This window comes from Actinomadura xylanilytica (genome assembly GCF_030283145.1).
Classification (GTDB): Bacteria; Actinomycetota; Actinomycetes; order Streptosporangiales; family Streptosporangiaceae; genus Spirillospora; species Spirillospora xylanilytica.
This window is the reverse complement of sequence record NZ_JASNWE010000003.1, coordinates 1-55,843: the sequence shown is the minus strand read 5'-3', so window position 1 is coordinate 55,843 and position 55,843 is coordinate 1. Positions and strand designations below refer to the sequence as shown.

Below are 55,843 nucleotides of genomic sequence, written 5' to 3'. Positions count from 1 at the left end.
AGGTCACCACGTCCCCGGGCGGCGGCCCGCCGCTGCACGTCCACTCGGGAGAGGACGAGGCCTTCTACGTCGTCGAGGGCCGGTACGCCATCCGGCTCGGCGACGAGGAGCACGAGGTCTCCGCCGGCGGCCTCGTGTACGGGCCGCGCGGCGTCCCGCACAAGTTCCGCAACATCTCCGGTGGCTCCAGCAGGCTGCTGGTCGTCGCCACGCCCGGCGGGGTGGAGGGCTTCTTCGAGGGCCTCAGCGAGCTGATGGGGGGCGGCGGACCGCCGCCCCCCGCCGCGATGATCGACCTGGCCGACCGCTTCCACGTGGAAGGGCTGGAACCGGTCGGCCCGCCGCCCGGTGCCGGACGTCCCGGTGCCGGACGTCCCGCGGGGGGCCCGGCGGCGGCCCGCCCGGCCGCCTCGTGAGCGCCGGCGAGGCGGGCAGGGAGCTGGCCCGGCGCTGGCTCGTGGAGGGCTGGTGCGGCGGCGACCTCGATCTGGCCGACCGGATCTTCGCCCCCGATCTCGTGCTCCGCGGCCGGCGCGTCGGGCCGGCCGGCCCGCGCGACGCCGCCCGGCGGATCCGCGCCTCGTTCGCCGGCATGACCGTGGACGTGGGCCTCCAGGTGGCCGAGGGGGAGCGGGTCGTCACGTACTTCACCGCCCGGGGCCGGCATGTCGCCGGGTACCGGGGCATCCCCCCGACCGGGCGGACCGCGTCCGCCTCCGGCATCCAGATCTGGACGTTCCGCGACGGCCTGGTCGTGGCGGACGTGAACGTGTTCGACGAGTGGGGCCTGGTCTCCCAGCTCCGCTGACCACGGCGACTCCGCCACCACGGAGAACCCTCCCGGCACGGCACCACGGAACCGGGCCCGCCTCCCACGGAGACGGGCCCGGTTCGCCGCGTCGTCACTCGGGCTTGTGCCCGATGACGACGGTGTGGCCGTCGTAGTCCTGGAGGGCGATGGTCTCGACGCCGCCGAAGCCGGCGTCCTTCATCCACTCCACGCACTCGGCGGCCGAGTAGCCCGAGCCGCCGACGCTCAGCGTCATGGCCAGGCTGAGCAGCAGCGGGTTCAGCCGGCCGCGCCGGTCGTCGAACATCAGGTCGTAGACCATGAAGGCGCCGCCCGGCCGGACCGCCTCGAACGCCTTGCCGATGACCGTGCGGCGCTGCTCGGTGTTCCAGTTGTGCAGCGCGTGCCCGCAGAGCAGGGTCTGCCCCTCCGGCAGCGGATCGGCGAACCAGTCGCCGCCCTGGTAGCGGGCGCGGTCCGCCACGCCGAGCTGCTCCATGTGCTCGTCGAACAGCGGGCGCAGCGGCGGCATGTCGAACACCGTGCCGGTCAGGTGCGGGTGGGCCTCCAGCAGAATGCCGGCGACGTTCCCGCGGGCTCCGCCCAGGTCGACGACGTCGGTCCGGCCGCTCCAGTCGATCCGGCGGGACAGCTCCCAGGCCAGCTCGCTGCTCAGCGCGTCCTGCGCCTCGATGAACATGCGCTGGAGCTGCGGGTCGGCGTAGGTCTGCTCGAAGAACTCCCCGCCCTCGCCCTGCGGCGCGTCCCCCTGCGGCGGATGCGGGATCTGCGGCTTGCCGGTGCGCATCACCTCGGCGAGCCCCTCCCAGGTCGGCCGCATGAACCGGTCGACGAACCCCAGGTAGGTGCCCATGAAGTAGCGCCTGCCGGGGACGAGGTAGTAGTCCGCCTCGGGGCTGTTGCGGTACCCGTCACTGTCGCGCTCGAGCATGCCCATGGCGACGAGCGCGTCCAGGAACTCGGGCAGCGCCGGCGACGTCAGGCCGAGCTCGGAGGCCAGCCGCGCGGCGGTGGCCGGGCTCTCGGCCAGCCGCGCGAACACACCGAGCTCCGACGCGCTGACCAGCATCTTCGAGTGCCAGAACGCGGTGCTCAGCTCGTAGATCTTCGCGGGCGCGAACGGCGGCGCGCCCGCGGGGGTGGTCTCTGTGGGTGCGGTCATCGTGCCATCTCCTCATCTGGGCCCCGCCTACTCGCGCCAGGCGGACCACCATGCGTGGTCGGTGTCGAGGGAGTGGTAGCCGCCGGCGTAGTACACCAGCGGCTGGTCGAGCTCGCCCGCGTCCATCTCGACCACGGCGACCCGTCCGATGATCACGTCGTGGTCGCCGGCGGGCCGCAGTTCCGGCTCGACGCACTCCAGGGTGGCCAGGGCGCGCGGCAGCAGCGGGACGCCGGTCCGCCCGGCCCGCGGACGCAATCCCGCGAACCGGTCGAGTCCCGGGCCGGCGAACCGCCGCGACTCGGCGGTCTGGCCGTCCCGCAGGATGTTCACCCCGAACGCCGCCGCCCCGGCGAACACCGGATACAGGCTGGACCGGCGGCTCGCGCAGAACAGCACCAGCGGAGGGGCGAGCGACACCGAGGTGAAGGAGTTCACCGTCATCCCGACGGGCCTGCCCGCCGGGCTCGTCGCGGTGACGACGGCGACTCCGGTGGTGAACCTGCCCAGCGCCGCGCGGAGCCGGTGCGTGTCGGCGGGATCCGTCGTTGGCGAGTCAGGGGTTCGCATGTGCCTCCCCGTCCGGGGATCGGTGCCGGGGTGTCCCGCACACGTTCCCGCGGGGTGCTCGAGGACCGCTCGGGACGTCCTCAAGCGCGGCGGCCCGTCCGCCGCCGGACGGGCCGCCGCTTCCAGCGCTTCTGCAGCGGGGGTCAAGCGGCGACCCCGACGCTCGACGTGGTGATATCCGCCAGCCTGCCCGTCACCCGGGCCGGCCGCAGGGAGGAGCGTCCATGCACCGAACGCTGATCGTGGCCCGGATGGAGCCGGGACAGGCGGACGCGGTGGCCCGCCTGTTCGCCGAGTCCGACTCGACCGAACTGCCGCACCTGATCGGGGTGTCGCGCCGCACCCTCTTCCGCTTCCACGACCTGTACTTCCACATGGTCGAGGCGGACGGCGACATCACCCCGAACCTGTACAAGGCCCGGAGCAACCCGCTCTACAGCGACCTGAGCGACCGGCTCACCGCGCACGTCCGGCCCTACGACCCGAACTGGAAGGAGCCGAAGGACGCGATGGCCGAACCCTTCTACATCTGGACCCCCGACGACGGCGTCCAGCTCACCCGGTGACGTCCCGCCGGTTCCCTGCTCGCTTCCCAGGCCAAGGAGTCGCCACCGTGTCCACACCGAGAATCCGGAAAGTGACGGCGCAGGACGTCGTCCCCAACCGCCGGCGGGGCGGGGACATCCGCGTCCTGCTCAGCCCCAGGACCGTGAAGTCCACCTCGGGGTTCATGGGCGAGCTGACGCTCGAACCCGGAGAGTTCGTCTCCGAGCACCGGCACCCGTACTCGGAGGAGTTCCTCTACGTCGTCCGCGGCTCGGTGCTGATGCGGGTCGAGGGCGAGGCGGTGCGCCTCGGCCCCGGCGACTCGCTGATGGTGCCGATCAACGACCGGCACCGTCTGGAGAACGACGGCGCCGAGCAGGCGTTCGCGGTCTTCCACCTCAGCCCGCTGGCGCCGCGGCCGGAGCTCGGCCACGTCGACCTCGAACCGCTGCCGAACGCCGGCGAGGCCGCGCCGAAGGTCGGGTGACCCATGACCTCCGCACGCTCAGCCGCGATCACCGGGATCGGGGTGGTGGCCCCGGGCGGCATCGGCACCAAGGCGTTCTGGGAGATGCTCACCGCGGGCCGGACCGCCACCCGGGCCATCACGCTGTTCGACCCGTCCGGATTCCGGTCGCGGATCGCCGCCGAGTGCGACTTCGATCCCGCCGCCTGGGGCCTGACGCCCCAGGAGGTCCGGCGGATGGACCGCGCCGCCCAGCTCGCCTCGGTCGCCGCCGACGAGGCCGTCGCCGACAGCGGGCTGGTGACCGGTGCGCTGCGGCCGGACCGCGTCGGGGTCAGCCTCGGCAGCGCGGTCGGCTGCACGATGGGGTTGGAGGAGGAGTACATCGTCCTCAGCGACGGCGGCCGGCAGTGGCTGGTCGACCACCACTACGGGGTGCCGCAGCTGTACGGCTACATGGTGCCCAGCACGCTGGCGGTCGAGGTGGCCTGGCGGGTCGGCGCGGAGGGTCCGGTGGCGCTGATCTCCACCGGCTGCACCTCCGGGCTGGACGCCGTCGCGCACGGCGCCCAGCTCATCCGGGAGGGCACCGCCGACGTGGTGATCGCCGGGGCCACCGACGCGCCCATCTCGCCGATCACCTCGGCCTGCTTCGACGCGATCAAGGCGACGTCCCCCAACAACGACGACCCCGCGCACGCGTCGCGGCCGTTCGACCGCGACAGGGACGGGTTCGTGCTCGGCGAGGGCTCGGCGGTGTTCGTACTGGAGGAGGCGTCGGCGGCGCACCGCCGCGGCGCCCACGTCTACGCCGAGGTCGCCGGGGTCGCCGGCCGGAGCAACGCCCACCACATGACCGGCCTGAAACCCGACGGCCGGGAGATGGCCGAGGCGATCACGGTCGCCATGCGGCAGGCGCGGCTGGGTCCGGGCGACATCGACTACATCAACGCGCACGGGTCGGGCACCAAGCAGAACGACCGGCACGAGACGGCCGCGTTCAAGCGGAGCCTCGGGCAGCGGGCCTACGAGGTGCCGGTCAGCTCGGTCAAGTCGATGGTCGGGCACTCGCTCGGCGCCATCGGCTCGATCGAGGTGGCGGCCAGCGCGCTGGCGATCGAGCACGACGTGGTGCCGCCGACCGCCAACCTGTGCACGCCCGACCCCGAGTGCGACCTGGACTACGTGCCGCGCACGGCGCGCGACCACCGCACCGACGTCGTGCTCAGCGTGGGCAGCGGCTTCGGCGGCTTCCAGACCGCCATGCTCCTCGCCCGCCCGGGGAGCACCGGATGACCGCCGCCGTCGTCACCGGCGTCGGCGCGGTCACGCCGCACGGCGTCGGTGTCGAGGCGTACTGGCGAGGGACGCTGGCCGGCCGGTCCGCGATCCGTCCCCTCACCCGGTTCGACCCGGAGTCGTATCCGGTGCGGCTCGCGGGGGAGGTGCCGGGCTTCTCGGCCGCCGAGCACGTGCCCAGTCGGATCATCCCGCAGACCGATCACTGGACGCACCTGGGCCTGGCCGCCGCGGCCATGGCGCTGGAGGACTCGGGGATCGATCCCGGGCGGATGCCCGAGTACGAGATGGCCGTGGTGACGGCCAGCTCGTCGGGCGGCACCGAGTTCGGGCAGCACGAGATGGTCAACCTCTGGGGCCGGGGTCCGGGGTTCGTCGGCGCCTACCAGTCCATCGCCTGGTTCTACGCGGCGACGACCGGCCAGATCTCCATCCGGCACGGCATGCGCGGCCCCTGCGGGGTGATCGCGACCGAGCAGGCGGGCGGGCTGGACGCGGTGGCGCAGTCACGGCGGCTGCTGCGCGACGGCACCCGGATGGTGGTCAGCGGCGGGACCGACGCGTCGCTCTGCCCGTACGGCCTGGTCGCGCAGATCAGCAACCGGGCGCTGAGCGACCGGGCCGACCCCGAGCGGGCGTACCTGCCGTTCGACGCCGAGGCGTGCGGCTACGTGCCGGGGGAGGGAGGCGCGCTGCTGATCGTCGAGGACGGCGCGCACGCCCGGGACCGGGGCGCCGGGCGGATCTACGGGGAGATCGCCGGCTACGGCGCGACGTTCGACCCGCCGCCCGGCTCGGACCGGCCGCCCACGCTGCGGCGGGCGATCGAGACGGCGCTCGGCGACGCCGGGATCGCGCCGGGCGAGGTGGACGTGGTCTTCGCCGACGCCATGGGCCTGCCGGAGCCGGACCAGGCGGAGGCCGACGCGCTCACGGCGGTCTTCGGGCCGCGCGGGGTGCCCGTCACCGCGCCGAAGACCCTGACGGGACGGCTCTACGCCGGCGGGGCCGCGCTGGACCTGCTGGCGGCCCTGCTGTCGATCCGCGACTCGGTGATCCCGCCGACCGTGCGGGTAGGCGGCCCGGTGGCGGACGGGCTCGACCTGGTGCTGGACGGCCCCCGTCCGGCGCGGGTGCGCAACGCGCTGGTCGTCGCCCGCGGATACGGCGGGTTCAACGCGGCGCTGGTCGCCCGCGCGTCCGGCTAGACGGCGCCGGGCCCGGCATGGAAGGAGAACGAATGTGAGCCAGATCCTCGTCGTCGCCGCCCTGATGGGCAACGCCGTCGCCGTGGGGGTGTTCTGCGCCACCGTGCTGGGCGGTGTCCCGCTGCTGATGGCATTGCCCGGCGAGCAGTACGTGCACGCGCACGGTTTCCTGGCCACCCGCTACGACCCGTTCATGCCGGTCACGATCCTGCTGACGGCGCTGGCCGACCTGGCGCTGGTGGTGGCGGCGCCGGGCTGGGCGGGACCGCTGGCGGGCGGGGTGGCGGGGCTGCTGATGCTGTCGGTGGTCGCGGTGTCGCTGACCAAGAACGTCCCGATCAACCACTGGGTCACGGCGCAGGACCCGGCGTCGCTGCCGTCCGACTGGACCGAGCGGCGCGGCCGGTGGCGGTGGTGGAACGCGGTGCGCACCGCGCTGGCGGCGGCGGCCCTCGGGGCCAACCTGGCGGCGGCCGTGGTCATCGTCGTGTGACACCTCCGGCACGGACGTCCACACCCGGCGGCGGCGGACGGAGGGCGACTTCGCCCGCTGTCCGCCGCTTTTGGGGTACCTGGGCTACTTCTCTGTTATGTCTGGTTGGCGAATCTCCGGCGCGGTATACTCGGCGCAGAGTATCCGTAACCGGAGAGTCTCATGGTCAAGCGCAAGGTCACCAATCCGCTCGCGTTGGCGGTGCTCGCCGTCCTCTCCGAAAGCTCCATGCACCCGTACGAGATGGCCCAGAAGCTCAAGGGGCGCGGCAAGGAGCAGAGCATCCGGATCAACTACGGGTCGCTCTACACCGTCGTCGACGCCCTGGTCCGGGCCTCCTTCATCGAGCCGGTGGAGACGTTCCGGGAGGGGAGGCGGCCTGAACGCACCGTCTACGCGCTCACGCCCGCGGGCAGGGTCGAGCTGAGGGAATGGCTCAGCGAGATCCTGCGCACCTCGACCAAGGAGTACCCCGAGTTCGAGGCGGGCCTGTCGCTGATGCCGGTGCTGTCGCCCGAGGAGGTGGCGCCGCTGCTGCGGCGGCGGGTCGAGTCGCTGGAGATCAGGCTGGCCGAGGTTCGCGCGTTCATGGACCAGATGCGCGCGAGCGGCCTGCGCCGCCTGTTCCTGATCGAGGCCGAGTACGAGGAGATGATGCTGCGCGCCGAGCTGGCATGGGTCACGTGCCTGGCCGAGGAACTGGAGGAGGGAACCCTCGAGGACCTGGAGATCTGGTACCGCTGGCACCAGGGGAACGAGTCCAGCCAGAGTTTCGCGGTCGGGGAGGATGAGAGCCATGTGAGCTGACCGCCGGCAATGAGAACCCCGGCGGGTGTTGTCGCACCCACCGGGGCCCACGACCTCGATCGACGCCAACGGATGGCGGCCGGTGATTCGAGGATCCCACACCAGGATATCCGGATCGCTCCCGCGGCACGATCGCCGAGCAACACCGCGGGAGATCCGTCATGTCCGGAGAGAACCTGGCCATCGAGGTCAGCGACCTCGCCAAGACCTACCCGAACGGCGTGTGCGCCCTGGACGGCGTCACCTTCTCGGTACCGTCCGGCACCGTCTTCGGCCTGCTCGGCCCCAACGGGGCGGGCAAGTCCACTACCGTCAAGATCCTCACGACCCTCACCCGGCCGGACTCCGGCACCGCGCGGGTGGCGGGCTGCGACGTCCTGTCCGATCCGGCGCAGGTGCGCCGGCACATAGGCTGCGTGGCCCAGAGCTCCGGCGTCGACCCGGCCGCCACCGGGAGGGAGAACCTGGTCCTCCAGGGCCGGCTGTACGGCCTGGGCGGCGGCGGGCTCCGCGAACACGTGGACGGCCTGCTCGAGCGGTTCGGCCTGAGCGACGTCGCCGGCCGCCTCGTCAAGACCTACTCCGGCGGCATGCGCCGCAAGCTGGACGTCGCCATGGGGCTCGTGCACCAGCCCCGCGTGCTGTTCCTCGACGAGCCCACCACCGGCCTGGACCCCGAGGCCCGTGCCGAGCTGTGGAGGGAGATCGCCGCGATGGCGGCCACCGGCATCACCGTCGTCCTCACCACGCACTACCTGGAGGAGGCCGACGAGCTGGCGGGCACCCTCGCCATCCTCGACCAGGGCAAGGTCGTCGCGCACGGCACCCCGGAGAGCCTGAAGAAGGCCCTGCACGGCGACTCGGTCCAGGTCCTGCTGAACGAACCGCCGGAGGAGACGGCCGCCAGGAACGCCCTGTCCAATGTGGAGGGCGTGCACGACATCGTGGTGTCCGGCCGCGAGATCGGCGCCCGCGTCGACGCCGGCGCGGACAACGCGCCCGCCCTGCTGTCGGCGCTGGAGTCGGCCGGCCTGCGGGTGGCGTCGGTCACGCTGTCGGCGCCCACCCTCGACGAGGTGTACCTCCGGCACGCCGGCCGCACCTTCCGCAGCGTCCAGGAAGGACACATCCGATGACCGCCGCGGTGATCCAGTCGTACCACATGGCGGTGCGCGACCTGCGGGCCTTCGTCCGCCAGCCGTTCTACCTGGCCGCCACGCTCATCCAGCCGGTCATCTGGCTGCTGCTCTTCGGCAAGCTCTTCGCCCCGCTCATGGAGGACACCCACACCACCGACTCCTATATCGGCTTCCTCACCCCCGGCGTCATCGCCATGACGGCCCTCTTCGCCAGCGGCTGGAGCGGGATGGTCTTCGTCGTGGAGATGGAGCAGGGAACGCTCAACAGGTTCCTGGTCACCCCGGTCCGGCGCGGCGCGCTCATCACCGGGCGGCTGATCCAGCAGGCGCTGTCGGTGGTCCTGCAGGGCCTGATCATCCTGGTCATCGCGCTCGCCACCGGGGCGCGCTTCCCCGGCGGCGTGCTGATCATGCTGGTCTTCCTGGCCTGCGTGGCGCTGATCGCCGTGGCCTTCGCCTCGCTGTCCAACGCCCTCGGCCTGGTGACCCGCAGCCAGGAGTCGGTGATCTCGATCGCGCAGTTCCTGGTGCTGCCGCTGGCGTTCCTGTCCTCCACGTTCGTGCCGCGCCGGTTGATGCCGGACTGGATGAGCACGATCGCCGGGGGCAACCCGGTGAACTGGCTCGTCGAGATCGGCCGGCAGACCCTCGACGACCACGTCGACTGGTCCTTCGTGCTGACCCACGGCGCGGGGCTGCTGGCCGTCGCTCTGGTCTGCGCCTGGTTGTCGACCCTGGCGTTCCGCGTCTACCAGAAGCAGGCCTGACCGGGCCCGCCGGGCACCGGATCCCGGGCCGCCGTCTCACCGCGGCGGCCCGGGACCGGGCCGTGCACACGCTCAGGCCGGGGCGGCGGTCTTCTCCGGCTCCGGGGCGGCCGGGCGCTGCTGCTCCGCCTCCAGCCGCCGGGGCAGGGCCAGCGAGTACAGCGGCAGCGCCGCCGCGGTCGTGAGGACCGCGACCAGCACCAGCATGCTGAACACCTCCCGGGTGATGATCCCCTGGGCGAGCCCGATGTTGATGAAGATCAGGATCATCAGGCCGCGCGCGTTCATCAGCCCTCCCACCGCGTACGACTCGCGTGTGCTGAACCCCAGCGCGCGCATCGCCAGCGCGCATCCGAAGTACTTGCCGGCGAAGGACGCCGCCAGGATCGCCAGGAACGACAGCAGCATGGTGCCGCCGGTCAGCCCGCCCAGCTGGGTGTTGAGCCCGGAGAAGGTGAAGAAGACGGGCAGCAGCAAGGTGGACACCACGTTCATCATGCGCTCGTGCAGCAACCGCCGGAACGCCGCGTCGCGCGGCATGGCCAGGCCGGCGACGAAGCCGCCGAACACCGAGTAGATACCGATCCAGTCGGTCAGCCAGCCCGCGGCGAGCGGCACCAGTAACACGACATAGGTGTGCCCGAGGCTGATGTCCCCGGCGCGGGCGACGGCACGGCCCAGCGGCCGCAGCAGCGGGCGGACCACACCCAGCGCCACGGCCACGAAGAGCACCGACAGGGCGATCGTGCGTAGCGCCGAGCTGCCGTCGCCGAGGTGCACCGCGCTCAGCACCGCCAGCAGGCACCACGCCGCCGCGTCGTCGATCGAGGCCGCGAGCAGCGACAGCCGTCCCAGCCGCGAGTTCTGCAGGCCGCGCTCGTAGAGGATCCGGGCGAGCATCGGGAAGGCGGTCAGCGACAGTGCACCGCCGACGAATATGGCGAAGAGCCACCGGCCGACGTCGTCCCGCGAGAGCTGGGACCACAGGGTGAACCCCACGGCGGCGCCGAGGATCAGCGCGGGGAAGATACCCGAGATCGCCAGGACGACCGGCCGGCGCGCGCCGCCGCGTTCCCCGCCGCCGTGGTCGAGGCCCGCGCCCACCAGGAACATGTACAGGGTGAGCCCGATCGTGCTGATCACATAGAGGATCGGTGTCACCTCGTGGGGGAAGACGGCCTCCTGCGCGTCCGGGAACAGCCATCCGAACAGCGTCGGGCCGAGCAGCACCCCGGCCACCATTTCGCCGAGCACCCGGGGCTGCCACAACCATCGCGCCAGCCATCCGCACAGGCCCGACGCGGCAAGGATGACGATCAGCGCCGGAAGGACGTCGAGGACCAGTTCGAGGTTCTTGTCGGTGGCAGCGCCCGCGAGAACGTGAGCTTCCATTTCCCCTCCACCACGGCCCTTCGCGGGGCCGCATCGCCGGTCGTTTCCCGCCGATCCTGTTCAGGCCCGGTGGTGAGGGGCTAATGACCCGTTCGAGCGGCGCTGGTGCCGGACGGCGAGAGGCCCTCCGGGCCAGCCGTTTTACCGGCGCTTGATCTTGCGGTGGCCCGGCGGTCCGGGGTGGGGCGGTGTGGAATCCGTCCGCCCGGGACGACGCCCCGTGCACATCACCAGGGCACTTCGCCGGCGTCCTCGAAGAACGCGCCGGTCGGGCCGTCGTCGGGCAGGGCCGCGAGCTTGATGGCGATCGCCGCGCCCTGCTCGGGGGTGCGCACGCCGCGGAAGCCGTTGAGGTCGGTCGCGACGTAGCCGGGGCAGCCGGCGTTGATCAGGATGTTCGTGCCGCTCAGCTCCCGGGCGTACTGGAGGGTGACGGCGTTCAGGAACGTCTTCGACGGCGCGTACGCCACGGCCACCGGCCCCGTCGTCTGCTCGCCACCGGTTCCCGACTGCCGGGTGAGGGAGCCGACACTGCTGGACATGTTCACGATCCGCGGCGAGGTGGAGCGGCGTAGCAGCGGCATCACCGCGTTGGTGACGCGGATGACGCCGATCACGTTGGTCTCCACGACCGTCCGGATCTCGGCGGGATCGACCCGGGTGGGCTCCTGCGGGAGGCCGCCGGTGATGCCGGCGTTGTTGACGAGCACGTCGAGGTGCCCCGCCCGCTCCTCGATCAGCCGTGCGGCGGCGGTCGCGCTCGCGTCGTCGGTCACGTCCAGCGGAACGCCGAACACGTCGGCACCGGCCGCGCGCAGTCTCTCCACCGCCACCTCTCGGCGCCGACCGTCGCGGGCGCCGACGCCGACGCTCCAGCCGAGGGCGCCCAGGCCCGCCGCGATCTCGTACCCGATTCCCTTGTTCGCGCCGGTGACCAGCGCAACCGTCCGTTCACTCATGGGAACGATGCTGCCCCCGACCTTGGCGGGGGTCCAACACTGATCAGGTGGGCAGTGATACCGCCCAGGTATCGATCCCGGCTAGTATGGCCGCGTGGAGACCCGGGAACTGCGATACTTCGTCGCCGTCGCTGAAGAGCTCCACTTCGGGCGCGCCGCGAAGCGGCTCGGAATCGCACAGCCGCCTTTGTCCCGGGCGATCCAGCAGCTCGAACGCCGGCTCGGGGCGGCGCTGCTGGATCGGACCAGCCGCACCGTCACGCTGACCGAGGCCGGCTCGGTGCTGCTGGCCGAGGGCCGGGCGGCCCTCGACGCGATCGCCGCCGCCGACCGCCGGACCCGCCGCGCCGCGCTCGCCGCGACCGGCCGTCCCGGCCTGGTCCTGGCCACGAAAGCCGGTGCGTCCAGCGAGCTGCTGGCGAAACTGCTCGACGCCTATGCCGCCCACCCAGGCGCGGTCCCCGTCGAGGTCACCCTGTGCGGCCCGGCCGAACAGGAACGACTCCTGCGCGAGGGCCGGGCCGACGTGGCGCTGCTGCACCGGCCGTTCGACGCGACGGCCGGGTTCGACACCGAAGAACTCAGCACGGAGAACGAGGTCGCGGTGCTGCCGGCCGGGCATCCGCTCACCGTCCGGTCCCACGTGCACATGGCCGACATCATTGCGCTGCCAGGCCTGCCCCTGCCGCGCTGGCCCGACCGCGACGGCACCTATCCGCCCGGACCCGGCCCGCAGGTCCGCGACCACGCGCAGTTGCTGCAACTGGTTGCGCTCGGCCGCGCGTGCGCGGTCCTACCGGAGTCGTGCCGGGCCCAACTGCACGGCGACGTCGCCGCCGTGCCCGTGCTGGACGCGCCGACGGTCACCACCGTGATCGCGTGGCCACCGCACAGCCGGTCGAGAGCCCTCGCCGACCTCATTCGGACTGCGACCCGTCTCTAGCCTTGCCTCGTGAGCGGTGCCCACGACGTCCGGGCTGCTCGAGCACTACCGCGGAGCCCCGGCTTCGGTGAACGACGTGCCATGGACCAGTGGACACCGGAGGAGATCTCGGCCCACGTGCGCCCGTTCCTCACCGCGTCGCACACCATCACGGAGTGACCTCTCAAGTGAACGAGGTCCTGCTTCGGAGCCTCACGCCGAGCGTGCTCGGGATCCTCGTCCGCCGCGGAGCCGACTTCGCGGCGGCCGAGGACGCCGTGCAGGACGCGCTGGTCGACGCGGTCCGCTGCTGTACGCCGAGGCGGCCCGAAAGGCACCGACCTCGCCGAGCGCGATCACCTGACGCGCCGCGCCGCCCGGCTCAACGCCCGCCGGTGTCGCTGATGGGCCGTGCGCGGGTCGTCGGCGAGCAAGGTCAATCTGGTCAGGACGGGTTGGAAACAGGAATCGTCTGCCGTGTCCGCTGGGCCATCAAGACCGTGATGGCCACGGTGAACCCCATCAAGATCGTCAGTGTGTTGAGCTGCTCACCCAGTATCAGCGCGGCGAACAGCATGGTCAGCAGAGGTTGGAGCAGTGAGATCTGCCCAATTTTCGCAATCCCTCCGATCGCCAACGCCTGGTACCAGCAGAAGAAGGCGATAAGCGAACTTCCGAGCCCTAGGTAAACGACTGCCAGAACGCTTTTCGCCGTGAGATGTGGCACCTCATGGTGAGACGCGAGGACGACGGCCAGCACCAGCGGAGATGCGACGATGACCGACCAACACGTGGTCAGCCAAGCCGGTGTCCGCCGGGTGAGCATGCCGCCCGCGACGTAGCCGAGTGCGCAGAGCAGGACGGCTCCCACCAGTTCCAGGTCACTTGCCTCGAGGCCACCGCGTGTGTCCAGCGCCAGGTAGCCCACGGTAAGCAGCGTGCCGCCGGCACACCACAGCCAGAATCTGGGAGCCAGCCGCTCCCGTGCATGCAGTACGGCCATGATCGCTGTCGCCGCCGGAAGGAACGCGATCGTCACGGCGGCATGACTGGCCGGCACGTTGCGGAGGGCCAAAGCGGTCAGGAACGGGAATCCCACCACCGATCCCAGCGCTACCACAATGACGGGACCCAGGTCCGCTTTCGGGGGAAGCAACGGACGGCGCAGCACGATGAGAAGTGGCACGGCTGCCATCGCCGCGACCAGCGACCGTCCCGGGCCCACGAGTTCCGGGCCGAACGCGGGCACTGCGAACCGGGTCATGGGTAGCGTCAGGCTGAAGCACACCAACGCGATCAGCCCGAGCCCCAGTGCACGCCACGGCGCGGCATCATCGGCCGCCGTCGGACCGGCTTGAATCGAATTCCCCACGCGTTGTCCCCGATGGTCCACCACTCGGTGAGAAACTAGATCGACGGTGTGCCGGAAATCAATTCTGTGCACTGGTCGTAAAATCCTGCCAGGTCGCTCTCGTGGTCTCGGGCGCCCTTGACCACCAAGGGATCCTCGACGGAGGAGAACGCGACCACCGCTCCGATCGCGCATCCGGCATGCTCTTCCTCGACCTCGCAGTGCGCGTCCATATAGGGTGCATGGAAGCCGAGTGATTGCCAGGCCGCAGTCAGATGGTCGAATTCTCCCACCGAGAGTGCTTCAACTGCCCAGTGATAGCCGAGGTTGTACTTCGCTCGCTGGCAGAGGTCGAGATCATCTCCTTGGAGACGCTCGACCATGACCTTGGTCCAGTGGCGACCGCACGCCAGCCATTTACTTGAAGAATGTGCCGGATACAGAGCGGGCCAGGGCTCTCCGGTGGCGGACTCGTAGAACTCTGCGTAGAGTTTGCGATGCGTGTTCTGCAATGGCCGTCCGGGTTCTATTCCGTACTCTGAAGCGAATGGCTGTAGGACGTTCTGCATCGTGACGTAGCGCGCGTCGTACGGGGAGACGTCATGAGTGGCCTGGACGCTGGAAGCAATGATCGCGAACATCAGGTCGAAGGCCTCGTAGAGATGACCCATTCCCAGCAGGGCTTCTGCGTATGAGGATCTCGGCAGTTTGTGCAGCTCATCGCAGAATCGTGCGATCGACGTGTCGGAGCGTCCGGGCAGCTTCTCGAACAGGCGTCCTTGTTCTAGATCGAGTTCGTCGGCGGTGGGGGCAAGTGCATTGATCGCAGTCATGTGATTCATCCCCTGAAGGTGATCAATTGATTGACTCGACTTGATATGAGGAGAATACGTGATTGCATCTTCGTGTCAAGAAGATGGCCATGGTCCTTTGGGGTGCGGCCATTTCAAGATCGCGAGCATGATGTCATTTGTCCGGTGTGCGGGTCATTGTGGGGGTGCTCTAATTGATCAACTTGCCGAAGGGGCCCAGAAGTGAATGGCGCCCTGGTCTCGTCCGCGATGGGGGTGGGGATGCCCGTTCATTGCACCTGCTGCCCACCCCGGAGTGCGACAGGCAACGGCAACAAAGAAGCGTGCCGTTGGTGGGGATCCATGGTCGGTCCGGCCGCGGGCGGCGCACGGCCGGACCGACCACAATCGGTTTCGAGCGCCCGCCCGACCAGGACGGGCGACTCGACAGCACCGTCCAGGTCCCGATATCTGTGCGGGGACGAGCGCATCCACCATCAGCCCGTGAGGTCCGCCTCGACGGCGGGTGAGGAAACTACCCGGCGTCCGGCGGGACCTCACTCCCAGCGGCAGCGCCCGTGGTTGGGCAGGGAGTTGGTTTCGTTGAGGATGTCGCCGTCTTTCACCCATCCCCAGCGGCCGTTGTCGGCCTTGGTGAAGGCCCACCGGGTCGGGTGCGGTCCGTTGTTGTTGCGGCCGCCCTCGCACCGGTAGCTGAACCAGTTCCTCCCGGTGTTCAGCTTGCCGACGATGGTATGGCCCTTCCCGGCCCACACCGCCGCGCCGGGACGGTTGTTGCACCACCAGCGGCCGCCGCTGGCCCAGCAGGGGGCGGCCTTGGCCGTGGTCGGGTGCTGTGCTGCCGCGGAGTCGGAGCTCGCGGCGGCGGCGTTCCAGCCGATTCCGGGGATGGCGGTCATCGTGGTGGCACCGATGACGGCGCTCGCCGCCAGGACCGCGGCACGCGCGATTGGCGCACGGTGATGGTTGGTGGTGGTCATTGCACAACCCTTCTCTGACACGTTCACTCCTCGACGCCCGCGACCGCGAGCGCCGGCGGGGTCTCGTTCGGCCGACCCTCGAGAGTGATTACAGTCCGTGTTGACTTCATCACGGTGAGAGTACGTCGGAGCGGGGCTGGTGTATGTGGCGGCGGTCACACTTGGTCGCCCCTGTGTGTGGGCGAGGCGAATCGTGATCGTCCGGGCGCGAGCAGATGGTGCACGCGTCTCAAAGCGGTCGGACACGAGATCTGTGGTGAGCGCCCGGCGGGCCTCCGTTCTCGCAGGACGGGGTGTCGCAGAACCCGTGTCATCTCCTGGATGGATGCAGAGCCTCGGTGTGACGGCCGTCCTGGACCACGGGCACCGCCTGCTGGGGTGCTCCATTGCAAGAATGGCAAGCCCGCCCGGCTCTCGGGCTGGCACGCCCTCAATCGCGCCCAAGAACACGCTGCCCCCGGCGGACGGGGGCGCCTGGGGCAGCCGCCGGTGCCGTAAAGCCATGGACGTGCAGTGAATATGCGCGTGAGCTTGGTGGGGTGCTGCGGTGGGGGTGGCCTTTTGCTGGTCGCCCCGGATGAGGAGCCCGTGGGCGCGGACGAGAGATGCTCGGCGATGGAGATCGACGCTTTGCAGGCCCCTGTGGTTGACATCCGATCAGGCACATTTGGGTACCAATTGGCTCAGTGCTGAGGGTGACCGATGTTCGGCCCCACCGGTCATCGCTGAGCTGCTCGGACCGTGCGCGGGCGCCGCTGTGATGACGGGGCGGCGACAGGACGTGCCCTCTCGGCTCACCTTCCGCCGGTCGGTGCGGGATCTGGGGTGCTGTGTGGAGGGGGCAGTTCTGGGCGCCTCTCTCGGTCTTTGCCGCTTGGTGGCGAAGGGTCCGGATCAGTGCTTCGCAACGGTGTGCGGTGGTGGTCCATTTTGGGTCCCGGGAGTTCGCGGCCAACTCGCAGTGACCGGACCATTACCTGGTGAACATTTCTGGTGTCAGAGTGCGTCAGGTTTGGCGGAAACCTGGTGGCTGCGGCGGCGCGTCGGGCATCACCAACTGTCGCACCACCGGCACGTCTTGTTGTGATCTCCATCGAGAGGATGCTAATTTGTCATGGTGTGGGCGATTTAAGACTACTTGCAAGACGGAGATGGGTACGTCTTAGTTTTATTGCCTTCGCGAATCTTGTAGGCAAAGGGATGATGAATCCTAGAAGGCTGTGCTACCTTCGGGTTTCGAAGATCATTCAGAGTTGCCGAGGGTACGGGAACCGTGGACTCGCAATGGAGAATCCCCTTTCTGTGAGGGCGTCCCCCGCCAAGACACCTTCGACATATAGCGGTGCTCATGGCAGGCGCCGTGGCGGGCCGTGCTGTTCGGCGGTTCGCGGGGCGGCATCGCCCGCTGGTGAGCCGTGGCGGCGCGGTCGGTATGCATGCGACGTTATGCGTGGAGGACCCCGTGCCGCAGACCGGGCGCCGGTCACTCGGCTCCTGCCTGGAGACGGTGATCAGGGTCGAGACCCCGGGACGAAGAGCAGGGCGGGCCGCGGTGCGTGGGTGTCCGCTCCGGTCGTCGTGCCATGGACCGCCGTGTCCGGCGCTCGATCCCTTCCGTTCTCTTTAGGTTCGGTCACGGCTGTGCCGGGCGGAAAGCGCACACGCAGCTGATCAGGTCAGTTGCCTGATATGGGCCGCTCCGAGCGGCTTCTGGTTATCGTTCGGCGGGGGGTGGCGAGACCATGGCCGCAGAGGGTGTGCGGTTCCAGGTACTCGGACGGCTGGCGGTCAGCGTCGGCGGGAATGTGGTGGCGCCGCCCCGCTCTCCGGTTCTGCAAGGGTTATTGGGCGTGCTGCTGCTGGCGCGCGGGGAGCCGTTGCCGACCAGGCGGCTCGCTGAGCTGGTGTGGACCGACCGGGCCAGGGAGACGAGCCGTGAATCGGTCCACGTCGGTGTCTCCCGATTGCGGAAATGGCTGGGCCGGCTCGACGGCGGCAGGACCGGACAGTTCACGGTCAGCTATGAGGACGGGTATCTGCTGCGCCGTCCGGCGGCATCTTCGGACCTCGGCCGATTTCTGGGCCTCGTCGGTGAGGCGCGCGCCCTGCCCGGGCCGGAACAGCGGTCCCGCCTTCTCTCGTCCGCCTTCGCGGAGCGCAAGGGGCCGCTGCTCGCCGGACTGGCGCGGATCGACCGGTCGGACGTGCTGGTGCGCGGCGTCGAGGACGAGATCCGGCAGGCGGCGATGGGCCTGGCCGCCTCGGCCCTGGAGGCGGGCTCCCCGGAGAAGGCGGTCACCGCGGTCGGCGCGCTGGCAGAGGAGCTCCCCTTCGACGAACTGCTACACGCCGCCCTCATCGACCTGCTGAAGGCGAGCGGACAGCCCGCCGAGGCGCTTCAGGCGTACCGGCGGCTCAGCAAGCATCTCTTGGCCGAACTCGGCGTCGAGCCGAGCGAGGAGGTGCAGCTCGCGCACATGCGCGTCCTGTCCGCGGGCCGTCCACTCGACGGCTTCGGCGACGCGGCGTCCGAGCCGCAGGCCGCCCCGGTGCCCGCCCAGCTTCCGCCCGACATCCCCGACTTCACCGGCCGGGCCGTGGAGGTGGCGGAGCTAGCCGGGGTCCTCAGCGGGGGGGCGGGCGCCTCGCGCCATCGGACGGTGGCCGTCGCCACCGTCGCGGGGATGGGCGGGCTGGGCAAGACCACGCTCGCCGTGCACGTCGCCCACAAGGTCGCGGACTCCTTTCCCGGGGGCCAGCTGTACGTGGACCTGCACGGCGACTCGGTGACCCCGGCCGAGCCGGGGGAGGTGCTCGGCAGGTTCCTGCGCACCCTCGGCACGGCCGGCGCCGACATTCCGTCGTCCCTGGACGAGCGCATGGCGCTGTACCGGAGCCGCCTGGCCGGGCGCAGGACGCTCGTCGTGCTCGACAACGTCGCCGGGGAGGACCAGGTACGGCCGCTGCTGCCCGGTACGCCGGACGCGGCCGTGCTCATCACCAGCCGCAACCGTCTCATCGGCCTGGAGGGGGCGAAGCTGCTGAACCTCGACGTGCTGCCCTCCGCCCAGGCGGTGGATCTGATCACCAACATCGTCGGCGCGGACCGCGTCGCGGGCCAGGCGGACGTCGCGGTCGAGATCGCGCGGCTGTGCGGCAACGTGCCGCTGGCGGTGCGCATCGCGGCGGCCCGGCTCCTGGGCCGCCGGCATTGGACGCTGTCGCACCTGGCCGATGTGCTCGGCGAGGAGCGGCGCCGCCTCGACGAACTCGTGGCCGGCGACCTGGAGGTGCGGGCCGGATTCGAGATGAGCTACCGGCTGCTCCCCGCGGAGACCCAGCGCGCGTTCCGGCTGATCGGGCTGCTGAACGCGCCCGACCTCGCGTCCTGGGCGGTCGCCGCGCTGCTGGACGTGTCCGTCCCCGAGGCGCAGCATCATCTCGAGCTGCTGATCGACGCTCACCTCGTCGGCGTCGCCGGCGAGGACGAGACGGGCCAGCTGCGGTACAAGGTCCACGACCTGCTCTGGCTGTACGCGCGGGAGCGCGCCGAGAGCGAGGAGCCGGCGGCGCAGCGGGCGTCCGCGCTGCACCGCGCTCTCGGGGGATGGCTGGCGCTGGCCGAGCAGGCCGCGGAGCGCATATCCGGGCCCTGCTACGCGGCCATGCACGGCTCCGCCCCGCGGTGGCCGCTGCCGGCCGCCGCCACCGCGCGGTTGCTGGCGGACCCGGTGCGCTGGTTCACCGCCGAGCGGGCGGCGCTGGTGTCCGAGGTCGCGCACGCCTGCGAGCTGCGGCTCACCGAGTTCGCCTGGGACCTGGCGGCCTCCATGGAGAGGTTCTGCGATGCCCGCGGGATCTACGACGACTGGCGCCATATGCACGAACGGGTGCTGACGCTGTGCCAGGAGACGGGCGACAAGCGGGGTGAGGCGGTGCTGCTGCGCGGACTGCTCGAAGTCACCGCCTGGACGTCCCCCGCCGGGCCCGAATCCGGCCCCGGACCGGCGATGGCCCGGCTGCGCAGGTCGGCCGCCCGGCTCCTCGGCCTGTTCACCGAGCTCGGCGACCAAGCCGGGATGGTCGACGCGATGGTGGCGATGGTCTGGGGCCGGGTGGCCGAAGGAGACAGGTGCGAAGCACTCACCTTGGCGCGGCGCGCTCTGCGCCTCGCGCACGAGGCGGGCTATCTCGCCGGGCAGGCGCGGGCCCATCACGTCATGGCCATCGTGCACGGGGAGGACGAACCGCAGCGCGCCGTCGCGTGCCTTGAGCGCGCGCTGCTGGTCGCGCACCGGCTCGGCAACCCCCGTTTCGTCACGACGGTCGTGCAGTCCCTCGGCGCGGCGCGGGCCATGTGCGGTGACGGCGCGGGCGGCAAGAAGCTGCTGGACGAGTCCGTGGTGATGGCGCGGGACCTGGACGACCGCTACCTGGAGACGTTCTCGCTGCTCCACCTCGCCAAGCTGTTCGTCGCCACGGGGGACGACCGGGCCAGGCCGACCCTCGAGCTCACGCTGGCCCACAGCCAGGCGGGCAACTTCTCCCACTACCTCGCCGACGCGCTCGGCGTGCTCGGAGAGCTGAACCTGATCGAAGGGGACGTGCGGGCGGCCATCATGTGCCTCGAATGCTCGGCGCAGACCTGGCGCACTCGCGGCTGGGTCCCCCATCTGGCACGGACGCTGCGCACTCTCGGTGACGCCCACGCCGCCGCCGCCGACCGCGAGGCGGCCCGGACCACCAGGGCGGAAGCCCGCGAGCTGTTCGACCGGATCTCCGACCATGCCGGTGCGTCCTGCGTCGAGGACCGCCTCGAGCGAGGGGGCATCACCGCCTGAACGGCGCGGCGTGGTTCGGCGTGCCCCAGGGATGTTTGTTCACGTCTCCATGGACGTCGCCCCGTGCTCCCCTCTGTCCCTGTTCGGTCTCGAAGAAAGGCATGAAACGCCGGTCATTTCCCTTCGGGAACACGGTATGGGCGCCGGGCGGGCTCGCCCGGCGCGGGGATCCGTCCGGTCCGGTCAGGCGTTCTGGTGATGGGCACGGCACCTTGCTCCAATACCGGTGCGGAGGCCGTCCGGCCACCGGTGTTCAACTGCCGCCCATGCACAGTTGAACACCGAGCCGTGGGCAGGACACTCGGAGTATCGTCCGTTTGCCCATCGTCGCGCACCCCGCGGGCGGGCCCGCCCCGGCATGGCGGATTTCGAGGCCGTCCCTCTATATATCCTCCCGGGAGGCAGTTCGCAGATGGCCGATGAGCCGCCGCCCCTCAGGTCGAATGTCATTGCCGAGCCGGTCGCCGACGAGGACCGCGCCGGGACGGACCGGCTCGCGGCCGAACGCGCCCGGCCCCAGGCGGCCATTGAGAGCCACGAGATCGACCAGGGCACTTTCCTCCGGGGCGTGCCGCGCTCTCCGCGCGCCCGTTCGCGTCCCATCGACGCGATGCTGCGCCCGGCGCCGCGAGCCCTGGCCTTGCCGCCGGCGGCGTCCTCGTCCCGCTGCACCCGGGAGGGACACCGCAAGCTCAGCAGTGACGCGGTCGAGGGGCCGTGGGCCTTCGCGGAGAGGCGCGATCCCGCATGGTCCGGCCACTAGTGCTCCGCGGCGTCCCGCGGCGGGATCTCGCGCGTGCCCCGCCCTCGCACCGAGGACGGGGGAGCAGTGCCCCCGGTCGGATTCGAACCGACAACTGGTCCCTTTTAAGGGGACTGCCTCTGCCATTTGGGCCAAGGGGGCGTGCGTGCTCGATTTTAACCATGGAGCACGCCATATCGTCCATATCTTTGATTACTTGGACGGTGCGGGGACGGGGCTTGTCCGAGTGCGCCCCGCTGCCGAAAGAATTCATCGAATTGATATAATTCTTTCGTGAATGGAGATCCCTTCCGGTCCGGCGGGGAGTGGACGGCGGGCTGCCGTGCGCCGACCTGGAGGTCGCCATCCCGGCTGAGCACGCGGGGACGCCCGCTCGGGATCGGGGATCCGCTCGACCAGCCCGGACCGCGGCATGGTCTCGTACTCGATCAGGTGCGTGGGCTCGTCCATGCCAGTCCTTCTCCCGGTCGTGGCATCCGGGGCGGGGTCGGGTTGTGGATGACCGTCCGGAAGGGCATGAATCAGGGACACCGGACGAAGGAGGGGGCGTCATGGCGACCGAGAAGGCGGAGGTCAGGCTGGGCCGCGTCTACGACGAACCGGCGGGTGCGGACGGCGTCCGGGTCCTGGTGGACCGGGTGTGGCCCCGTGGGCTCAGCAAGGAGAAGGCCCACCTGGACGAGTGGTGCAAGCAGGTCGCCCCGTCCACGGAACTGCGCAAGTGGTACGCCCACGACCCGGAGCGGTTCGCCGAGTTCAGTCGCCGCTACCGGTCCGAACTGCGGGACGCCGAACGCGCGGAAGCCCTGACCCACCTGCGGGACCTGGCCCGCGACCGTCCGGTGACCCTGCTCACCGCCACCAAGGACGTCGCCATCAGCCAGGCCGCCGTACTGGCGGAGATGATCCGCCCCTGACCGAGACCATGGCGTGCCCTAGGTCAACGAGCCGGGTGGTCCAGGCGGCGAACGTCACGTGCAGGCTCGGCTCGTTCCCGCTGCTCCCCGAATGCCGCCAGCCGGTCGGGATCCACAGGACGTCCCCGCGCGCAGGACGGCCACCCGGCCGGGCCGCTCGGTGCGGGGGTCCGGCCCTGGCCGGCTCCGGCGGACCTGGACGACCGGGGGCCTGACGCTGGTCGTCCAGGTCCTCCTGCTGCCCGCCGGCGAGCTGTCGCAGGCCGCCGGCGGCTTCGGCTCACCGAGCGACTGACCGGCGGCCGGGCGATGGCCCGGCCGCCGGTCCGGTCCGTGCCGAGGCGCCCAGGATCATGCCCCGTGGCGGCCGCGGTACGAGCTCAACGACCTACCATTGGGCGACGGTATTCCAGTTCCAAGCCTTGTTGTACATGCCGCCCGGGCTTCCCCCGTAACCGGTGCTCAACTCCAGCGAGCCCCCCGGGTAGGTCTGGAAGAGATAGGTGCCGTACTTCCGGTTGACCAGGACCTTCTTATGGGTCGAGGTGGAGTTCGTCCACTGGAACTGCTTTCCGGAGGTGCACTTCTTGGTGTACAGCGTTCCGGTCTTCTTGGCCGCCAGGCACTTGCCGGTGAGCCGGTTGCGGAGCTGGCTGATCTTCTTGTCCGGCGTCGCGGCGTACCAGACGTACGGAGGCTGAGCGCCCTTGTACTTCTTGCACGTCGTGTTCGCGGACACCTTGCCCTTCTTGGAGCTCTTCAGGCACTTCTTGCTGTACCCGTTGATGTAGTTGGCGCCCTTCTTCCAAGGCATCTTCTTCACGGCGGGGCCGTTCGCCGTGGTGGAGGTCACCGTGGTGGCCGCCGCGGGGGTCGCCGGCGCGGCTGCCGCCGAGGGCGCCGCCGCCGCGAGGGACAGGCCACCGATCACCGTCGCGGCGATGAGACCGCCGGTGACGGTCCCCCGTCCACGGCCGGTCTTGGCGGGAATCTGCATTGACTCTCCTGGAATGTTTCGATCATGCGGGAGCGAACGAATACGGGTTCGGCGGGGTGACGCAACGCTGAGCCACTCCGAGACTCTTCTCCTTTCAGATCCGAAAGTGCTGCGCCCGTCATTCATCCGGTGCGCCGATCCTGTCTCGCAGCGCTATCGTTCAGCTATCAAGGCGATAATCGCCCGGGGCGGACCGAGCGGTCAGGCCGTGACGGCCGCGGCCAGGGCCATGCCGCAGTAGGCGGCGCCGAGCCCGGTGCCGATGCCGGCGGCGGCGTTCAAGACGGCGAACAGGCGGGCGCCCTCCTCGGCCAGCCGCAGCGTCTCGTAGCTGAAGGTGGAGTAGGTGGTCAGCGCTCCGCAGAAGCCGGTCCCGGCGGCGGCCATCAGCGCCGAGCCGGCGGGCAGCGCGGCCAGGAAGCCGAGCAGAGCGCAGCCCGCGATGTTGGCGGTGAAGGTGCCCCAGGGGAAGACGGTGTCGTGGCGGGACTGCACCGCGCGGTCGGTTAGGTACCGCAGCGGCGCGCCGAACGCGGCCCCCAGGGCGACGAGCAGGGTCGTCACCGGCCCTCCGCCTCGATCGGGCGAGGGCGCTGCGGCGTGCAGGCGGGGGGAGTCATGACGGGTCCTCGGGGGAGCGGCGGAAGCGCCGGGTCAGCAGGCGGGTCAGATGCACTCCGGCGTGGACGGCGGCCAGCGCGCAGAACAGCGTGGCCGCGAGATAGGCCAGCGCGGTGCGCGGGGACCCGGACTGGAGGGCCCGCTGGAAGTCGACGATGTAGGTGGAGAAGGTGGTGTAGCCGCCCAGCACCCCCACGCCGAGGAACGGGCGGGTCAGCGGGTGCGCCCGCCAGACCTCGGTGATCGCCACCATCAGTGCGCCGATCAGCAGGCACCCGGACACGTTGATGGAGAACGTCGCCCAGGCGAACCCGCCCGGCCCGCGCCCGAACGCCTCGGAGAGGCCGTACCGGGCCAGCGATCCGGCGACGCCGCCCGCCGAGATCGCGGAGAGCGTCGCCCACGGCGCGCGGCGCAGCTCGCGGCGCTGCCTCGGAACGTGCAGGTCGATGTCGGGATCGACGGCGACGGGACGGGGCTCGGGCACGGCTCCTCCTACCAGGATGGACGATCTTCACTGGTAGGGACCGTTGGCGGCGGTCGCCGCGGTCGTCCCCGCATCCGCGGAGGTGGCGGGCCCCACCGCCACGGCCCCGTCCTGCGGGGCCGGGATCCATGATAGCCACCGGGAACCGAAGGCGGTGCTTGCGGGGCGGTCGCCGCCCTTCGGCGCTACTGTAAGGAACGTAGCCCGGCGGTGGGGCCCGCCGACGACCGCGGAGATACCGCCAACGGTCCCTGTCGTGAGACGACGGCGGAGCAGCGCTGGATCGCCAGATCCACGGTGATGACCCGCGTTTCCTGCGGCGGCCAGGCGACGAGGAGGGCCACCGAGGATGAGCATCGACGCTTCCACGCCGTACCCGCGTGCCGCCGACCAGGACGTCTGCGACTCGGCGCTGTTCACCATGCTGATCACGCGGGCGCCCCTCGGGGTCGCCTACCTCGATGGTGAGCTGCGCTTCCGCCGGATCAACGAGGCGCTGCTCGCCGCGCTGGGCCCGGTCGCCGGACGCGACGCCGCACGGCTCATCGGGCGGCGGCCCGCCGAGGTGCTCGACGCGGGCTTCGCGGGGGCGCTGGAGACGTCCCTGCTGGCGGCCCTGCGGGAGAAGCGGCCGGTCTCCGACCTGGAGCTGCGCATCGAGCCGTCCCCGGACGGTGCGGACGGCGACCGGGCCGCGGGCCCGCGCTACTGGATCTGCTCCTTCCTGCCGGTCCCGGCGGCCGACGGCACGGTGCGGGGCGTCGCCCTCATCGCGTCCGACGCGACCGAGCGCCGCGCCACCGAGGACGCCGTCACGCGGCGGGCCGAGTGGTACCGGTCGCTGATCGAGGCGACCTCCCAGATCGTGTGGGTGACCAGCCCGTCGGGTGCGGTGACCGAGGACGCGCCGCAGTGGCGCGCGGTGACCGGGCAGACGCCCGAGGAGTACCTGGCCGGCGGCTGGCTCGCGGCGGTGCACCCCGAGGACCGCGTCCTGGTCGAGACGGCCTGGCGGCAGAGCCTGCGCGAGCGGACGGTGCTGGAGGCCGGGTCGCGGATCCGCACCCGGATGGGGAGCTGGCGCCACTTCGACCTGCGGGCCGTGCCGATCTGGCGGGGCGGCGAGGTGGTCGAGTGGGTCGGCGCCAACACCGACGTCACCGGGCAGCGTGAGGCCGAGGAGATGCGCGGGCGGCTGACCGAGCAGCTGTCGGCGGCGGCGCTGCGCACCTCGCGGCTCCAGCAGGCCACCTCGATGCTGGCCGAGGCGCTCACGGTCGCGCAGGTGGTGCAGGTCATCACCGAGGTCGGCCGGTCGGCGGTCGGCGCCGACCACTGCGCGGTCGCGCTGCTCGACGACGACGGGCTGCGGCTCGACGTGGTCGTCCCGGCGCCCGGGCGCGGGGGCGGCGAGGCCCAGGCGCGCGGGATGGACGTCGACGACGTCGCGGTGGGCGAGCAGACCGTCATGTCGGTGGCGGCCCGCGAGGCCCGCCCGTTCTTCGCCGACAGCCCGGCCAGCCTGCGCCTGCAACTCGGCCGGGACGAAACGGCCTGCTTCGCCCCCGATCCCCCCGAGCGGGCCTGGGTGGGGCTGCCGCTGCTGGCGGCGGGCGCGACGATCGGCGCGCTCCGCTTCTCCTTCGACCGGCCGCGGCAGATCACCGAGGACGAGCGGGTGTTCCTGGAGGCCCTGGCGGGCCAGTGCGCGCTCGCGGTGGAACGCGCCCTGCTGTTCGAGCGCGAGCACGAGACGGCCGAGGACCTCCAGCGCAGCCTGCTGCCGAGCGAGCTGCCGCAGCTCCCGAACGTGCGGCTCGCCGCCCGCTACAACCCGGTGACCCGGCATGTGCAGGTCGGCGGCGACTGGTACGACGTGTTCGCGCTGCCGGACGGCCGGCTGGCGATCGTGGTCGGGGACGTCATGGGCAAGGGCGTGCTGGCCGCGGCGATCATGGGCCGGGTGCGCAACGCGCTGCGCGCGCTCGCGCTGAACGACCCGCGGCCCGCGGCGGTGCTGTCCGGCCTCGACCGGCTGTTCAGCGCGACCGAGCACGCCGAGCAGTTCACCACGCTGGCCTACCTGGTCATCGACCCCGACACCGGGAAGGGCGTCTACAGCAGCGCGGGCCATCCGCCGCCGCTGATCCTCTCGGCCGGGGACCGCCCCTACCTGAGCGACATCCAGCCCGGCACCCCGCTGGGCTGGCCGAGCACCCGGCAGCAGGCGGCGTTCTCGCTGAACCCGGGCGAGACCGCGGTGCTGTACTCCGACGGGCTGGTCGAGAACCGGCGGCGCGGGGTCGACACCGGCCTCGACGACCTGGTCGCCGCCGCCGCCGAGCTGCCGCCGGAGGAGGCGGCCGACCCCGAGCGGCTCGTCGACTACCTGGTCGACCGGCTGCTCTCCGGCTACGAGCAGTCCGACGACGTGACGATCCTCGCCGTGCACGCACCGCTGAACGGCGCCTGACTCTATCGGCGTCCTGTCAATCGGAGTCGGGGGAGTCCGCCGGGCCCGGGGCGCCGGCGGCGGCGAGGCCGGGCACCACCCGCTCGATCAGGTGCAGCAGGACCTCTTCGAGGAGGAGGTGCGCCTGGGCCCTGCTCAGCCGGCCCTGCTTGAGCCACTCGCGGGTGGCGGCCTCGGCGAGCCCGGAGTAGCCGCGGAAGGCCGACCGCACCTCGGCGTGCTCGCGCGACAGCGAGGTCAGCCCGACCACCTCGGTCATGTGGTCGACCGCGCGCTCCCGCGCCTCCTCCAGGATCCGTTCCAGCTCGCCGTCGCCGCCGGAGGCGGTCAGGTCGAGCGCGGTGAGCCAGGTCTCCCGGTTGCGCGACAGCAGTTCGAGCCAGGCGTCGATGCTCTGGTGCACGCGCTCGCGCACGCTCGCGCCCTCGACGAAGGCCGGGATCGGGATCGGCGGGACGCCCATCATCTCGCTGACGGCGGCGAGGTACAGCTCGCGCCTGGTGCCGAAGTAGTGGTTGAGCAGCCCCCGGCTGACGCCGGCCGCGGCGGCGATCTCGGTGTTGGAGACCGTCCCGTACGGGCGCCGGCTGAACAGGGCGCGGGCACAGGCCAGGATCTGGTCGCGCCGTTCGTCGGGCTCCTTGCGGACCCGGCGCGACGGCGGGACGGGCGGGTGCTCGCTCACGGGGTCCTCACGGTCGGCGGCCGGCGGGGCGTGCCCGCCGGCCGTGTCGGCGCTCTGACGATGGAAGCGCTCATACCGTCAGCGGTCCGTCCCGAGGCGGGGCGCGGGCACCCGTGCCCGGACCGGTTGCTCGAGCTGGTCGTCGGCCCAGAAGTCCTCGAGCTCCTCGGCGGTGAGGTCGGCGACCGGGACGGGGGGAAGGGTCCGGCCGGTGCGGGTGGCCCAGACGGTGAACAGCATGAGCGCGAGCAGATCGGTGTCCGAGAGGACGCGGTGGGGGTCGCCCGGGTCGCCGAGCGGCGGCGACGGCTCTGTGTCCGGCAGCGGCATCGTATGACTCTTACGTTGGGGAAGCGGGGTGTACGGAAACCACTGTGGCCTTCCGGCGGCCCGGATATGGCGGTCATCGAGGAATCCGGACAGGATCGGATGATCGGTGCGCGGAGCAAGGGTCATTCGTCACCATTCGCTCCACAGTCCGGCCGATTCAGCACGGGTCCGATGGATGACGTGGACGGGCCGAAAACCGATGCCGGAGAATGTGTCAGGTGACCGGTGCCGGCACGGCGCCGGTGGGATCATGTCCTCTGATCCGGACCCTGTGTTCTCACCCACGATCGAGCGGATGAGGGGTATGCCCGACGACGATCGCGCACGCGCACTGGACGCCTTCATCGCCGAACTGAACAGGGCCTGGAAGATCGCCGGGCCGCCGACCTACGCGGTGCTGGAGGAGCTGTCGCGCCGGCTCGAGTCCGACTCGCTGCCGGTCTTCGGGGTGCGTGTCATCGCACTTCCGAAGTCGACGGTGAACGACCTGCTGAAATGCCGCCGGCGGCGGGCGCCGAGATGGCAGCTGGTCGCGTCCTTCTGGGCCCTGCTGCGGGTGGTCGCGATCGAGGGCTCGGTGAATCCGGACCGCCTCGGCACCCTCGACGAATGGCGCCGCAAGTACGAGGCGATCGACGGCCCCCCGCACGAGGCCCCGCACCAGGCCGGAGGGGCCGTGACCAGCGTCGCCGGCGCGGCGGCCGTGGCCGGGCGGCCGGGCGCGGTGCTCCAGGCCGGGCACGCGGGCACGGGACGGTCCCGGGCCGGCCGCGCGGGCGCGAGACCGAGTGCGGGGGTGCGGCCGAGGACGGGGGCGCGGCCGGGGCCGGGCCCGGTGGGCCTCGCCCGCAGCGACGCGCTCGGCAGGCGTCCGTCCGGCGACGCCGAGGAGTCCAGGCGGGCCTGGCTGCTCGCGCTGACCAAGCAGGCCGCGGCGCTCGCCTGGTGGGCCGACTACCGCGACGTGGTGCCGGAGTGGTTCGAGACCTACCTCAGCCTGGAGCCGGACGCCGCCGTCCTCCAGGTCTACGAGCCGCGCTTCATCCCGGGCCTGTTGCAGACCGAGGGGTACGCCCGCGCCACCATCCGGAGCGGCCGTCCCGGCGCGGACGCCGCCGAGATCGACCGGCGCGTCGAGCTGCGGATGCGCCGCCAGGGGATCCTGCGCCGCGAGGGCGCCCCCCAGTTGCGGGCGACCATCGACGAGCGCGTGCTGCGGGCCGGTCCCGGGCCCGGCGGCGCCGCGATGATGCGCGATCAGATCGGGCATCTGATCGAGGCGTCCGCGCTCCCGAACGTGCGGATCCAGCTCCTGCCGGCCGGTGCCGGGGGCCCGGCCGCGGCGCTCGACGGGCCGGTCACGCATCTGCGTTTTCCCGGGCGCGACATTCCCGATGTGGTCTATCTCGAACAGCTCACCTACGCGCTTTATCCGGAGAAGTCCAAGGACGTCCGGCATTACTGGGGAGTGCTCGCCCGCTTGGCGGTCGCCGCCGACCGGCCGGGGGCGAGTGTCGCGCGCCTCGCCCGGACGCTCGGCGAATTCTAGAATGCGTGATCTCGCCCCTATGGACCGCATCTCTCTTATGTCTGATATCGACGGAGATGGCGCGCGCCGGGGAGTGCTTGCTAGGTTAGGTGAGCCTTACTTCTCATGTACTCCGTCCCCCGTGGAGGCACCGCCGTGACGAACCCCTTCGACGACCCCGACGCCGCCTTCCTCGTGCTCGTCAACGACGAGGGCCAACACTCGCTCTGGCCCGCGTTCGCCGAGGTCCCCGCGGGATGGGCGGCGGCTTTCGGTCCCGGGCCCCGCACCGGGTGCCTGGAGTACGTCGAGACCCACTGGACCGATCTGCGTCCCCGGAGCCTCGCCGCCCGCGCCGCGGGCTGAAGCGGAGCTGCTGCGGCGGCGCTGGAGCGGGCTGGAGTGGGCGCGGTGCGGCGCCCCGCGCACTCGTCCGGTAACAACCGGACGGCGGCTTTATTGCATTTATTGTCAATGCTTGTGGACGGGGCGGTTGTGACAGTAACGTCCTTCTGGGTTCGATCTGACGCACCCACGCCCTCCGCGTGCAGAGCATCGAGGTGAGCTCGGCGGCGGACCCGATCGCCCCCGCCGGCTGGGGGAGCGTCCAACTGGAGAGGCCATGAAGAAGCGTACCGACCGGAAGATCGCCGTCGGCGGCGTGGCGGTGACCGCGGTCGTCCTGCCCGGCATCATGGTGATCCTGGCGCAGACTGGGGTGGGCCGGCCCGTCTCCTCCAACGGCACGCCGGAGGCCGCCGCCGGCTCCGAGCAGCCCGTCGAGATGCCCGGCCCCGGCGTCGGGATGCCGTCGGTCCCGCCCACGACGTCGCCCTCGGCCTCGCCGACGCCCTCGACGAGCTACCCCTTCAGCAGCGGGCACCCGACGGTCAAGGTGGCCGACCCCGACCGGCAGCCCCGGCTGCACGGGAAGAAGACCGGGCTCCCCAAGGGCGCGGAGTCGGCCCGCAACGGCAACGGCGTCTACCGCTCGTCCGACGACGGCGCCAAGGTCACCGCGGTCAAGAAGGTCTCCAAGTACCAGTTCGACGTCACCATCGCCGCGCCGGCGCTCGGCTCGTCGGTGAAGACCCGGGTGCTGGTGCCCAAGTCGTGGTCGGCCGGCGCGACCCGCACCTGGCCGGTGGTGTACGCCTACCACGGCGGCCGGAACAACTACCAGTCCTGGACCAAGGACTCCAACCTCGCGCAGGTCGCCGCCGGCGACGACGTGATGGTCGTGATGCCCGAGGGCGGCTCGGGCGGCTCCTACACCAACTGGTGGAACGGCGGGAAAGGCGGCATCCCGGAGTGGGAGACCTTCCACATCCAGGAGGTCATCCAGCTCATGGAGCGCAACTTCCACGCCGGCACCGCCCGCGCCGCCATCGGGCTGTCCTCGGGCGGGCAGGGCGCCATCACCTACGCCGAGCGGCACCCGGGGCTCTTCCGGTACGCGGCCTCCTACAGCGGTGCCCTCAACATCACCGCGCCCGGCATGCCGACCGTGCTCACCTCGATGGACAGCGGCGGCGGCGTCGACCGCTACGCCATCTGGGGCGAGCCGATCCGCGACCGGGCGAACTGGCAGGCGCACGACGCGACGGTCATGGTGGGCAGGCTCAAGGGCATCGGCGTCTACGTCTCCTCCGGCAACGGGCAGCCCGGCCCCTACGACAAGTCCGGCACCGCGCCCTGGGACGCCGGACGCGTCGGCGAGAACTTCGCGGGCACGATGAACGCCAACTTCGTGAAGGCCGCCCGGCAGGCGGGCGTCGCGGTCACCGCCAACCTCTACGGTCCCGGCACCCACAAGTGGGCCTACTGGAAGCGGGAGCTGGTCGCGAGCTGGCCGGCGATCACCACCGCCATCGGCGCCGGCCGCTCCTGACCGGCCGCTCCTGACCGGCCGCCGGGGCCGGAAGCGGCCACTGGCCCCGGCCCCGGTCCCGCCGATCCCCGTCCCGCGGATCCGCGCGCCGTGTACGGTGTGGGCATGTCCATCCTGAACGCACTTCTTCTTCCCGGGCCGCGTTGACGCACTGAGTCGACGCGGCCCGCCCCTCGTGTTCCGAGGGGCTTTTTCATTTTCCGGGGGAGACGGCACGGCAGATGGAGACGCTCAGATGAAGGCGAACGACACCGACGGGACCGCGCCGCCGTACCGCTACGACGCGCGCCTCGCGAACGAGATCGAGCGCCGGTGGCAGGACCGCTGGGAGGCGGACGGCACCTTCGACTCGCCCAACCCGGCGGGACCCCTCGCGGACGGGTTCGGCCGCGTCGCCGGCCGCCCCAAGTTCTTCGCGCTCGACATGTTCCCGTACCCGAGCGGCGCCGGCCTGCACGTGGGGCACCCGCTCGGCTATATCGGCACCGACGTGCTCGCCCGCTTCCTGCGGATGACCGGGCACCACGTGCTGCACACCTTCGGGTACGACGCGTTCGGCCTGCCCGCCGAGCAGTACGCGATCGACACCGGCCGGCATCCGCGCGACACGACCCGCGCGAACATCGACGCGATGCGCCGCCAGCTCCGGCGGCTCGGCCTGGGCCACGACACCCGCCGCGAGATCGTCACCAGCGACCCGGAGTACTACCGGTGGACGCAGTGGATCTTCCTGCGGCTGTTCGGCGCGTGGTGCGACGAGCGGACCGGCCGGGCCCGCCCGATCGCCGACCTGGTCGCGGAGTTCGAGGCGGGTGAGCGGCCCGCGCCGGACGGCCGGCCGTGGGCCGCGCTCACCGGCGTCGAGCGGCGCCGGGCGGTCGACGCGCACCGGCTGGCCTACCTGGCCGAGGAACCGGTCAACTGGTGCCCGGCGCTCGGCACCGTCCTGGCGAACGAGGAGGTCACCGCGGACGGCCGCAGCGATGTCGGGAACCACCCGGTGCACCGCCGCCCGCTGCGGCAGTGGACGCTGCGGATCACCGCGTTCGCCGACCGGCTGATCGGCGACCTGGACCTGGTCGACTGGCCCGAGCCCATCAAGCGGATGCAGCGCAACTGGATCGGGGCCAGTGACGGCGCCCGCGTCTCCCTCCCGGTCACGGGCGGCGGCGAGCCGATCGAGGTGTTCACCACCCGTCCGGACACGCTGCGCGGCGCCACTCACGTCGTGCTCGCGCCCGAGCACCCCCGGGCGGACGGGCTGCTCCCCGCGGCCTGGCCGCCCGGCACCCCCGAGGCGTGGCGCTTCCCCGCGGGGCGCGGCCCGGTCCCGGCGGCGGAGTGGACGCCGCGGCGCGCCGCCGCCGCGTACCGCGACCGGACGGCACGGCTCGGCGACCGCCGGCGTGCGGCCGGGGCGGACGCCGGGACCGGCGTTTTCACCGGCGCCCACGCGGCCAACCCGGTCACCGGCGAGGCGATGCCGGTCTTCCTGGCCGACCACGTCCTGATGGGGTACGGCACCGGGGCGGTGATGGCGGTCCCCGCGCACGACCAGCGCGACCTGCACTTCGCCCGCGCGTTCGGGCTGGAGGTCCGGCAGGTGCTGGAGCCCGGCCCGGAGTGGTTCGCCGGGCAGGGCATCGAGCCCGGGACGCCGGCCCGCGACTGGCCCGTCGCGTTCACCGGCGATGGCCGCCATGTCCCGGCGTCCGGCGGCCCGGACCTTCACGGGCTGGGCCGGGCCGACGGGATCGCGGCCGTCATCGCGTGGCTGGAGGAGCGGGGCGCGGGCCGGGCGGTCCGCTCGTACCGGCTGCGCGACTGGCTGTTCTCCCGGCAGCGGTACTGGGGCGAGCCGTTCCCCATCGTCTACGACGAGGACGGCCTCCCGGTCGCGCTGCCCGACTCCGCACTGCCCGTCCTGCTGCCGGAGATGACCGACTTCCGGCCGAGGCCGCAGCCGGACGGGACCGGCGACCCCGTGCCGCCGCTGGCCAAGGCCGAGGAGTGGGCCACGGTCGAGCTCGACCTCGGCGACGGCCCGAAGACGTACCGGCGCGAGCTGAACACCATGCCGCAGTGGGCCGGGTCCTGCTGGTACCACCTGCGCTACCTGGACCCGGCCAACACCGAGGCGTTCGTCGACCCGGAGGTCGAGCGCTACTGGATGGTCCCGCCGGACGCCGGATCCGGCGGGGAGGGCGGGGTGGACCTGTACATCGGCGGCGTCGAGCACGCCGTGCTGCACCTGCTGTACGCGCGTTTCTGGCACAAGGTGCTGTACGACCTGGGGCTGGTCTCGACGAAGGAGCCGTACCGGCGCCTGTTCAACCAGGGCTACATCCTGGCCGACGCCTTCACCGACGAGCGCGGCATGCACGTCCCGGCGGCCGAGGTCGCCACGGCCGCCGACGGGACGCCGTCCCATCGGGGCAGGCCGGTCACCCGCCGCGCGGGCAAGATGGGCAAGAGCCTCAAGAACGGCATCGGCCCCGACGAGATGTGCGACCGGTACGGCGCCGACACGCTGCGGCTGTACGAGATGGGGATGGGGCCGCTCGACACCGACCGGCCCTGGCGGACCGACGACATCGCGGGCGCGCACCGGTTCCTGCAACGGCTGTGGCGTTCGATGGTCGACGAGACGACCGGCGGGCCGCGCGTCACCGACGCGCCGCCGGACGCCGCGACGCTCCGCGCCCTGCACCAGACGATCACGGTCGTCCGCGCGGACGTCGGCGGGCTGCGCCTCAACACCGCCATCGCCCGGCTGATGGGCCTCACCGCGCGCGCCGCGAAGATCGCCGCCGCCGAGGGGGCGGTGCCGCGCGCGCTGGCCGAGCCGCTGGTCCTCATGGTGGCGCCGCTGGCCCCGCACATCGCCGCGGAGCTGTGGTCGCGGCTCGGGCACGACACCCCGGTGGCCCACGCGGGCTTCCCGGAGGCCGACGCGTCGCTGGCCGCCGAGCCCTTCGTCGAACTGCCCGTCCAGGTCAACGGGCGGACCCGGTTCACGATCGAGGTCCCGGCGGACGCCGGCCGCGAGCGGGTCGAGCGGATCCTGGCCGAGCACCCCGGCTACGCCCGGCACACCTCCGGCGCCACGGTCCAGAGGCTGGTCGTGGTGCCGGGCCGGATCGTGAACATCGTGGCACGCCGGCCCCCGGCCGCCGGTGCCGCACAGGGCCCCGAATAGAGGCCGGACGCCATTTTCCCGTGCCGTGCATTGGCCTGGTAAAGAGACCTCCACCAGGCAGAACAGCGTGCTTGCCGGGTTTATCACGAGCGGGTCGCGGATACGAAAGGTTACGTAGCAGTCACAGACAGTAAGGAGCTAGTCGTGTCTCGTTTCGTAACGACGTTGGCCGCCCTTGGCATTGCCGGTGGCGTGGCGTTCGCCGCCGCCGGTCCCGCCTCCGCCGCACCGGTCGACGGTCACGGTCACGGTCACGGAAAGGGCGGGGATGTGTTCCAGTCCTGCGTCAAGGAGCAGAGCTCGTGGGGGGTCATCGCCCTCAACCTCGACCTGCTCACGAACTGCATCTCCAATAACAACTGGCACTAGCGCGCACGAGTCCGGTGCGCCCGGACGACGTTCTGTGAGCACTTTCCAGTGGACTCACCGAACGCCCGGCGCACCGGTCTCCGCGTTACCGGACGGGCGGTGCATTCGCGCCGCCCGTCCGTCATACGCGGGAGTGCTACCGGAGCAGCGCCGTCAGCTCCCCGAGGTCCGCGGCCTCGGCCAGGCCGTAGGTGAGCTCGGTGATCCGGGCGGCCTCGGCGGCGCCGACCCGCCGCGCGGCGTTGAGCCGGAACTTGGTGGCCAGCTCCTCCGGCGACAGCGGATTGCCCGCGCCGCCGCGGTTGGCGTCCACCCGTTCCTCCAGCTCGCGGCCGTCGCGGGTCCGGACGCGGAGGACGGCCGGGAACTGGTGCGGGAAGATCTCGTCGCACCGCGCGTCGGGCACGCAGCGGACCTTGGCCGCCAGCGCCAGCCGCGCGGGGTCGGCCGCGGCCTCGTCGGTGAAGTCCTCGTGGAAGACCCCGAGCCCGCCGCCGCCGAGCAGCGCCGCCGCCACCGTGTAGGGGCCGGAGAACGCGGCGTGGTAGCCGGAGCTCGGACGGATCTTGTCCTCGAGCGGCTCGCCGATGGTCCGCAGCACCGCGGTGGGCGCGCCGAGCTCGATCGACTCGATCTCGGCCGGGTCCAGGCCCCGCGCGCGCAGCCGGCGGGCCGCGTCGATCCCGGCGTGGGTGAAGTGGTTGCAGGGGTAGGGCTTGAAGAAGATCCCCGGCAGTTCCCAGTGCTCGCCGAGCCGGTCGGTGAGCTCGTCCGGGTGGGCCTGGTCGCCGCAGAACGCCTGGAGCAGCCCGAACCGGCCCTCCAGCACGGTCGGCGGGCCGGTGATCCCGGTACGGGCGAGCCCGGCGGCGGTCACCGCGGCGTGCGCCGCCCAGCCGCAGTGGATCCGCTTGACCGTGCCGCCGGTGCGGTTGGCCTCCAGCAGGCCCGCGCCCATGCTGGAGGCGATGCCGATCGCGTCGGCGATGCCCCCCGCGTCCAGCCCGGACAGCATGGCGGCCGACGCCGCGCCGCCGAGCGCGCCGCAGATCGCGGTGGCGTGCAGGCCGCGTTCGAAGAACACCGAGTTGCCGAGCTCGGCGTCGTAGCCGGCCATGCCGAGCCGCACCGTGATCTCGATGCCGACGCCGATCGCGTCCAGGAGCGCGGCGCCGCTCGCGCCGCGCGCCTCGGCCGCGGCGAGCGCGGCGGGCACCACCGACGCCGACGGGTGCAGCACCGACGGCAGGTGCGTGTCGTCGAAGTCGAGGGAGTGCGCGAGGGTGCCGTTGAGCAGCGCGGCGCTCGGCTCGGGCAGCCGGACGCCGGTCCCGATCGCGGTGGAGCGGCCCGCGCCGCCCCACTCCCGGACGAGCTCGCCGACCGCGCGGGCCGGCGGCTCGCCGGTCGCGGCCAGGCTGTTGCCCAGCACGTCGAGCATCCGGCGGGCGGCGTCGGCGCGCAGCTCGGCGGGCAGTCCCCGGGTCCGGACGTCGTCCGCCAGCCCGGCCAGCCGCTGGACCAGTGTGGAGGTCACGCCGACACCGCCGCGAGCGGGCGGACGGGGGAGCCGGTGCCGCCCTTGATGCGCAGCGGCGCCAGCACGAACACGAACTCGTTCAGGCCGGCCTCGGCGAGCGCCTCCAGGTTGAGGTGCTCCAGGATGTAGATGCCCGACTCCACCAGCAGCACCCGATGCACCGGGAGCACGGCGTGCCCGGCACCCGCCGGGATCTGCTCGTAGGCGGTGGTGTCGGCGCCCGTGGCGGCGATCTCGCGGGCGGCCAGCCACTCGGCGGCGGCGGTGGTCACCCCCGGCACGCCGGTCTCCTTACCCATGTAGGCGGTGGCGTCGTCGAAGTTGCGGGCCCAGCCGGTGCGGATCAGCGCGACGTCGCCCTTGCCGGGCTCGGTGCCGGCGCGCTCGGCGGCGGCCTCGAGGTCGGCGACGGTCACGCCGTACCCGGGGGGCAGCGTCGGGACGCCGTGGACGGCAGCGACGTCGAGCAGCACCCCGCGGCGCAGCAGGCCGGGCAGCGTCTCGGCGCCGAGGCTGGTGAACGTGCCGCCGTGCTGGGCCTCGGCCGCGTCGACCCCGCCGTGCAGCAGGCCGTCCTGGCTGACGTGCGACAGCGCGTCGATGTGCGTGCCGACGTGGCCGCCGGTCACGATGATCTCGTTGGCGGCCGAGCCGCCGTCCGGCCGCTCCATGTCGCCGTGCCGCCGGATCAGCGTCATCCGGAACCCGGGGTGGTTCGGCGAGCACGGCATCCCGGTGAAGAACGGCTGGCCGAGCTCGATCAGCCGGACCCCGCCGGCGACCGCCGCGAGCAGCGGATCCTGGGTGCGCGTGACCTGGTCGGTCATGAGTGGTGCCCTTCGTTGACGGGCCGTCCGCCGGACTCGGCGACCGCGAGCAGCCAGGTGGCCCGCTCGACGATCGCCTTGTCCACGAACCGGCCGGTGGAGTCGATCCACGCGGCGTCGCCGCGTTCGGTGGCGGTGGTCAGCTGGTCCATCAGCTCGCGCGCCCACGCGACGTCCGCGGGGTCGGGCGCGCTCGCCTCGTGCACCACGGGGATCTGCGCCGGGTGGATCACCGAGCGCCCGAAGAACCCGGCGCGGCGGCCCGCGGCGGTGTCGGCGCGCAGGCCGTCCAGGTCGCGGACCGCCGTCCAGACGCTCTGCGCCGGGCTCGGCAGCCCGGCGGCGCGGGCGGCGACCACGACCCGGGAGCGGGGCCACGCCAGCGCGTCGCCGCCGCCGGTCCGCAGGTCGGCGGCGAGGTCGGCCTCGCCCAGCGAGATCCCGGCGACCAGCGGGTGGGCGGTGGCGAGCACCGCCGCGTTCTCCACTCCGAGGGCGGACTCGATCAGCGGGTGGACGGGCACGCCGAGCGCGTCCGCGACCCGGCTCAGCTCGCCGGGGTCCTCGCTCTTGGGGACGCGCACCCCCGCCGGGGCGGACGGGGCGGCGGCGAGCGCCGCGATGTCGGCGGCGCCCTCGGGGGAGGACGGGACGTTGATCCGGACGTAGGCGTGCGCGCCCTCCGCGAGGGTCCGCACGACCTGCCGCCTGGCCTCGTCCTTGGCGGCCGGGGCCACCGCGTCCTCCAGGTCGAGGATCACCGCGTCCGCCGCGGAGGCCAGCGCCTTGCCGATCCGGTCGGGACGGTCGCCGGGGACGTACAGCCAGGTCCGGGGCGGCGGGGCGGCGGTCACTTGATCACGCCCTTGGCGCGCAGCTCGGCCAGGCCCTCCTCGGAGACCCCGTACCGGCCGAGGATCTCGGCGGTGTGCGCACCGAGCGGCGGGCCCGCCGAGTCGATCCGGCCGGGCGTCTGGGAGAGCCGGAACAGCACGTTCTGCATCTTCAGCGGGCCGAGCTCGTCGTCGGGGACGGTGGTGATCGTGCCGAGGGCCTCGAACTGCGGGTCGGCCATCACGTCGGCGGCGTTGTAGATCGGCGCGACGGCGGCCTGGGCCTCCTCGAACGCCCGGACGACCTCGTCCCGGTCGCGCTGCGCGATCCACGAGCCGACGGCCTCGTCCAGCTCGTCGGCGTGCTCGGCGCGCTCGGACCCGGTCGCGAACCACGGCTCGTCGATCAGCTCGGGCCGGCCCACCAGCCGCATCACCCGCTCGGCGATCGACTGCGCGCTGGTGGAGATCGCGACCCACCGGCCGTCGCTGGTCCGGTAGGTGTTGCGCGGCGCGTTGTTGCTGGACCGGTTGCCGGTGCGCGCCTGGAGCTCGCCGAGCTGGTCGTAGGTGATGATCTGCGGGCCGAGCAGGGTGAGGATCGGCTCGATGATCGCCATGTCGACGACCTGGCCCTCGCCGGTGGCATCGCGGGCGCGCAGCGCGGTCATCACGGCGAACGCCGTGGTCAGCGCCGCGATCCCGTCGGCCAGGCCGAACGGGGGCAGCGTCGGTGGCCCGTCCGGCTCGCCGGTGATGGCGGCGAATCCGCTCATCGCCTCGGCGAGCGTGCCGAACCCCGGCCGCTTGGAGTAGGGACCGAACTGCCCGAAGCCGGTGACCCGGGTCAGCACCAGCCGCGGGTTGATCTCGCGCAACTCGTCGTAGCCGAGGCCCCACCGCTCCAGGGTGCCGGGCCGGAAGTTCTCGATCACCACGTCGGCGTCGGCGACCATCGCGCGGAACAGGTCCTGCCCCTCCGGCGAGCCGAGGTAGAGCGTCATCGCCTTCTTGCCGCGGCCGAGCATCTTCCACCAGAGGCCGACGCCGTCGCGCCGCGCGCCGTGGCTGCGCACCGGGTCGCCCTTGGGGTGCTCGATCTTGATCACTTCGGCGCCGAAGTCTGCGAGCAGTGTTGCGGCGAGCGGCCCGGCGAAGAGCGTGGCTGTGTCGAGCACCCGGATTCCGGACAAGGCATCCGTCATGGGGCATACCGCCTTTCCTGTCGGCTCGCTGCCCTCGCGCGAGGAGGAGAGGGCGGGCAGGTCCGCATTGTTTCGCTTAGGGGAACGTCGGTGAACGCCGTGTTGCGTCGCGCGCACCTCAGCCTGCCCACAAGTTCGCACTGTTCTCCAGGGTGAGTCAAGTTGTTACAGGTTATTGACCTGGACGTGTGGTGGGTGCCACGATGACGCAACATCTACTTGGCGTTTCTCTAAGCGGAACACCACAGGATCGGCGGGAGGAGTGGGAATGTCCGCTCGAAAGCTCGTCGCCGGGCTAGGCGCCTGCGCGGTCCTCCTGGCCGGGTGCGGCGGGTCGGCGCCGTCCGGGGCGGCGGGCGCCGCCGCCGGGCGGGACCACGGCCCGGTCAAGATCGGCGCGCTGCACCCGGTCAGCGGGGCGAACGCGGTCGACGGCCAGCAGATGCGCCGCGGCGCGCAGCTCGCCGTCGAGGCGATCAACGCCGCCGGCGGCATCAAGTCCCTCGGCGGCCGAAAGGTCGAGCTCGCCGAGGGCGACACGCAGGGCAAGGCCGAGGTCGGGCAGAGCGAGGCGCAGCGCCTCATCTCCGAAGGCGCGGTCGGCCTGGTCGGCACCTATCAGAGTGCCGTCAGCACCAACGTCGCCGTGGTCGCCGAGCGCAACCGGGTGCCGTTCGTCATGGACGTCACCGCCTCGGACGCGATCTTCGCGCACGGCTACCGCTACGCCTTCCGGGTGCAGCCCGGCAGCGAGGCCATCTCGGCCGCCGCCGCCGCGTACCTCAAGGAGGTCTCGGAGAAGGCGGGCAAGCCCGTGCGGAAGGTCGCCTTCCTGCACGAGCAGACCGACTTCGGCAGCGGCGCCGCCGAGGCGTTCAGCAAGGCCGCGGCGAAGCTCGGCATCCAGATGGGGCCGAACATCAGCTACGACGCGGTCACCACGTCCGACCTCACCGCGCAGATCACCCAGGTCAAGGCGTCCGGGGCGAACGTGCTGGCGGTCGCCGGGTACTACCGCGACAGCCTGCTGGCGGCCAAGGCGATCAACGCCGTCAAGCCGAACCTGGACGCGGTGTGGGGCGTCTCCAACGGTGCCTACGACCAGCCCAAGTTCGTCACCGACGCCGGGGCCCTGGGCGAGCGCTACTTCAGCACCAACTACCACTACGACGCCAAGAACGACCAGACGACCAAGCTCCGGGCCGACTACCAGCGCCGCTTCGGCGCCCCGATGCGCACCGGCGCGGTCCTGGCCTACGACGCCGTCCAGGTGATCGCGCAGGCCGTGGACCGGGCCGGCGGGACCGACGCCGAGAAGGTGCGCGAGGCGATCAGCGCCTCCCAGGTCACCCCGCTCGCCGTCGGCCGCGGGCCGATCCGGTTCGCCGCCAACGGCGACAACCGCAACGCCCTCCCCGTGCTGATGCAGATTCAGGGCGGCCAGGTGAAACAGGTCTATCCGGCGGAGAAGGCCGAATCCCAGCCCAACTACTCGGTGACATGGCGGCCATGAGCAATATCGGAAACCAGAAAGGGGCGGCACTCGCCCCGGACGCGGAGGCGCCAGGAGCGGCCTCCCCGCGAGGCAAGGCCCCCCACCCGCTCCGCGCCGCGCTCGGCGGCGGGGGCAACGCGGCGATCCTCAAGCGCGTCGCGATCATCGGCGGCGCCCTCGTCATCGCGATCGCGGTCGCACTGCTGAAGTCGGGCAGCGGCCTGGTGGTCTGGCAGTCGGTGGTGACCGGCCTGCTGATGGGCGGCCTGTACGGGCTCATCGCGATGGGCCTCACGCTGATCTTCGGCGTGCTCGACATCGTCAACTTCGCGCACGGTGCGCTGCTCGCGGTGGCCATGTTCATCGCGTTCGGCGTGGTCCAGGGCACCGGCCTGCACCCCTACCTCACGCTGCTGGTGGCGGTGCCGGCACTGTTCCTCATCGGCGGCGTCGTGCACCGGGGGCTGCTCAGCGGCACCGGCGGCGGATCGCTGGAGAACCAGCTCCTGATCACGCTCGGGCTGTCGCTGCTGCTGGAGAACGGGCTGCTGATGTTCTTCGGCGCCGAGCCGAAGACCGTCACGCTGCCCGGCGACTTCCAGTTCGGGCTGTTCGGCGCGGTGGTGACCGGCGCGCGGCTGTACGCCTTCGTCGGCGCGCTGCTGCTCGGCGCGCTGCTGTTCTGGCTGCTGCGCCGCACCCGGTTCGGCACCGCGATCCGCGCGGTCGCCGCGAACGGGCCCGGCGCCGAGCTGGTCGGCATCAACGTGCGCCGCATCCACACCCTCACCTTCGCGATCGGCACCGCGTGCGCCGGGGCGGCGGCGGTGCTGGCCGCACCGCTGATCACGGTCACCCCGACGCTCGGCGAGCAGTTCAACATCACCGCCTTCGTCGTCGTGGTCCTCGGCGGCATGGGCAATGTCGGCGGCGCGCTGGTCGGCGGGCTGCTGATCGGGCTGGTCGAGCAGCTCACCACGATCTACATGGACGGACAGAGCTCGCTGCTCGGCGTGTTCGTGGTCTTCGTCGTGGTGCTGTTCCTCCGCCCGCAGGGACTCTTCGGGAGGCGGGCATGACCGGCATCACCATCGCCGGGGGCACCGGCCCGGCCGGGCGCGGCGGCACCGGCCGCGCGACCAAGGCACCGCCGCTGCGCCCGCAGAACCGGCAGCTCGCGATCCTCCTGGTGTTGCTCCTGGTGGCGATCCCGCTGCCGCTGATCCTGCCGTCCGCGCAGGGCGCCGTCGCGGTCCGCATCCTGATCTTCCTGCTGATGGCGGTCGGCTGGAACATCATGAGCGGCTTCGGCGGGATGTTCAGCTTCGGGCACGCCGCCTACTTCGGGCTCGGCGCCTACACCAGCGCGTACCTGCTGGTGGAGCACGGGGTCTCGCCGTGGATCGGGATGCTTGCGGGAATGGCCGTCGCCGCGGGCGTCGCCGTCGTCATCGGCTACTTCGCCTTCCGCTACAAGCTCCAGGGCGCCTACTTCGCGCTGGCCACCTTCGCGTTCGCGGAGATGCTGCGGCTGATCGTCACCAGCACCGAGTTCACCAACAAGGCGGTCGGGTTCAGCGTGCCGCTGATCCAGGGCTCCTCGCTGTGGAAGATCCAGTTCGCCGCCGACTCGCCCGCCTACTTCTGGATCGCGCTGGCGCTGGCCGGCCTGGCCGGGGCGGCGAGCATCCTGTTCCTGCACTCGCGATCCGGCCGGTACGTCACCGCCATCCGCGACGACGAGCTCGCGGCGGCCTCGCTCGGCACCCCGGTGATGCGCCACAAGCTCATGACGGTGGCGCTGTCGGCCGCGATCACCGCGGTGGCCGGCGCCTTCTACACCCAGTACTACCTGTTCGTGAACCCGGACCTGGCGTTCGGCTCCTCAGTGTCGATCCAGGCGATCGCCACCGTGGTGATCGGCGGGATCGGCACGGTCTGGGGCCCGGTGGTCGGCGCGATCATCGTCGGCTCGCTGTCGGACGTGACCGCGACCCTGCTGCGCACACCGCCGGACTTCCTGAACTTCCTCCAGGGCCGCAGCGGGCTGGACGTCGCCCTCTACGCGATCCTGCTGATCCTGATCGTCCGGCTGCTGCCCAAGGGCATAGTCGGCACCGCGATGGCGAGGTGGCGCCGATGACCATCCTGAACGTGACCGGCGTCGGCAAAGACTTCCGCGGGCTACGGGCGCTGTCGGAGGTGGAGTTCGAGGTCGGGCAGGGCGAGATCCTCGGGATCATCGGCCCCAACGGCGCCGGGAAGACCACGCTGTTCAACGTGATCTGCGGTGCGCTCGCGCCGGACACCGGCAGAGTGCTGTTCGCGGGCCGCGACGTCACCGGCCGCTCGCCCGACCGGATCGCGCGGGCCGGCATGGTCCGCACCTTCCAGCTCATGCGCCCGTTCGGCAGCATGAGCGTGCTGGAGAACGTGAGCCTGGCCGCCCAGCACGAGCGGCAGCCCGCGCGGCGGCTACGCGAGCGGTCCCTCGAGGTGGTGGAGCGGGTCGGGCTCGGCCAGTGGGCGCACCGGCCCGCGACCGAGCTGCCGACGGCCGGCCTCAAGCGGCTCGAGCTCGCGCGGGCGCTGGCCATGCGGCCGAAGGTCCTGCTCCTGGACGAGGTGCTGGCCGGGCTCGTCCCGGCCGAGCGCGAGCCGGTCCTGGACCTGCTCGCCGACCTGCGCGAGCAGGACGGCACCACGCTGCTGTTCATCGAGCACATCATGGCCGCGGTGATGCGGCTGTCGGACCGGGTGCTGGTCCTGGACCAGGGCCGGGTGCTGGCCGCCGGGTCGGCCGAGGAGGTCACCTCCGACCCGCGGGTGATCGAGGCGTATCTCGGAGAGGAGCCCGCCGGTGCTGAAGGTTGAGAAGGTCTGCGCGGGCTACGGCCGGATGCAGATCCTGCACGACGTCGACCTGACCCTCGGGGAGGGCGAGATCGTCGCGCTCGTCGGCGCGAACGGCGCCGGCAAGACCACCACGCTGCGCGCCGTCTGCGGGCAGATCCGGCCGACCGCCGGGACGATCACCTTCGACGGCGCGCCGACGCTGGGCCGCCGTCCCGACGAGCTGGTCCGCGACGGGCTGGTGCACGTCCCCGAGGACCGCGCGCTGTTCGGCACGCTGACCGTCGAGGAGAACCTGCGGATGGGCGCGTGGACGCGCTCGCACGCGCAGGCCGAGACGGCCCTGCGCGAGGTGCTGGAGCTGTTCCCCGTGCTGGCCGAGCGCCGCGGCCAGGTCGCGCAGACCTTCAGCGGCGGCCAGCAGCAGATGCTCGCGATCGGCCGGGCGCTGATGGCCGGGCCGCGGCTGCTCATGCTGGACGAGCCGTCCACCGGGCTGTCGCCCAAGCTGACGTGGGCGATGCTGGAGGCGATCGAGCGGATCCGCGACGGCGGGGTGTCGGTGCTGCTGGTCGAGCAGAACGCCAAGCAGGCGCTCGCCATCGCCGACCGGGCGTACGTGCTGGAGAGCGGGTCGACGGTGCTGCACGGCACCGGCGCCGAGCTCGCCGGCTCCGCCGAGGTCAGGAAGGCGTACCTGGGGCTGTGACGGAGGACCGCACGATGGACGAACGGGTGGCCGCGGCCGCGGGGGCGACGGCGGAGCTGGGGGAGTGGGTCTCCCGGCTGGACGTCGCGGACGTGCCGGCCGCGGTGCTGGACCGGCTCTCCCTCGTCCTGCTCGACGTGGTGGGCGTGACCGCCCTCGGTGCCGGGCTGGACGAGCAGGCCGCGCTGCGGGCCGCCTGGCGGCCCCCGGCCGGGCCGGCGCCGCTGATCGGCGCGGGCCGGCTGGTCTCCACCGACGCCGCCGCCTGGCTGGGCGCGACGGCGCTGGTCGCGCTGGAACTGGACGAGGGCAACAAGTACGCCAAGGGCCATCCGGCGGCGCACGGGTTCCCGGCGGTGCTCGCGCTGGCGTGCGAGCTCGACAGCACCGGCGCCGATACGGCCGCCGCGCTGCTCGCCGCCTACGAGGTCGCGGCGCGGTTCGGGCAGGCGACGGCGCAGGCCCCCGGCGCCCACCCGCACGGTAGCTGGGGCGTGCCCGGCGCCGCCGCCGGCTGCGCCCGGCTGCTCGGGCTCGGCGCCGGGGCGACCGCCGCGGCGATCGACACCGGGGCCGGGCTGCCGGTCGCCGGGCACTTCGGGTCGGCCACCGGCGGCAACCCGGTGCGCGACGCCTGGATGGGGGCCTCCAACCTGTCCGGGCTGGTCGCGGCCCGGATGGCGGCGGCGGGCCTGGCCCGCAACACCGGCACCGCCGCGCTGTCGCTCGGCACCCTGCTCGGCCGGTTCGACCCCGCCGGGCTGACCGCGGGCCTCGGCGAGCGGTGGGACGTCACCCGCGGCTACTTCAAGCGGCACGCGTCCTGCTCGTTCACCCACCCGGCCGCCGACGCCGTCCTCGCGCTCCGCGCCGAGCTCGCCCCGTCCCGGACCGGGCGGATCGAGCGGATCACGGTCGAGACCCACGCGCTCGGCGCCGGGCTGGCGGCCACCGGATGGGACAACCGGCTGTCGGCGATGTTCTCCACGCCGTTCGTGGTCGCCACCGCCCTGCTCACCGGCGAGGTCGGCCCCGCCTCGTCCGGCGCGGAGCGCCTCGGCGATCCCGCCGTGCGCGCCCTCGCCCGCCGCGTCCGGCTCACCGCCGCGGGCGACCTGACCGGACGCCTGCCCGCCGAGCGCGCCGCCCGCGTCACCGTCGAGTTCGACGACGGCGCCGCGCCGGTCACCCGCGAGGTGCCGAACCCCGTCGGCGACGCCGACCACCATCCGCTGGACGAGCGCGCCGTGGTCGCGATGCTGAAGGGCTGGCTGCCCGGCCGCGCCGGGCTCGTCGACCGCGCGGTCGAGCTGTCCCGAGACCTGCCCGCACTCCCGCACGTCGGCGATCCGCTGCGCGGGCTCGCCGGCACCGGGGACGGAACCGAGAAGAAGGAGGAGCCGAGCTGATGCGTGCCCTGGCGGTGACGCCCATCCACCTGCCCGCCGAGGAGATCCGGCGGCGGCAGGCCCGCTACGACCGGCTGGCGCCGCCCGGCCTGCGGATCGAGCTGCGCGACGTCGGCCCCGCCGCCCCCCTGGCGCTGGAGAGCGAGGACTCCGTCCGCGCCTCCGAGCGCGAGGTGGCCGCCACGCTGGACGCCGCCGGCGACGGCTTCGACCTGGCCTTCCCCGACTGCGTGCTCGACCCGGCCGTACCCGCCGGCCCCGCCGCCGGGCCCGCGCGGGCCGTCCCGGTGAACGGGCTGCTCAAGCTCAGTGCCATGCACCTGGCCGCCAAGGGTGTCCGGTTCGGCGCGGTCGTCCGTAACGAGGCCATCGGCGCCGAGCTCGGCCGCCGGCTGGACGCCTACGGGCTGGCCCCCCACGTGGCCGGGATCGCGGTGATGGAGCTGCCGTTCGACGCCATCGCCGACACGGCCGCGTGGAACGCCGCCCTCGTCGACGCCGTCGGCGAGCTGGCCGCGCGCGGCGCCGCCGCGGTGATCAACGGCTGCTCCGCCGTCGACGTCGAGGCCGGTCCGCTGCCCGCGCGGGTCATCGACCCGACCGCGCTCGCCCTGCGGCTGATGACCGTCGAGGACGAGGCCGACCAGGTGGGGAGGGCGGCATGACCGGGACCGTCCGGGACGCGATGGCCGGGCCCGCGCCGGCCGAGGACGGGCCCGACCTCGTCGTGGCCGGCGCCGGCGGCGGTCTCGCCGGGGCGCTGCGCGCCGCCGAGCAGGGGCTCAGCGTGGTGGTCGTCGAGGCCAGCGAGCACTTCCGCCGCGGCAACAACACCTCGATGTCCACCGCGATGTTCCCCGGTGCGGGGTCCCGCTGGCAGGCCGAGGCGGGCGTCGGCGACTCCGCCGAACGGTTCGTCGACGACATCATGGCCAAGACCGGGGGCCGGGCCGACCCGCGCCTCGCCCGCACCCTCGCCGGGGTGAGCGCCCCGCTGGTGGAGTGGCTGGCCGACTCGGTGGAGCTGCCGCTGTCGCTGGTCACCGACTTCAACTACCCCGGCCACGCGGTGCCGCGCTGCCACTCGGTGCCCGGCCGGCACGGCTCCAGCGTGCTCGACCACCTGGTCCGCCGGGTCCGCGAGCACCCGCTGATCGACCTGCTCGTCCCGGCGCGGCTGGTGGACGTGGCGACCGGGCCGGACGGCGCGGTGCGCGCCGCCGTCGTCCGCTACCCCGACGGCGGCGAGGAGGAGATCCCCACCCGCGCGGTGCTGCTGGCCACCAACGGCTTCGGCGCCGACCGCGAGCTGGTCGGACGGCACCTCCCCGAGATCGCCGGCGCGCTCTACCAGGGCGGCGACCAGTCGCTCGGCGACGCGCTGCGCATCGGCGAGCGGCTCGGCGCCGCCACCGGCTTCCTGGACGCCTACCAGGGCCACGGCGCCATCGCCGCCAACGCGGGCACGCTGGTCGGCTGGGCGACGATCATCCACGGCGCGGTCCTGGTCGACCTCGGCGGGCGCCGCTTCGGCGACGAGACCCGGGGCTACTCCGAGTACGCCGCCGAGCTCGCCGCCCGTCCCGGCGGCACCGGCTGGATCGTGCTGGACGAGGTGATCTTCGAGCAGTGCCAGCCGTTCCAGGACTTCCGCGACACCGTCGAGTCGGGCGTCCTGGTCTGGGCCGACGACGCGGCCGGACTGGCCGAGGCCACCGGCCTGCCCGCCGCCGCGCTCGCCGCCGAGCTGGCCGACGCCGCGGCGGTGGCGCGCGGCGAGCGCCCCGACGAGCACGGCCGCGCCAACTGGGAGCGCCCGCTCTCCGGACGGTACGCCGCGGTCCGCGTGCTGCCCGCCCTGTTCCACACCCAGGGCGGTCTCATGGTCGACGAGCACGCCGCCGTCGTCGACCCCGGAGACCGCCGCATCCCCGGGCTGTACGCGGCCGGCGGCGCCGCGGCCGGCGTGTCCGGCCACGGCGCCGCCGGCTACCTGCCCGGCAACGGGCTGCTGCCCGCCTTCGGGCTCGCCTACCTGGCCGCCGACGACGTGGCCCGCCGCGCCGCCGGGCGCGCCGGGCCGGCCGCGCCGGCCCCAGTTCACTAACCCCATTTCGCACGCGGAGGAGAGAGACCGATGGCGACAACCGAGCTGCTGATCAAGAACGTGCGGGTGGTCCGGCCCGACGACGCGGAGGGGACCGAGCCGGCCCTCACCGACATCGCGGTCAACGACGGCACCATCACCCGCGTCGCGCCCGGCCTTCCAGGCGACGACGCCGCCACCGTGGTCGACGGCCGCGGCCTGCTCGCCTTCCCCGGCGTGGTGGACGCCCACCAGCACTGGGGCATCTACAACGAGCTGGCCGCCGACACCCGGACCGAGAGCCGCGCCAGCGCGCAGGGCGGCGTCACCGCGGCGCTGACCTATATGCGCACCGGCCAGTACTACCTCAACAAGGGCGGCCCCTACCGGGAGTTCTTCCCCGAGGTGCTCGCCGCCGCGCAGGGCAACGCCTACATCGACTACGCCTTCCACCTGGCGCCGATGATGGCCGAGCACATCGACGAGATCCCCTACCTGGTGCAGGAGCACGGGGTCACCTCGTTCAAGATCTTCATGTTCTACGGCAGCCACGGGCTGCACGGCCGCTCCACCAGCCAGAGCGACTTCCTGATGACGCCGCCGGACGAGCGCTACGACCTGGCGCACTTCGAGTTCGTGATGCGCGGCATCCAGAAGGCCCGCGAGGAGCTCGGCGACTACGCCGAGCACCTGTCGCTGTCGCTGCACTGCGAGACCGCCGAGATCATGACCGCCTACACCAAGCTGGTGGAGCGCGACGGCTCGCTGTCCGGGCTGCGCGCCTACAGCGCCTCGCGCCCGCCGCACTCGGAGGGCCTCGCCGTCACCATCGCCTCCTACCTGGCGCACGAGACCGGGCTGCCCAACATCAACCTGCTGCACCTGTCGTCGGAGAAGGCACTGGACGCGGCGCTGACCATGGGCCGCGCGTTCCCGCACATCGACTTCCGCCGCGAGGTCACGGTCGGGCACCTGCTCGCCGACGTCGACACCGCGCACGGCCTCGGCGGCAAGGTCAACCCGCCGCTGCGCGACCGCGACGACGTCGAGGCGCTGTGGCGGCACGTGCTCGCCGGCGACGTCGACTGGGTGGTCAGCGACCACGCCTGCTGCAAGGACGAGATGAAGTTCGGCTCCGACCGCGACGACATCTTCCTCGCCAAGTCCGGCTTCGGCGGCGCCGAGTACCTGCTGCCCGGCCTGGTCGGCGAGGGGACCAAGCGCGGCCTGTCGCTCCAGCGCGCCGCGCAGCTCACCTCGTGGAACCCCGCCAAGCGGTACGGGCTGCTCAACAAGGGCACCATCGCCGAGGGCTACGACGCCGACATCGCGCTGGTCGACCCGGACGCGTCCTGGACGGTGCGCGCGGCCGACTCCGAGTCCACGCAGGAGTACACCCCGTTCGAGGGCTTCGCGATGTCGGCCAAGGTGACCGACACCTTCGTCCGCGGCAACCACGTGTACGCCGACGGCCGGATCACCGGCGACCCCGTCGGCCGGTACCTGCACCGCGGTCGCTGAACCGCGGGATCCCCGTCACCGCCTTCTCTAGGATCTCCACGTGACCAACCAGAGCACCCCCGTCCGCAGGCCCCCCCGAACGGTCGACAACGTCGGTACCGAGGCCGCCGCGCGGGTCGCCGACGTGCTGCTGCTGTTCGCCGGGGGACCGCAGTACCTCGGCGTGAGCGCGATCAGCCGGGAGCTCGGCCTGTCCAAGGCCGTGGTCTACCGGATCCTCCAGTCGCTGGTGTCGCGCGAGATCCTGGAGACCGACGCCGACACGGCGGGGTACCGGCTCGGCCCCGCCGCGGTCGCGCTCGGGGTGAGCGCGCTGCGCCGCTTCGACGCCCGCAACGCGGCGGCGCCGGTGCTGCGCAGGCTGCGCGACGAGACCGGCGAGACGACCACGCTGTCGGGTCTGGTCGGCGACGAGCGGGTCTACCTGGACCAGTACGTCAGCCCGCACGAGATCAAGATGACGGTCGAGATTGGCCGGCGGTTCCCGCTGCACGCCGGCTCCTCGGGCAAGGTGATCCTCGCCTCGCTGCCCGAGGAGCGGCGCGCCGCGGTGCTGGCCCGTCCGCTCGCCGCGCTCACCGGCCGGACGGTCACCGACGAGGAGACCCTCCGCCGGCAGCTCGCCGACGCCGCCCGCGAGGGCGTCGCGGTCTCGCTCGGCGAGCGGCAGGCCGACGCGGGCTCGGTCGCGGCCCCGCTGTTCGGCCCCGACGGCGAGGTGCACGGTTCGATCAGCGTGTGCGGTCCCCGCTACCGCTTCGCGCCGGACGTGGTCGAGCGCTACCGGGAGCTGGTGTGCGACGCCGCCGACGAGATCAGCCGCAACTGGACCTGGCTGCGCGAGTCGCGGCCCGCGCCCGTCCCGGAACCGCGCGGCCACTGACCCGTCCCGCGCCCGGAGAGGCCCCCCGGAGGGGTCCTCTCTCGGCGCGGGGTCAGCCGTACAGGCCGTTGAGCCAGTCCTGCCAGACACGCTGGTCCCGCTCCTGGTCGGCGTCCGGGCCGAACAGGTGGACGGTGAGGCCGACCGGCGCGCCGAAGGCGTTGCGGCCGAAGAACCGGTAGAGCGCGTCGCCGGTACGCAGCCCGATGAAGTTCTCGTTCCGGTAGTCGAGCACGGCGTCCGCCTCGCCGGCGCCGGGCAGCCCGACGCGCACCCGGGCCCCCTCGGAGGCGCCCTCCTCCAGCCCGAGCGCCCGCCCGACGGCGTCGAAGGCGCCCTTGGCCCGGGACGCCTCGGGCCCGTGGGCCTCGGCGAACGCCGCGGCCCGGCCCGGGAAGTGCTCGAGGTATTGCCGCAGGGTGTGCAGGTAGAAGTCGGTGTGCTGGTCCGCTCCGTCGAACTGGTCGTCCCAGTCGTCGACGAAGACGCCGCTGTGCACGTAGCGCACCCAGGACCCGCCGCCCTCGCGCGGCTCGATCAGGTGGTCGAGCTGGTTGAGCGTCTGGCCGTCGGCGCCCTCGGCGTCCTCGACCCGGCCGGTCAGCCGGTGCGGCGGGTCCCACGCGGTCACCGTGCCGCCGAACGGCGCGGCGCCGCCCTCGCGGGGCTCGTACTCCATCGGCCAGAGCCAGCCGGCGGTCCCGGTGGTGACGGCGGCCCAGACCCGCTCGGGTGACGCGGCCACCTCGAACTCCCGGACGATCTCGAATTCGCTGCCCATGGTTCCGCCTCTCGGTGGTGGTGCTCCGATGATGTGCTCAGTTCTCGATCGCGTGCGGTGGGACCGCGCCCACCCCGTCCTTGACCTTGGGGTGGACGGCGATCACGACGCGGTGGTCGCGCCCGCCCCCGCCGGACGGGTCGTGGTACTTGCGGACCAGCCCGCCGACGGTCTCGGTGAGCTCCCCGATGAACGCGGCGCGGTCCGCCGCCGAGGCGAAGCGCACTTCGCCGTCCAGCGCGTACGTGGCCAGCCGCTTGCGGGCCCGCGCCGCGCCCGTGACCAGCGTCCCGACGTCGCGCACCAGGCGGGCGGCGAGGGCGAGCAGCCAGCGCGCCGACACCGCGTCCCGGTACCGGTCGGGGTCGGGTTGCAGCGCGGCGAGGGCGAGCGGGGAGATGACGTAGGACGCCGCGGTGGCCCGCACGAGCCGTTCGGTCATGTTGCCCTTGCGGCGTTCGCCGACCAGCTCGACCAGGCCGTGCCGTTCCAGCGCCCTGAGGTGGTAGTTCACCTTCTGCCGGGGCAGCCCGGTCCGCGCGGCCAGCATGGCGGCCGAGGCCGGTTCGGTCAGCTCCGCGAGCAGCCGGCCGCGGACCGGGTCCAGCGTGGCCGCCGCCGCCGCGGGGTCCTCGATCACCGTCACGTCGAACATGGGCCCATGGTGGCGACCGACAACTTTATTTGTCAAGACAGTGATTGTTGTCGGTGCCGGGACGAGGCGGGCCGGACCGGGGTGCCCGCCGGGCGCGGGGCTCAGCCGTTCGCGTGCGAGGCCAGGTCCCGGGGCAGCCTCTCCAGCAGCCCGCGCAGGTCGTCGGCGTGGTCCTCCTCGTCGGCCAGCAGCTCCTCGAAGACCCGCCGGGTGGTCGGGTCGCCCTCGCCCAGCCACTGGATGATCTCGGTGTAGGACGACACCGCGACCCGCTCCGCGATCAGGTCCTCCTTGATCATCTCGACCAGGTCCAGGCTTTTGTCGTAGGTGGTGTGCGACCGCCCGGCCAGCACCTCGGGGTCGAAGTCGGGCTCCCCGCCGAGCTGCACGATCCGGTTGGCGAGCTTGTCGGCGTGCTCGGCCTCGTCGGCGGCGTGCTCCTTGAACTCGGCGACCACCCCCTCGGAGTAGATCCCGGTCGCGGTGTACTGGTGCCGCTTGTAGCGCAGCACGCACACCAGCTCGGTCGCGAGCGCCTCGTTGCAGATCTGGATCACACGCTCGAGGTCCGCGCCGTACGCCTCGGTCACCGGCCCCTTGCCGATCTCCTCCCGGGCGCGGGCGCGCAGGGTCTTCAGATCGCTCAGAAACTCGGCCATGTGCGGGGTCCCCTCCGTCGTCGCGGGTCCGGCCGCCGTTCGGCGCCCCCGTGGATGATCACCTCGGCGGCGGCGCCGCAAAGCCATCCGGAGACCAAGAACGCGCCAACCGCCGGCCCGTCCGCCGACCCGCGCAGCTCGTCCGGACCGACCGGACCGACCGGACCGACCGGATCAAGGTGCCGATCTCGGCCGCCGCTGCCCGCGACCTCCCCCGGGACCCCGCCGGGACGGTCCTGAGTCAGCCGATGCGCCGGCCCTGCTGGGATGATGAGTCCCGATATGTCACCTGAGCCGACCACGACCTCCGCCGCCACCGCGCCCACGACCGGACGCACGGGCACGGCCCCCGCCGCGGTCGCGCCGCCCGCGCCGCCCAGCGCCAAGGGCCGCGCGGCCCGCGCCTCCTTCGAGAAGCGCCGCCAAGCCTTCGCCGACCCGTCCCCCCGACCCTGAGCGCACGCGTCGCTCACCCCCTGAAAGGCACCGCCGGAAATGTCGCAAGAAGGACCGCGTAAGCACCCGGTCGACGAGATGCTCCCCGTCCCGAGGCTGGCGCTGTACGGGTTCCAGCACGTCCTGGCGTTCTACGCCGGCGCGGTGGTCGTCCCCATCCTGGTCGCGGGCGCGATCGGGCTGTCGACCGAACAGCTCGTCTACCTGATCAACGCCGACCTGTTCACCTGCGGGATCGCCTCCATCATCCAGTCGCTCGGCTTCTGGAAGATCGGGATCCGGCTGCCGATCGTGCAGGGCGTGACGTTCACCGCGGTCGCCCCGATGATCGCGATCGGGCAGGGCGCCGAGAACGGCACCGCCGGCCTGCTCGCCATCTACGGCGCGACCATCACCGCGGGCGTGCTGACGTTCCTCGCGGCCCCGTTCCTCGGCCGGCTGCTCCGGTTCTTCCCGCCCCTGGTCACCGGCACCGTGCTGACCATCATGGGCCTGATCCTGCTGCCGAACGCGCTGAACGACGCCGCGGGCGGCGCCGCCGCCAAGACCGTGACCAAGGACTTCGGGAGCTGGAAGCACCTGATGTACGCGGGCGGCACCCTGCTGTTCATCCTCGTCCTGTACCGGCTGCGCCGCCCGTTCCTCAGCAGCGTCGCCGTCCTGCTCGGCCTCGTCGGCGGCACCGCCGTGTCCTTCGTCCTCGGCGACACCGGGTTCGACCAGGTGGGGAAGTCGGACTGGATCGGCGTCACCACCCCCTTCCACTACGGCGCCCCGACCTTCCAGATCGGCGCGATCCTGGCGATGCTGCTGGTCATGATGGTCACCGTCGTGGAGACCGTGGGCGACTCCAAGGCCACCGGCGAGATCGTCGGCAAGGACGTGGACGGTGCCGACATCACCCGCGCCCTGCGCGCCGACGGCCTCTCGACCTTCCTCGGCGGCTCGCTGAACGCCTTCCCCTACACCTGCTTCGCGCAGAACGTCGGGCTGGTGCGGCTCACCGGCGTGCGCAGCCGCTTCGTCGTCGTCGCGGCCGGCGCCTTCATGATCGTGCTCGGGCTGTTCCCCAAGGCCGGCGCCTACGTCGCCTCGATTCCGAGCGACGTCCTCGGCGGCGCGGCCGTCGCGATGTTCGGCATGGTCGCGGTCGTCGGCGTGCAGACCCTCGCCAAGGTCGACCTCCGCCAGGAGCGCAACGCCCTCGTGGTCGGCGTCAGCATCGCCCTGGCCATGCTCCCGAACGCCGTCCCCGAGTTCGGCGCGAACATGCCCCGCGACGTAGCCGCGATCCTCAACAGCGGCATCACCCTGGGCAGCCTCAGCGCCATCGTGCTGAACCTGCTCTTCAACGTCCTCACCCGCACACCCCAGCCGTCCGGCGAGGAGGAGACCCCGCCGGCCGAACCGGTCACCGCCACCTGACCCCGGCACCCGTCCGGGACGTCCGCCGCTCACGCGAGGGGCGGACGCCCCGGGCGATGCCGGCAGGTCAACCACTCGGCCCCGGATCAGGCCCCCACTTTGCGGCCCCGTCTGCCCAGACCGCGTGGGACGGTCACGCCCACAGCTCCGCGACCCTGTCCGCGGCCCTCAGCCCCTGCGCCCTGCCCGCGACGGCGGACGGCGTCCGCGTCGACGGCGCCAGCGGGTCATCGCCGAAACGCGGACAGCGACGCCTCGTCCGGAGTGATCACCTCCACTCGTCCGCCCGCCGAGGCCAGCCGCGCGACGTCCTCCTCCAGCCCGGGATCCACCATCGGGGCGAGCACCAGCACCCGCGCGCACCCCGCGGCCAGGTCGAGGTTGGTACTCGTCCGCACCCCGCCGTCCACGTACCGGACGCCGTCGATGGACACCGGCGGCCAGACCCCGGGCACCGCGCAGCTCGCCGAGACCACGTCCACCAGCGGCACGCCCGACTCGCGGTCGAAGACCCGGGGTTCGCCCGTCTCCGCGCTCACCCCGACGATCAGCAGCCTCAGGTCGGGCCAGGCGTGCACCGCAACCGCGCCTCGATCACGGCCCGCCGCGCCGCCTCCGGGACGGTCTCGGCCTCCAGGGCGAACGCCCCAAGGCGCCGGCGCAGCTCCTCGGGACCGTCCGACTCGGCCGTGAGCCGCATCCACGTCTCCAGGACCTCTGCCGGCGGGGTGCCGTCCGGGACGAGCTCCTCGTTCTGCAACGCCGGATCGGCCTGCCGCTCGAACAGCTCGTTCAGCGGAAGCCCGCTGCCGACCTGCGCGGCGACCGTCGATCCCGCCGAAGTGCCGAGGAGGAGGTCCGCGCCGGTCACGTCCGTGCCGCCCGCGGCCAGCCCGGCGAGCACCCCCGTCTCCCACGCGATCCCCGCGACCCCGCCGCCGCCCAGCACCAGCGCACGCTCATTCGTCATCGGTGCTTCCACCCTTGAGATCCAACGTTCGATCAGGCCGACCACCGTACGCGGCCGGGATGCGGGCCTCCCGCCTGAGGCGGCGGCTCAAGCGGTCCACTGATGCCCAGTGAGGCCAAGGGAGTTCAGCGGGCTCATAGGAGGATCCAGAGTGGATCGCCCACCCGGTCACGGGTCGGCCGGTCCTGCGCGCGGGCGACGAGCCAGGGCACCCAGGACACTGGAGGCCCGTCAGCGCAAGAACGGGCAGGACGGGTAATGACCGGCCTCACTGGGATCGTCGGCCGCGACGTACGCCACCAGCGCCGCGGACAGGACGAGCACCCCAGCGGGCAAGGCCACGCGGCGCGCCGCGTCTGGGAAGACACCCGTCACTGACCCGTAGTGCCTCCGAGGCTTCGAACCGGTCCGGTCAACGGAGTAGACGCACCGTCGCCGCACCCGGTTCGAGGTTCCCGCCGGCACGCCGTGGAGCGCCGATTTGACGTCTCGGCGCTGAGCGCATAGCTTACGTCCTCGTCCCCAGATGACACGGACGTCGTGACGACGGCCGGATCCCGGGACGACCACCACTTGATTCACAGGACACGGCTCCGCCGTGCCCTTGATTCTGTGGTGGGTCGGAAAAGGCCGATTTTGACAATCGCGCCGGATCTGATGAAATAGCACCACCGCCCGGAAGGCGCCGCGAAAGCGGAACCGGAAAGGCGGAATCAGGAAAGACCGGCCGAATTGACAAGCCGGAAGGACC

Annotated in this window: 54 protein-coding genes and 1 tRNA gene (1 of these 55 cut by a window edge); 33 read left to right on the top strand and 22 right to left on the bottom strand. The window is 72.3% G+C overall.

Annotated elements, in window-relative coordinates:
• Together QP090_RS18220 and QP090_RS18215 are read left to right on the top strand one after the other, a co-directional pair.
• On the top strand, window positions 1-416 hold the 3' portion of the coding sequence (locus QP090_RS18220; protein WP_285940171.1) for a cupin domain-containing protein. 121 nt of this gene lie to the left of the window's left edge; 416 of the gene's 537 nt are visible here — the last part of the coding sequence; the start codon falls outside the window, past its left edge; the stop codon is at window positions 414-416.
• Window positions 413-808, top strand: a complete 396-nt coding sequence (locus QP090_RS18215; RefSeq protein WP_285940170.1) for an ester cyclase — start codon at window positions 413-415, stop codon at window positions 806-808. Before QP090_RS18220 ends, QP090_RS18215 begins: the two co-directional genes overlap by 4 nt.
• 94 nt (window positions 809-902) lie before the next feature.
• Here the strand turns inward: QP090_RS18215 and QP090_RS18210 are convergent, their stop codons facing one another.
• Window positions 903-1,973, bottom strand: coding sequence for a methyltransferase (locus QP090_RS18210; protein WP_285940169.1), 1,071 nt, complete (start codon window positions 1,971-1,973; stop codon window positions 903-905).
• Window positions 1,974-2,000: 27 nt separating this feature from the next.
• Window positions 2,001-2,543 (bottom strand): flavin reductase family protein, encoded by a 543-nt coding sequence (locus QP090_RS18205; RefSeq protein ID WP_285940168.1) that lies wholly within the window; start codon window positions 2,541-2,543, stop codon window positions 2,001-2,003.
• A gap of 224 nt (window positions 2,544-2,767) precedes the next feature.
• On the opposite strand from QP090_RS18205, the gene QP090_RS18200 reads away from it, so the two are divergent.
• The 8 genes from QP090_RS18200 (at window position 2,768) to QP090_RS18165 (ending at window position 9,268) form a co-directional block, all read left to right on the top strand.
• Window positions 2,768-3,109: a TcmI family type II polyketide cyclase gene (locus tag QP090_RS18200; protein ID WP_285940167.1), complete on the top strand. Its 342-nt coding sequence runs from the start codon at window positions 2,768-2,770 to the stop codon at window positions 3,107-3,109.
• Window positions 3,110-3,180: 71 nt separating this feature from the next.
• Entirely contained in the window at window positions 3,181-3,576 is a 396-nt protein-coding gene (locus tag QP090_RS18195; RefSeq protein WP_285940166.1) for a cupin domain-containing protein, read from the top strand.
• Between the two features lie 3 nt (window positions 3,577-3,579).
• Window positions 3,580-4,851 carry a beta-ketoacyl-[acyl-carrier-protein] synthase family protein gene (locus QP090_RS18190; protein WP_285940165.1) on the top strand — a complete coding sequence of 424 codons (1,272 nt, stop codon included), beginning with the start codon at window positions 3,580-3,582 and terminating at the stop codon, window positions 4,849-4,851.
• Window positions 4,848-6,062, top strand: coding sequence for a ketosynthase chain-length factor (locus QP090_RS18185; protein WP_285940164.1), 1,215 nt, complete (start codon window positions 4,848-4,850; stop codon window positions 6,060-6,062). Before QP090_RS18190 ends, QP090_RS18185 begins: the two co-directional genes overlap by 4 nt.
• Window positions 6,063-6,096: 34 nt before the next feature.
• On the top strand, window positions 6,097-6,555 hold the full coding sequence (locus QP090_RS18180; protein WP_285940163.1) for an anthrone oxygenase family protein: 459 nt from the start codon (window positions 6,097-6,099) through the stop codon (window positions 6,553-6,555).
• A gap of 162 nt (window positions 6,556-6,717) precedes the next feature.
• A complete protein-coding gene (locus QP090_RS18175; RefSeq protein ID WP_285940162.1) occupies window positions 6,718-7,362 on the top strand; it encodes a PadR family transcriptional regulator in 645 nt (214 codons plus the stop codon).
• 161 nt (window positions 7,363-7,523) lie between these two features.
• The gene (locus QP090_RS18170) at window positions 7,524-8,498 is read left to right on the top strand and encodes an ATP-binding cassette domain-containing protein (RefSeq protein ID WP_285940161.1); all 975 of its coding nucleotides are present in this window, start codon (window positions 7,524-7,526) and stop codon (window positions 8,496-8,498) included.
• The gene (locus tag QP090_RS18165) at window positions 8,495-9,268 is read left to right on the top strand and encodes an ABC transporter permease (RefSeq protein WP_285940160.1); all 774 of its coding nucleotides are present in this window, start codon (window positions 8,495-8,497) and stop codon (window positions 9,266-9,268) included. The genes QP090_RS18170 and QP090_RS18165 overlap by 4 nt, the downstream gene beginning before the upstream one ends.
• A 72-nt stretch (window positions 9,269-9,340) precedes the next feature.
• On the opposite strand, the gene QP090_RS18160 is transcribed toward QP090_RS18165, so the two are convergent.
• Both QP090_RS18160 and QP090_RS18155 read right to left on the bottom strand, forming a co-directional pair.
• Window positions 9,341-10,660, bottom strand: coding sequence for a cation:proton antiporter (locus QP090_RS18160; protein ID WP_285940159.1), 1,320 nt, complete (start codon window positions 10,658-10,660; stop codon window positions 9,341-9,343).
• 227 nt (window positions 10,661-10,887) lie between these two features.
• Window positions 10,888-11,619 carry an SDR family NAD(P)-dependent oxidoreductase gene (locus tag QP090_RS18155; RefSeq protein WP_285940158.1) on the bottom strand — a complete coding sequence of 244 codons (732 nt, stop codon included), beginning with the start codon at window positions 11,617-11,619 and terminating at the stop codon, window positions 10,888-10,890.
• A 94-nt stretch (window positions 11,620-11,713) separates the two neighbouring features.
• Here QP090_RS18155 and QP090_RS18150 point away from each other — a divergent pair, with 94 nt between their 5' ends.
• Window positions 11,714-12,562: a LysR family transcriptional regulator gene (locus QP090_RS18150; RefSeq protein ID WP_285940157.1), complete on the top strand. Its 849-nt coding sequence runs from the start codon at window positions 11,714-11,716 to the stop codon at window positions 12,560-12,562.
• Between the two features lie 424 nt (window positions 12,563-12,986).
• Here the strand turns inward: QP090_RS18150 and QP090_RS18140 are convergent, their stop codons facing one another.
• The 3 genes from QP090_RS18140 to QP090_RS18130 form a co-directional block, all read right to left on the bottom strand.
• The gene (locus QP090_RS18140) at window positions 12,987-13,913 is read right to left on the bottom strand and encodes a DMT family transporter (RefSeq protein WP_285940156.1); all 927 of its coding nucleotides are present in this window, start codon (window positions 13,911-13,913) and stop codon (window positions 12,987-12,989) included.
• 35 nt (window positions 13,914-13,948) lie between these two features.
• Window positions 13,949-14,725: a heme oxygenase-like domain-containing protein gene (locus QP090_RS18135; protein WP_285940155.1), complete on the bottom strand. Its 777-nt coding sequence runs from the start codon at window positions 14,723-14,725 to the stop codon at window positions 13,949-13,951.
• A gap of 515 nt (window positions 14,726-15,240) precedes the next feature.
• Window positions 15,241-15,684, bottom strand: coding sequence for a hypothetical protein (locus QP090_RS18130; RefSeq protein WP_285940154.1), 444 nt, complete (start codon window positions 15,682-15,684; stop codon window positions 15,241-15,243).
• 1,742 nt (window positions 15,685-17,426) lie between these two features.
• Between QP090_RS18130 and QP090_RS18125 the strand changes: the two genes are divergently transcribed.
• Together QP090_RS18125 and QP090_RS18120 are read left to right on the top strand one after the other, a co-directional pair.
• Entirely contained in the window at window positions 17,427-20,525 is a 3,099-nt protein-coding gene (locus QP090_RS18125) for an AfsR/SARP family transcriptional regulator (protein WP_285940153.1), read from the top strand.
• 412 nt (window positions 20,526-20,937) lie between these two features.
• The gene (locus QP090_RS18120) at window positions 20,938-21,288 is read left to right on the top strand and encodes a hypothetical protein (RefSeq protein WP_285940152.1); all 351 of its coding nucleotides are present in this window, start codon (window positions 20,938-20,940) and stop codon (window positions 21,286-21,288) included.
• A gap of 67 nt (window positions 21,289-21,355) precedes the next feature.
• Here QP090_RS18120 and QP090_RS18115 read toward each other — a convergent pair.
• Window positions 21,356-21,429, bottom strand: a tRNA-Leu gene (locus tag QP090_RS18115).
• A gap of 410 nt (window positions 21,430-21,839) precedes the next feature.
• On the opposite strand from QP090_RS18115, the gene QP090_RS18110 reads away from it, so the two are divergent.
• Entirely contained in the window at window positions 21,840-22,205 is a 366-nt protein-coding gene (locus QP090_RS18110; RefSeq protein ID WP_285940151.1) for a DUF488 domain-containing protein, read from the top strand.
• A gap of 91 nt (window positions 22,206-22,296) precedes the next feature.
• Window positions 22,297-22,500, top strand: coding sequence for a hypothetical protein (locus QP090_RS18105; RefSeq protein ID WP_285940150.1), 204 nt, complete (start codon window positions 22,297-22,299; stop codon window positions 22,498-22,500).
• Window positions 22,501-22,593: 93 nt separating this feature from the next.
• Here QP090_RS18105 and QP090_RS18100 read toward each other — a convergent pair whose 3' ends face one another.
• From QP090_RS18100 to QP090_RS18090, 3 genes are all read right to left on the bottom strand, one after another.
• Window positions 22,594-23,202: a hypothetical protein gene (locus QP090_RS18100; protein ID WP_285940149.1), complete on the bottom strand. Its 609-nt coding sequence runs from the start codon at window positions 23,200-23,202 to the stop codon at window positions 22,594-22,596.
• Window positions 23,203-23,403: 201 nt separating this feature from the next.
• Window positions 23,404-23,766, bottom strand: coding sequence for a fluoride efflux transporter FluC (locus QP090_RS18095; protein ID WP_285940148.1), 363 nt, complete (start codon window positions 23,764-23,766; stop codon window positions 23,404-23,406).
• A gap of 52 nt (window positions 23,767-23,818) precedes the next feature.
• Complete coding sequence (locus QP090_RS18090) at window positions 23,819-24,310, bottom strand: fluoride efflux transporter FluC (protein WP_285940147.1); 492 nt, start codon at window positions 24,308-24,310, stop codon at window positions 23,819-23,821.
• 349 nt (window positions 24,311-24,659) lie between these two features.
• Here QP090_RS18090 and QP090_RS18085 point away from each other — a divergent pair, with 349 nt between their 5' ends.
• Entirely contained in the window at window positions 24,660-26,783 is a 2,124-nt protein-coding gene (locus QP090_RS18085) for a SpoIIE family protein phosphatase (protein ID WP_285940146.1), read from the top strand.
• Between the two features lie 16 nt (window positions 26,784-26,799).
• On the opposite strand, the gene QP090_RS18080 is transcribed toward QP090_RS18085, so the two are convergent.
• Both QP090_RS18080 and QP090_RS18075 read right to left on the bottom strand, forming a co-directional pair.
• Complete coding sequence (locus QP090_RS18080; protein WP_285940145.1) at window positions 26,800-27,468, bottom strand: TetR/AcrR family transcriptional regulator; 669 nt, start codon at window positions 27,466-27,468, stop codon at window positions 26,800-26,802.
• Window positions 27,469-27,546: 78 nt separating this feature from the next.
• Entirely contained in the window at window positions 27,547-27,798 is a 252-nt protein-coding gene (locus tag QP090_RS18075) for a hypothetical protein (protein ID WP_285940144.1), read from the bottom strand.
• Between the two features lie 304 nt (window positions 27,799-28,102).
• Between QP090_RS18075 and QP090_RS18070 the strand changes: the two genes are divergently transcribed.
• The 5 genes from QP090_RS18070 to QP090_RS18050 all read left to right on the top strand — a co-directional run bounded on the left by QP090_RS18070 (window position 28,103) and on the right by QP090_RS18050 (window position 34,785).
• On the top strand, window positions 28,103-29,347 hold the full coding sequence (locus QP090_RS18070) for a DUF5753 domain-containing protein (RefSeq protein WP_285940143.1): 1,245 nt from the start codon (window positions 28,103-28,105) through the stop codon (window positions 29,345-29,347).
• Window positions 29,348-29,482: 135 nt separating this feature from the next.
• A complete protein-coding gene (locus QP090_RS18065) occupies window positions 29,483-29,692 on the top strand; it encodes an MbtH family protein (protein WP_285940142.1) in 210 nt (69 codons plus the stop codon).
• Between the two features lie 256 nt (window positions 29,693-29,948).
• A complete protein-coding gene (locus tag QP090_RS18060; protein WP_285940141.1) occupies window positions 29,949-31,217 on the top strand; it encodes an alpha/beta hydrolase in 1,269 nt (422 codons plus the stop codon).
• Between the two features lie 235 nt (window positions 31,218-31,452).
• Complete coding sequence (locus QP090_RS18055) at window positions 31,453-34,416, top strand: leucine--tRNA ligase (RefSeq protein ID WP_285940140.1); 2,964 nt, start codon at window positions 31,453-31,455, stop codon at window positions 34,414-34,416.
• Window positions 34,417-34,560: 144 nt separating this feature from the next.
• Window positions 34,561-34,785, top strand: a complete 225-nt coding sequence (locus tag QP090_RS18050; protein ID WP_285940139.1) for a hypothetical protein — start codon at window positions 34,561-34,563, stop codon at window positions 34,783-34,785.
• 136 nt (window positions 34,786-34,921) lie between these two features.
• Here the strand turns inward: QP090_RS18050 and QP090_RS18045 are convergent, their stop codons facing one another.
• From QP090_RS18045 to QP090_RS18030, 4 genes are read right to left on the bottom strand one after another with little or no spacing between them, the layout of a single operon-like run.
• A complete protein-coding gene (locus QP090_RS18045) occupies window positions 34,922-36,322 on the bottom strand; it encodes an MmgE/PrpD family protein (protein WP_285940138.1) in 1,401 nt (466 codons plus the stop codon).
• Window positions 36,319-37,152, bottom strand: coding sequence for a cyclase family protein (locus QP090_RS18040; protein ID WP_285940137.1), 834 nt, complete (start codon window positions 37,150-37,152; stop codon window positions 36,319-36,321). Before QP090_RS18040 ends, QP090_RS18045 begins: the two co-directional genes overlap by 4 nt.
• Window positions 37,149-38,006: an HpcH/HpaI aldolase/citrate lyase family protein gene (locus QP090_RS18035; protein ID WP_285940136.1), complete on the bottom strand. Its 858-nt coding sequence runs from the start codon at window positions 38,004-38,006 to the stop codon at window positions 37,149-37,151. The genes QP090_RS18040 and QP090_RS18035 overlap by 4 nt, the downstream gene beginning before the upstream one ends.
• On the bottom strand, window positions 38,003-39,190 hold the full coding sequence (locus QP090_RS18030) for a CaiB/BaiF CoA transferase family protein (protein WP_285940135.1): 1,188 nt from the start codon (window positions 39,188-39,190) through the stop codon (window positions 38,003-38,005). Before QP090_RS18030 ends, QP090_RS18035 begins: the two co-directional genes overlap by 4 nt.
• 268 nt (window positions 39,191-39,458) lie before the next feature.
• Here QP090_RS18030 and QP090_RS18025 point away from each other — a divergent pair, with 268 nt between their 5' ends.
• From QP090_RS18025 to QP090_RS17980, 10 genes are read left to right on the top strand one after another with little or no spacing between them, the layout of a single operon-like run.
• A complete protein-coding gene (locus QP090_RS18025; RefSeq protein ID WP_285940134.1) occupies window positions 39,459-40,703 on the top strand; it encodes an ABC transporter substrate-binding protein in 1,245 nt (414 codons plus the stop codon).
• Entirely contained in the window at window positions 40,700-41,764 is a 1,065-nt protein-coding gene (locus QP090_RS18020) for a branched-chain amino acid ABC transporter permease (protein ID WP_285940133.1), read from the top strand. Before QP090_RS18025 ends, QP090_RS18020 begins: the two co-directional genes overlap by 4 nt.
• Window positions 41,761-42,828: a branched-chain amino acid ABC transporter permease gene (locus tag QP090_RS18015; RefSeq protein ID WP_285940132.1), complete on the top strand. Its 1,068-nt coding sequence runs from the start codon at window positions 41,761-41,763 to the stop codon at window positions 42,826-42,828. Before QP090_RS18020 ends, QP090_RS18015 begins: the two co-directional genes overlap by 4 nt.
• Window positions 42,825-43,559 carry an ABC transporter ATP-binding protein gene (locus tag QP090_RS18010; RefSeq protein ID WP_285940131.1) on the top strand — a complete coding sequence of 245 codons (735 nt, stop codon included), beginning with the start codon at window positions 42,825-42,827 and terminating at the stop codon, window positions 43,557-43,559. Before QP090_RS18015 ends, QP090_RS18010 begins: the two co-directional genes overlap by 4 nt.
• Entirely contained in the window at window positions 43,546-44,247 is a 702-nt protein-coding gene (locus QP090_RS18005; RefSeq protein WP_285940130.1) for an ABC transporter ATP-binding protein, read from the top strand. The genes QP090_RS18010 and QP090_RS18005 overlap by 14 nt, the downstream gene beginning before the upstream one ends.
• A 14-nt stretch (window positions 44,248-44,261) precedes the next feature.
• Window positions 44,262-45,656 carry an MmgE/PrpD family protein gene (locus QP090_RS18000; protein ID WP_285940129.1) on the top strand — a complete coding sequence of 465 codons (1,395 nt, stop codon included), beginning with the start codon at window positions 44,262-44,264 and terminating at the stop codon, window positions 45,654-45,656.
• Window positions 45,656-46,321: an aspartate/glutamate racemase family protein gene (locus QP090_RS17995; RefSeq protein ID WP_285940128.1), complete on the top strand. Its 666-nt coding sequence runs from the start codon at window positions 45,656-45,658 to the stop codon at window positions 46,319-46,321. Before QP090_RS18000 ends, QP090_RS17995 begins: the two co-directional genes overlap by 1 nt.
• Entirely contained in the window at window positions 46,318-47,763 is a 1,446-nt protein-coding gene (locus QP090_RS17990) for an FAD-dependent oxidoreductase (RefSeq protein WP_285940127.1), read from the top strand. Before QP090_RS17995 ends, QP090_RS17990 begins: the two co-directional genes overlap by 4 nt.
• A gap of 30 nt (window positions 47,764-47,793) precedes the next feature.
• Window positions 47,794-49,263, top strand: a complete 1,470-nt coding sequence (locus QP090_RS17985) for a dihydroorotase (protein WP_285940126.1) — start codon at window positions 47,794-47,796, stop codon at window positions 49,261-49,263.
• A 40-nt stretch (window positions 49,264-49,303) separates the two neighbouring features.
• Window positions 49,304-50,146 carry an IclR family transcriptional regulator gene (locus QP090_RS17980; protein ID WP_285940125.1) on the top strand — a complete coding sequence of 281 codons (843 nt, stop codon included), beginning with the start codon at window positions 49,304-49,306 and terminating at the stop codon, window positions 50,144-50,146.
• A gap of 52 nt (window positions 50,147-50,198) precedes the next feature.
• On the opposite strand, the gene QP090_RS17975 is transcribed toward QP090_RS17980, so the two are convergent.
• The 3 genes from QP090_RS17975 to QP090_RS17965 all read right to left on the bottom strand — a co-directional run bounded on the left by QP090_RS17975 (window position 50,199) and on the right by QP090_RS17965 (window position 52,241).
• Window positions 50,199-50,927, bottom strand: coding sequence for an SRPBCC family protein (locus QP090_RS17975; protein ID WP_285940124.1), 729 nt, complete (start codon window positions 50,925-50,927; stop codon window positions 50,199-50,201).
• 37 nt (window positions 50,928-50,964) lie between these two features.
• The gene (locus QP090_RS17970) at window positions 50,965-51,582 is read right to left on the bottom strand and encodes an ArsR/SmtB family transcription factor (RefSeq protein ID WP_285940123.1); all 618 of its coding nucleotides are present in this window, start codon (window positions 51,580-51,582) and stop codon (window positions 50,965-50,967) included.
• Between the two features lie 101 nt (window positions 51,583-51,683).
• Complete coding sequence (locus QP090_RS17965) at window positions 51,684-52,241, bottom strand: ferritin-like domain-containing protein (protein ID WP_285940122.1); 558 nt, start codon at window positions 52,239-52,241, stop codon at window positions 51,684-51,686.
• 282 nt (window positions 52,242-52,523) lie between these two features.
• Between QP090_RS17965 and QP090_RS17960 the strand changes: the two genes are divergently transcribed.
• Together QP090_RS17960 and QP090_RS17955 are read left to right on the top strand one after the other, a co-directional pair.
• Window positions 52,524-52,697, top strand: coding sequence for a hypothetical protein (locus QP090_RS17960; RefSeq protein ID WP_285940121.1), 174 nt, complete (start codon window positions 52,524-52,526; stop codon window positions 52,695-52,697).
• Window positions 52,698-52,736: 39 nt separating this feature from the next.
• Window positions 52,737-54,122: a nucleobase:cation symporter-2 family protein gene (locus QP090_RS17955; RefSeq protein WP_285940120.1), complete on the top strand. Its 1,386-nt coding sequence runs from the start codon at window positions 52,737-52,739 to the stop codon at window positions 54,120-54,122.
• A gap of 227 nt (window positions 54,123-54,349) precedes the next feature.
• On the opposite strand, the gene QP090_RS17950 is transcribed toward QP090_RS17955, so the two are convergent.
• Window positions 54,350-54,700: a patatin-like phospholipase family protein gene (locus QP090_RS17950; protein ID WP_285940119.1), complete on the bottom strand. Its 351-nt coding sequence runs from the start codon at window positions 54,698-54,700 to the stop codon at window positions 54,350-54,352.
• Window positions 54,679-55,092: a patatin-like phospholipase family protein gene (locus tag QP090_RS17945; RefSeq protein ID WP_285940118.1), complete on the bottom strand. Its 414-nt coding sequence runs from the start codon at window positions 55,090-55,092 to the stop codon at window positions 54,679-54,681. The genes QP090_RS17950 and QP090_RS17945 overlap by 22 nt, the downstream gene beginning before the upstream one ends.
• Window positions 55,093-55,843: the final 751 nt, after the last annotated feature.

Bases quoted from the DNA above. Each gene is read 5' to 3' on its own strand.
- QP090_RS18165 (WP_285940160.1), top strand. From the start codon at position 8,495: ATGACCGCCGCGGTGATCCAGTCGTACCACATGGCGGTGCGCGACCTG.
- QP090_RS18185 (WP_285940164.1), top strand. From the start codon at position 4,848: ATGACCGCCGCCGTCGTCACCGGCGTCGGCGCGGTCACGCCGCACGGC.
- QP090_RS17970 (WP_285940123.1), bottom strand. From the start codon at position 51,582: ATGTTCGACGTGACGGTGATCGAGGACCCCGCGGCGGCGGCGGCCACG.
- QP090_RS18015 (WP_285940132.1), top strand. From the start codon at position 41,761: ATGACCGGCATCACCATCGCCGGGGGCACCGGCCCGGCCGGGCGCGGC.
- QP090_RS17965 (WP_285940122.1), bottom strand. From the start codon at position 52,241: ATGGCCGAGTTTCTGAGCGATCTGAAGACCCTGCGCGCCCGCGCCCGG.
- QP090_RS18205 (WP_285940168.1), bottom strand. From the start codon at position 2,543: ATGCGAACCCCTGACTCGCCAACGACGGATCCCGCCGACACGCACCGG.
- QP090_RS18060 (WP_285940141.1), top strand. From the start codon at position 29,949: ATGAAGAAGCGTACCGACCGGAAGATCGCCGTCGGCGGCGTGGCGGTG.
- QP090_RS18130 (WP_285940154.1), bottom strand. From the start codon at position 15,684: ATGACCACCACCAACCATCACCGTGCGCCAATCGCGCGTGCCGCGGTC.
- QP090_RS18070 (WP_285940143.1), top strand. From the start codon at position 28,103: ATGCCCGACGACGATCGCGCACGCGCACTGGACGCCTTCATCGCCGAA.
- QP090_RS18040 (WP_285940137.1), bottom strand. From the start codon at position 37,152: ATGACCGACCAGGTCACGCGCACCCAGGATCCGCTGCTCGCGGCGGTC.
- QP090_RS17995 (WP_285940128.1), top strand. From the start codon at position 45,656: ATGCGTGCCCTGGCGGTGACGCCCATCCACCTGCCCGCCGAGGAGATC.
- QP090_RS17975 (WP_285940124.1), bottom strand. From the start codon at position 50,927: ATGGGCAGCGAATTCGAGATCGTCCGGGAGTTCGAGGTGGCCGCGTCA.
- QP090_RS17960 (WP_285940121.1), top strand. From the start codon at position 52,524: ATGTCACCTGAGCCGACCACGACCTCCGCCGCCACCGCGCCCACGACC.
- QP090_RS18135 (WP_285940155.1), bottom strand. From the start codon at position 14,725: ATGACTGCGATCAATGCACTTGCCCCCACCGCCGACGAACTCGATCTA.
- QP090_RS18020 (WP_285940133.1), top strand. From the start codon at position 40,700: ATGAGCAATATCGGAAACCAGAAAGGGGCGGCACTCGCCCCGGACGCG.
- QP090_RS18125 (WP_285940153.1), top strand. From the start codon at position 17,427: ATGGCCGCAGAGGGTGTGCGGTTCCAGGTACTCGGACGGCTGGCGGTC.
- QP090_RS18025 (WP_285940134.1), top strand. From the start codon at position 39,459: ATGTCCGCTCGAAAGCTCGTCGCCGGGCTAGGCGCCTGCGCGGTCCTC.
- QP090_RS18030 (WP_285940135.1), bottom strand. From the start codon at position 39,190: ATGACGGATGCCTTGTCCGGAATCCGGGTGCTCGACACAGCCACGCTC.
- QP090_RS17945 (WP_285940118.1), bottom strand. From the start codon at position 55,092: ATGACGAATGAGCGTGCGCTGGTGCTGGGCGGCGGCGGGGTCGCGGGG.
- QP090_RS18110 (WP_285940151.1), top strand. From the start codon at position 21,840: ATGGCGACCGAGAAGGCGGAGGTCAGGCTGGGCCGCGTCTACGACGAA.
- QP090_RS18210 (WP_285940169.1), bottom strand. From the start codon at position 1,973: ATGACCGCACCCACAGAGACCACCCCCGCGGGCGCGCCGCCGTTCGCG.
- QP090_RS18085 (WP_285940146.1), top strand. From the start codon at position 24,660: ATGAGCATCGACGCTTCCACGCCGTACCCGCGTGCCGCCGACCAGGAC.
- QP090_RS17985 (WP_285940126.1), top strand. From the start codon at position 47,794: ATGGCGACAACCGAGCTGCTGATCAAGAACGTGCGGGTGGTCCGGCCC.
- QP090_RS18075 (WP_285940144.1), bottom strand. From the start codon at position 27,798: ATGCCGCTGCCGGACACAGAGCCGTCGCCGCCGCTCGGCGACCCGGGC.
- QP090_RS18200 (WP_285940167.1), top strand. From the start codon at position 2,768: ATGCACCGAACGCTGATCGTGGCCCGGATGGAGCCGGGACAGGCGGAC.
- QP090_RS18175 (WP_285940162.1), top strand. From the start codon at position 6,718: ATGGTCAAGCGCAAGGTCACCAATCCGCTCGCGTTGGCGGTGCTCGCC.
- QP090_RS18190 (WP_285940165.1), top strand. From the start codon at position 3,580: ATGACCTCCGCACGCTCAGCCGCGATCACCGGGATCGGGGTGGTGGCC.
- QP090_RS18100 (WP_285940149.1), bottom strand. From the start codon at position 23,202: ATGCAGATTCCCGCCAAGACCGGCCGTGGACGGGGGACCGTCACCGGC.
- QP090_RS18160 (WP_285940159.1), bottom strand. From the start codon at position 10,660: ATGGAAGCTCACGTTCTCGCGGGCGCTGCCACCGACAAGAACCTCGAA.
- QP090_RS17955 (WP_285940120.1), top strand. From the start codon at position 52,737: ATGTCGCAAGAAGGACCGCGTAAGCACCCGGTCGACGAGATGCTCCCC.
- QP090_RS18170 (WP_285940161.1), top strand. From the start codon at position 7,524: ATGTCCGGAGAGAACCTGGCCATCGAGGTCAGCGACCTCGCCAAGACC.
- QP090_RS18120 (WP_285940152.1), top strand. From the start codon at position 20,938: ATGGCCGATGAGCCGCCGCCCCTCAGGTCGAATGTCATTGCCGAGCCG.
- QP090_RS18010 (WP_285940131.1), top strand. From the start codon at position 42,825: ATGACCATCCTGAACGTGACCGGCGTCGGCAAAGACTTCCGCGGGCTA.
- QP090_RS18155 (WP_285940158.1), bottom strand. From the start codon at position 11,619: ATGAGTGAACGGACGGTTGCGCTGGTCACCGGCGCGAACAAGGGAATC.
- QP090_RS18105 (WP_285940150.1), top strand. From the start codon at position 22,297: ATGCCGCCAGCCGGTCGGGATCCACAGGACGTCCCCGCGCGCAGGACG.
- QP090_RS18000 (WP_285940129.1), top strand. From the start codon at position 44,262: ATGGACGAACGGGTGGCCGCGGCCGCGGGGGCGACGGCGGAGCTGGGG.
- QP090_RS17990 (WP_285940127.1), top strand. From the start codon at position 46,318: ATGACCGGGACCGTCCGGGACGCGATGGCCGGGCCCGCGCCGGCCGAG.
- QP090_RS18055 (WP_285940140.1), top strand. From the start codon at position 31,453: ATGAAGGCGAACGACACCGACGGGACCGCGCCGCCGTACCGCTACGAC.